This window comes from Gluconacetobacter sp. (assembly GCF_047721585.1).
Taxonomy (GTDB): domain Bacteria; phylum Pseudomonadota; class Alphaproteobacteria; order Acetobacterales; family Acetobacteraceae; genus Gluconacetobacter; species Gluconacetobacter dulcium.
The window spans coordinates 1-57,671 of record NZ_JBDNXE010000008.1; the positions used below are offsets into that span (position 1 = coordinate 1).

Here is a 57,671-nt window from a genome sequence, read left to right on the forward strand (position 1 = left end):
GGCAGCAGGTCGAGCAGCTTGTGCGCCGCGTCGGGCAGGGTGTCGGCGTCCATCTCCAGATGCGCCTGGGCCGCGCCCTGCTTGAGCGCCCAGAGGAAGCCGATCAGCCCGGTATCCCAGCGGCCCAGACGATCGGTGCGGAAGGTCAGCTTCTGGCCCGGTCGTGCCTGGCGCAGCCCGTCGGACGGGAAATCGGGGACGTGGCCCTGCTGGGCGATCCAGTCGCCGGACAGGACGATCACGTTGGCAGTGTCGCTGGCCTCCAGGGACCATTCCGGACCGCGATCGGTACTGTTCACAGCCTCTCCATATCGCAGCACGTCCCGAGACGGGGCTGGAAAAAGGTGGGCAGGCGACGGAGCGCCCGTGGACGGGTTCTGTCTCCTTATCAGATGGAAGCCGTCCGGCAAGGGGGGCGGCCATCAAGGATGGGGGGGCACCAGAACCCTGCTCTGCGTCGCGGGCACGTCTCGACCCATGGCGGCGGTCGCCAGATCGTCCATCACCATGTGGGCGACCGCCTGGCGGTAATGGATCGGGTCCCAGAAGCTGGCCCGGCTGTCGGCGATGGGGCCGGGGATTTCGAAATCGATCGCCATGGTGTGCGGGGTGGCGCGGGCGATGGCGGCCATGGCGGTGCGGCAGGCGGCGCGGGTCGCCGCGACCTGGCTGCCCGGTGCGCCCTGCTGTTCCCGCGATGACGGGGGGAACCACAGGATCTTGGTGGTTTTCGCCGGAATGGCGGCCAGCAGGTCGATCAGGAACGGGACGGAGGCGGGGGCGCGGGCGGGGCCGTCCGCCTTCGCCGTGTCGAAGGCCCAGGTGCGGAACAGTTCGTCGACCCGGCGCGGGTCGTAGCGGCTGTCGGGGGGGACGAAGCTGGTATAGCCGTCGGAGCCGAAGCGCTGCTGCTTGTGCCCGATCAGCCACATGAACTGGTTGGCGGCTTCCTGCACCGCATACATGGTCAACATCTCGGTATAGCCGCGCCAGGGTGAGCCCTCGTACATCCAGTCCGGCATCGGCCGGTTGGGTTCGGACAGGCCGTGCCGGTCGGCGAAGCACCATTCGGCGTCGATGTCGATCAGCACCACGCGGGGGGTGGGATGGTGGCGCAGGAACAGGCGCAGGATGCGGCCCTGTTCCCATGGCGTGGCGCTGTTCATGGCCAGGTTGACGAAATGCGCGTCGAACGGGGTGTCGAGGATGGCCGGTTGCAGCAGGCGGCCGGTCGAGGTGCCGACCATCGCCGAGTCGAAGCGCGGGCTGATGGCCAGCGCCGGCATGCTGTAGCGCGCGTTGCTGGAAATCGGAATCCGGTGCCAGGGCGGCGACAGGGGGAGCATGTCCCATGGATCGACCAGGGCGACGAACAGGGAGAGGGTTGCGCCGAGCGCGGCCGCCGTGACGGCGAACGCGCGGGCAAAGCCCCGCCATCGGGTCTGGGGGTCAGAACTGGAAATAGATGAAGGCATCGGGAATCCGCCCGCCGATCAGCAGAAGCAGAAAGACGAAGGCGATCGCGGCGGGGACCGCGACCAGGGGGCTGGGGCGCAACATCCGCAGCATCGCGTCCTGCGAGGAGGGGCCGACCAGCGCCACGGCCAGGGCGACCCAGAACACCGCCGCATCGAGGATTCGCGCATGCCCCAGCCCGCCCAGGCCGGCCATGCCGCGCAGGACGCGCCCGGCGGTGGGGAAGTCGGGCGCGCGGAACAGCACCCAGCCGATGATGACGAACAGCATCGTTGCCGCCCATCCCGCCAGCGCCGGCAGGCGCAGGCCCGCGCGCGTCCAGACATGGTTGACGGCCAGGCCCGCGCCATGCAGCGCACCCCATGCCACGAAGGTCCAGCCCGCGCCGTGCCACAGGCCGCCCAGCATCATGGTCGCCATGAGGTTGGTCATCTGGCGCATCAGCCCGCGCCGGTTGCCGCCGAGGGGGATGTAGACGTAATCGCGCAGGAAGCGCGACAGGGTCATGTGCCAGCGCTGCCAGAAGGCGCGGATGCTGGTGGCGCGGTAGGGTACGTCGAAATTGAACGGCAGGCGGAGGCCGAACATCAGCGCCATGCCGATCGCCATGTCGGAATAGCCCGAGAAATCGAAGAAGATTTCCAGCGTGTAGGTGAGGGCCGCGACCCATGCTTCCGCGAGGTTCGGCGTGGCGCCCGTGGCCGCGTGCGCGAAGAGCGGGTTGCAGGTGAGGGCCAGCGTGTCGGCCACGCCGGCCTTTTTCGCCAGACCCAGCAGCAGGAGCATCGCGCCGCGTGACAGGTTCTCCCACATCGCGGGGCCGCGCGGGCTGGTGCCGAATTGCGGCACGATTTCCGAATGGCGGACGATGGGGCCGGCGATCAACTGAGGGAAGAAGGTCACAAATTCCAGGAAATCGAGCATGCCCCGCACCGGGCGGGCGCCGCGCAGCAGGTCGGCGTGATAGGCGATTTTCTGGAAGGTGAAGAACGAGATGCCCAGCGGCAGGAGGATGGTCCAGGCGGGCGGAGGACGGCCCGTCGCCCAATCCAGGCTCTCGGCGAAGAAATGCGCGTATTTGAAGGTGAAGAGGATCGTGAGGTTCAGCACGATCCCCGTGATCGGCCAGAGGCGGCGCCCGGTGGCCGCCCAGGCGCGGCCCAGCGCCCAGTTGGCCACCGTGAGCGCCACCAGCGCCGGGACGAAACGCCAGTTCCACAGGCCGTAGAACAGCAGGGAGGCCGCCACCAGGACCGCCTGGCGCGCCGTGCGGTGGCCGGCGCACAGATAGAACAGGGCGAGAGTCGGCGGCAGGAAGCCGAGCAGGAAAGCCTGGGTGCTGAACAGCATGTGGGTGGGGGCAGCCCTACTGGTGCCGGAAGGTCACGACCAGGACATCGCGCCAGGCGGGGCGTGCGGGGTCGATCGGTCGGACGGCGGTGACGCCGTGATAGACGCGGTTATCGTCCACCAGGGCGGCGTCCAGCGGGTCGGTCAGGGTGAAATGCCCGACGGGGCGGCGATGCAGGTCGTGGATCGTCGTCTCGCCGCTGGCCACGTTCTCGCGTTGGATCATCAGGACCAGCACCCAGTCCACGCCGTCGCGATGCAGCCCTTCGGGCGTCGGCTCGCCCGGTTCCCCGGCGCGGGCTTCGATGCGGAACTGGTGGATTTCGACATGCCAGACATCGGGGCGCCGGTCGGGCGGCGTGAGGTCGGTGACCAGCCGACGCATCAGCCGCAGCACGGCGATGAGGGCGGGATGGGTGCCGATCGTGGTTTCCACGGGGCGGAACCAGCGTTCGATGCCGCCATTCAGTTCGTTGTAATCGCGGCTCTGATAGTGGGGCTGGTGCTTCTTGCGTTCGATCGCCTCGGCCGAAACCGTGTAGGTGGCGTGCCGCCGCCGCCGGTAGCGGCCGCCATCGGCCATGTAGCGGTCCAGCCCCAGCCGGTTCCAGCTTGCGGCGAAACCCGCCCAGTCCGCCAGGCCGTACGGTTCCAGCAGCGCGCGCGTCGTGGAGGCGTGCAGGCAGGCGAAGCCGTCCTGCTCCAGGGGGGATTCGACGCCGGCCAGATCGGCTGGCAGGGAGGTGTCATTCATGGGAGGGGTCCGATTGGGGGGCCGCCGGTGCGGTGTTGGTATTGGCGGGCGGCCCCGGCGGCGTCTGTCCGACCAGCAGGGGCGCGCCCCCGAAATTGCTCATCAGCGAGATGGCGGTGGGGACCGGGAATTTCACCCCTTCGGCGACCATGCGCAGGCCCAGGCGGCGGTAATATTCGCGCCATACCTTCCATTTGCTGCCGGCTGTGGTGCGGAACGACCCGAGGAATTTTGCACCGTTCCCGTCGGCGTTATCGACACCGAGGAAGGTGAAGTCGGACAGGATCATCGGGGCGAACTGGGCGTCGGCCCGCATTTCGGTGACCACTTTCGCCAGGATGCCGGCCACGCGGTCGGGGTTTTCGGAGAGGTCGAGCATGAAGCTGACGATCACCACGTTATAGTCGCGCGAGGTATTGGCGATCGAGGTGACGGACGAGAAGGGGATGATGTGGACGTCGCCCGTGACGGTACGCAGGCGCAGCGTGCGGATGGAGAGATGTTCGACCGTGCCGGAGACGCCGCCGGCGGTGACCCAGTCGCCGACCTGCATCGCGTTTTCCACCAGCATGAAGAAGCCGGTGATGAAATCCTTGACCAGGCTTTGCGAGCCGAAGGCGATGGCGGCGCCCATGATGCCCGCGCCGGTCAGCAGCGGCGCGACGTTGAGGCCGATCTGCGACAGGGTGGTGACGGCGACGATGATGACGATGACCGTCAGCAGCACGGTGCGGATGATCGGCAGGACCGTGCGCAGCCGGATGGCGCGCGAGACCTGCTCGCTGCTTTCGTACCGGTTGATCTGGTTCTGCAACGCGGCGTTCGCGGCCTCCCACACCACGATCGCGACCGTGAAGGCGATCATGACCGACAGGATGGCGGCGACGATCCGCGTGCCCAGGTCGCCATGCAGGAAGAAGGTGACGGCCGGAAGGCCCCACGCCTGCAACAGGACGACGACCGTGACGAACACCAGCAGCGCCGACAGGGTGCGCCTGGCATAGGGATAATAGTGATCGGCGCGCGCCCGCAGGCCGGGATAGCGCGTTTCGGTGTCGTCACTGATATGGAACAGGCGGTTCTGCGCGCCGAAGAGCAGCAGGGCCAGCATGCGCGAGACGATGATGACGACGATCGTCATGACCGCGGTGCGCCAGATCCAGGCATAGCCGCCACGGATCTGGGTGGCCCAGACCAGCCAGAGTGCCAGGTCGAACACCATGGCCGGCAGCCACCACAATTGCGCCAGGCGGCCCAGGAACTGCCAGAACGGGCTGTTCTGGAAGCGGGCCGGCGGATGCAGGGCCGCCGCCACCTGATGGCGGATGCGCCAGATGAACACCGCGACCATGAGATGCTCGGCCAGCACCAGCGCGCGGATCAGGGCCTCGGTGCCGCGCGGGGCGAGATGGAACAACCCGCCCAGCGTGGAGAGGCAGACCACGATCGAGGGCATCGCGACCAGCACGTTCCACCAGCGCGTGACGATCCGGGCGGTGCGGTCCGATGCCTTGCATAGCCGGATGGTGGGCGATTTCGGCACCATCACGGTTTCGACCAGCAGGTAGATTCCACGGGCCGCGGCATAGGCATTGGCCAGGGTGAGCGTGACCAGTTCGGCCTGCTCGCTGCCGCCGAGGAAGGCCGCGCCGGCATAACCGATGCCCAGGAACAGGGCCACGGGCAGGAGCTTGGTCAGCAGATGCAGCAGCGAGAAGGGAATCCGGCGGATGATGCGCAGGGTTTCGACCTGTTTGCGGTCATCCTGGCGCCGCGTGTCTTGGACGGTGCGTTCGGCCTGTGTTTCCCCGCTGGGCACGGGTGCGCTGTCCGCGACCCGGACCCGGGCCGCGCGCTGGTTCAGACGGTGCTCGGCATCGACCGCGCGGGCGGTGATGCTGTTGAGCGGCCGGCGCAACGCGATGGACAGGCCGCGCTCGGCGGCCATGGCGAGGAGGATGATCAGCCCGGCGCGGCCGAGTGCATCGAACAGGGCGTTGCGCGACTCAGGGTCGGACAGTTCGGTGCGGAACCAGTGGCCGACGAAGGCTAGGTTGGCGAAGAGGGCGGCGAACTGGCGGGTCTGGTGGACGATGCCGTTGCGCATGGTGGACAGTTCGCCCAGCACGTCGCTGCCCACGCTGTCGGGTTCCAGCGCCACATCCGACGTGTCGGCGGAGGTGGCGGCCGGAGGATTGGCCGCCGAAGGCGCGGCTGAGGCCGTCTGTGGCAGGCCTTTTGCGATCGCATTCAGGGTGTTTGTGAACTCGGCGCGCTTCTGCGGATCGTTCAGCACGCCCAGCACCTGCTGCGCCTGCTGGGCGGTCATGCCTGGTGGGGTGGATTGCGACGTGGACGGGGATGCGGCCGCGGTATCGGCGGCCCGGCCGGGAGCCGACGGCAGGCAGAATGTGCAGAATGTGCCGAGAAGCAGCACCAGGATCGGCATCATCCGGCATGGGCGCCGCCCGGCGCGGGGAAAGGAAGGACCACGAACGGGGAAGACCGACATGCCTGTGTATGACCTCCTGGAGGGATGAACCGGGTTGGGACCGGGTTGTTACGCAGGGCCTGATTGGAAATGCGCGCTGGTGGTCCGACGCGCATCTCCAGTCAGGCTCTCATGGAGTCAGGATAGCGATCCGCGCCTCTTGCGTCACCGTATTGCGGTCCAGTTGATACAGTGCGTCCAGCAGGCGGACTTGCAGGCTGCCGGGACCGGTGGCTTCGCGGGCCGCGCGCTCGCCCGCCAGGCCGATCAGGACCATGGCATGCGCGCAGGCGGCCATCGCATCGGGCTCCACGGCCAGGCAGGCGCCGGCCAGTGCGGTGGCGGTGCAGCCCAGGGCGGTGACGCGCGTCATCATCGGGTGGCCGTTCGCGACCGTGGCGATCCGTGTGCCGTCGGTGATGTGGTCGGTCGCGCCGCTGACGACGACGCAGGCGCCGGTTGACCGTGCCAGCCGGGCGGCTGCGTCCACGGCCTGTTCGGCGGTTTTTAGCGAATCCACACCGCGCCCTTGGGGTGGCGGTTCGGCATGGCCGTCGCGCAGGTGGGCGAGTGCGATGATTTCCGAGGCGTTGCCGCGAATCGCCCGTGGGGCGTGGGCCAGGCTGTCCAGCGCGATCCGGGCGCGGAAGGCGAGTGCCCCGACCGCCACCGGATCGAGAATCCATGGCGTGCCGGCACGTTGGGCCGCCTTTGTGGCGCGGGCGATGGCGGCGGCCTGGGGGGCGGTGATGGTGCCGATATTGACCACCAGGGCGGCCGCCTGGGCGGCGAAGGCTTCGACTTCTTCCTCGGCATCGACCATGGCGGGCGAGGCGCCGAGCGCCAGCAGGGCGTTAGCCGTGCTGTTCGCGGCCACGATGTTGGTGATGTTATGGACCAGTGGCGTGGCGGCCCGGACGCGCTCCAGCGTCGTGGCGACGGCATCGGGCGTGAAGAAGGCGTTCGACATGAGGTGTGGCCTCCCGCGAAAGCCGCCTTTTTATCGGGGTGGATTGAAGCTGACGAGCGCTTCCTCCTGCTGGCGGATGACGCAGGTGCCGGCCAGCAGGTCGTGCAGGGCCTGTTTGCGGCGGGTCCACATCACCATCAGGAACCCCAGGCCCAGTGTCAGGATCGACAGGAAATGGCCGAAATACCGCACCGTCGCGCGGCCGAGGCCGATTCTCTGGCCGTGCAGGTCGGTGACGCGCATGCGGCAGGCCCGCTTGCCGGGAGTGCCTTGCAGGCGCGAGGATTCGAACAGGATATAATAAAGCGCCGGCAGGAGAATCTGGAGCACCTCGTACAGTCCGTTGCCATGCCATGTCGGATGGAAACCGCTGTAGGAATAGGAATAATCCGCCGGGACGGTGCTGATGACGTCGCTGATGCGGACGATGTCCGAGATCTGGTATTTGTTCGCTGCCGATCCGCTGTTGGTCACCGTGAGGGTGAGGCTGGGCGAGACCGCCAGCCGCATGATGCCACCCAGCACGCTGAGGATGAACGCGTCGATGATCCAGGCCAGCGCTCTGAACCAGAAGCCGGCATAGACCCAGACATAGCGGGGATGGAGGCTGCCGAACGGGTCGGAAAGCGGTGGCACGTCAGGCATGGAGCGGTCTCCGCGCGGTCGGTCGGCTACGCGCAGTCAGCTGCGATAGGACCCGTTGATGTCGATATAGCCGTGGGTCAGGTCGCAGCTCCAGGCCGTGCCGATGCCGTTGCCGAGACCCAGGTCGATCGTGATTTCGATCTCCGGACCCTTCATGTGGGCGACGACCGGGGTTTCGTCATAGCCGGGCACCACGGTGCCTTCGCGGGCGATCCAGACGCCGCCGATGGCGACCGACAGCGTGTCGCGGTTCGCGGGTTCGCCGCTCTTGCCCACGGCCATGACGACGCGGCCCCAGTTGGCGTCCTCGCCGGCGATCGCGGTTTTGACCAGGGGGGAGTTGGCGACGGCCATCGCGACCTTGCGGGCGGATTCGTCGCTGACGGCACCCTTGACCTGGATTTCGATCAGCTTGGTGGCGCCCTCGCCGTCGCGCACCACCAGCAGGGCCAGTTCCAGCAGCAGAGCGTTCAGCGCGGTGGCGAACGCGCCCAGTGCCGGATCGTCGGGCGTGGCGACGGGGGGGGTGCCGGCCTGGCCGGTGGCGAACAGCAGCACCATGTCCGAGGTCGAGGTATCGGAATCGACCGTGGTGCGGTTGAAGCTGCGGTCGGTGCCCGCCGCCAGCAGCGGTTGCAGGATGCTGGGCGGCAGGGCGGCGTCGGTGGCCACGAAGCACAGCATGGTCGCCATGTCGGGCGCGACCATGCCGCTGCCCTTGGCGATGCCCTGGATGCGGACCGGCACGCCGCCGATTTCCGTCTCGCGCACCGCCGCCTTGGGGAAGGTGTCGGTGGTCATGATGCCGCGCGCGGCGTCCGCCCAGCCGGTTTCCGACAGGGTGGCGTAAAGGCCGGGCAGGGCGGTGGAAATCTTCTCGTAGGGCAGAACCTCGCCGATCACGCCGGTCGAGGCCAGGAAGACCTCGCTGGCCGCGCAACCGACCAGGCGGGCGGCATCGGCGGCATTGGCCTGGGTGGCTTCGTAGCCGGCGCGGCCGGTGAAGACGTTGGCATTGCCGGCATTGACCACCAGCGCGCGGGCCGAGCCGTCCGGCAGCGCGGCGCGGCACCAGTCAACGGGTGCGCCGGGGCATTTATTGCGGGTGAAGACGCCGGCGACCGTGGTGCCGGGGGCGAAATCCGCCATGACCAGATCGGTCCGCCCGACATAGCGGATGCCGGCCGCCGCCGCGCCGAAACGCACCCCGGCCACGGGCGGAAGGTCCGGCAGCGCGCGGGCGAGGGGAGATACGGGGAGGGGAGCCATCGGTCCGGTCTTCTTTGTCTGGGAGCGGTTTTATCTGGGAGTGGTGTGGTCCGACCCGCCGGGGGCGGGGAGGGCTTGGTGTGCATGGAGCCGGGGGGGGGGGGGGGGGGGGGGGGGGGTGGGGGGGGGGCGGCGGGGGGGGGGGGGGGGGGGGGTGGGGGGGGGGGCGGGGGGGGGGGGGGGGGGGGCCGCGGCCCCCGCCCGCGCCCCCGGGGGCCCCGCCGAAACCGGATGAAGCGGCCGGGTTGGTCGTTACTTCTTGGTCGGAGCAGCCGGGGCCGGTGCCGCCGGGGCGGGGGTGTCGGCGATCGGCTTGCCGTTGGGGTCGTAACGCACGACCTTGACGCCGGCCACCGCCTTTTCGACCGCCTCGCGGACGCCCTGCTGGATCAGCTTCTGGCGCACTTCGTCACGCACCGCGTCCAGCTTGGGGATGGCGGCGGTGCGGGTGTCCAGCACCTCGATCACATGCCAGCCGTACTGGGTATGCACCGGCGTCTGGCTGATGGTGTGGGGCTTCATGGCGAAGGCGGCGTCGGAGAAGGCCGGCAGCATGTCGCCCTTCTTGAACCAGCCGAGGTCGCCGCCATTCTGCTTGGCCGAAGCCTTGTCCGTCGACAGCTTGGTGGCCAGGGCCGTGAAATCGGCGCCAGCCTTGAGCTGCTTGATCACGTCCTTCGCCTCGGCTTCCGTCGCCACCAGGATATGGCGGGCGTGGACTTCCTGCTCCGGCTTCTTGTTCGCGTAGTTCTGGTCGTAATAGGCCTGGATCGCGGCGTCGGTCAGCGTCGGCGTGACCTTCTGCGACAGGTAGGCATTTTGCAGCGCGTTGGAGGCGGCGGTCTGCATCTGCTGCTTGACCTCGGGCTGGTTCTCCAGCCCCTCCTTGTGCGCCGCGACCTGGATCGCCTTCTGGTCGATGATCTGGTTCAGCAGCATCGGGAAAATCATGTTCGGCGGCAGCTGGCGCAGCTGCTGCGGCATGCCGGCTGCGGCCTGGCGCACATCGTCCAGGTGAATGTCTTCGCCATTCACGGTGGCGACCAGCGGGTTCGGATTGGCCGGGGCTGCCGGCTGAGCCGTGCTGGCGGCCGGTGCGGCAGCCGGGGCCGCGGCACGGGCATGAGGGATGGAAAGCGCAGGAACGAGCAGGGCTGCCGCCAGAATGGAGGCTGCCGGGCTGGAAGGCCGCATGTGTTGAGAACCCTAAAATATAAAGCGTCCGTTTCATCATGGCCGAGCCTGTCCGGTCCTGCAAGGCTGGGTGGGCGCGGGGCGGAAAGGAGGCTTTTGAAACAGCCTTCCAGGCGGGCTTCGGTTGACCGGTGGCGGTGTGGGTCCTATCTCAGATGCCGCGCGCGCGAATGCCCTTGCTCCAGTTCCAGCCCGTCCGGGAGTCCGGCCGGGGGTGGGGCCGCGCCATTCCGGAAGGTCTACATGTTCGCCAGTCTTGCCCGTGCCCTGTTTGGAACCGCCAACGATCGTTCTCTGAAGGCTTTCCAGCGCCGCGTGCCCGAGATCAACGCGCACGAACCCGCGCTGCGCGCCCTGGACGATGCCGCCCTCGCGGCCAAGACGGGGGAGTTCCGGGAGCGGATCGCGAAAGGTACGTCGCTGGATGCGCTGCTGCCCGAGGCGTTTGCGGTAGCGCGCGAAGCGGCGCGCCGCGTGCTGGGGATGCGGCATTTCGACGTGCAGCTGATCGGCGGCATGGTGCTGCATGCCGGGCGGATCGCGGAAATGCGGACCGGCGAAGGCAAGACGCTGGTGGCGACGCTGGCCGTGTATCTGAGCGCGCTGGCCGGCAAGGGCGTGCATGTGGTGACGGTCAACGATTATCTGGCCCGCCGCGATGCCGAGGAAATGGGCCAGGTCTACAGCTTCCTGGGACTGACCACGGGCGTGATCGTGCCCAATATGGCCGACGAGGAACGGCGCGCGGCTTACCGGGCCGATATCACTTACGGCACCAACAACGAATTCGGCTTCGATTATCTGCGCGATAATATGAAGTACCGGATCGAGGACATGGTGCAGCGCCCCTTCCACCACGCCATCGTGGACGAGGTGGATTCGATCCTGATCGACGAGGCGCGGACGCCGCTGATCATCTCCGGCCCGGCCGACGACAGTTCGGACCTCTATCGTTCGGTGGACGAGGTGGTGCGCGAACTGGTGAAGCTGCCCGAGACCTTCGAGAAGGACGAGAAGTTCCGCACCGTGATCCTGACCGATTCGGGGTCGGAACAGGTCGAGACCATGCTGCGCGAGGCGGGGGTGCTGGCCGAGGGCGGGCTGTACGACATCCACAACATCGCGGTGATTCACCATGTGCAGCAGTCGCTGCGCGCCCATACGCTGTTCTCGCGCGATGTGGACTACATCGTGCGTGGCGGCAAGGTGATCATCATCGACGAGTTCACCGGCCGCATGATGGATGGCCGCCGCTATTCCGACGGGCTGCACCAGGCGCTGGAAGCCAAGGAGCATGTCGAGGTCCAGCAGGAAAACCAGACGCTGGCCTCGATCACCTTCCAGAATTATTTCCGCCTCTATCCCAAGCTGTCGGGCATGACCGGCACGGCGATGACCGAGGCCGATGAATTTGCCGAGATCTACAAGCTGGACGTGGTCGAGATTCCGACCAACCTGCCGGTGTCGCGCAAGGATGGGGACGACGAAGTCTATCTGACCGCGCGCGAGAAATATGAGGCCGTCAGCAACCTGATCGAGGAGATATCCAAGACGCCGCAGCCGGTGCTGGTGGGAACGACCTCGATCGAGAAGAGCGAGTATCTGTCGGAGCTTCTGAAGAAGCGGGGCATTCGCCACAATGTGCTGAATGCCCGTTTCCACGAGATGGAGGCGACGATCGTGGCCCAGGCCGGCGCGCCGGGGGCGATTACGATCGCGACCAACATGGCCGGGCGCGGCACCGACATCAAGCTGGGCGGCAACGTGGAGATGCGCATTCGCCAGGAGTTGGCGGATGTGGAGGACCCCGAGGAAAAGGCGCGGCGCGAGGCTGAAATTCGTGCGCAGGTGGCGGAATATCACGGCATCGTCCGCGCGGCGGGCGGGCTGTATGTGATCGGCACCGAGCGGCATGAAAGCCGCCGGATCGACAACCAGTTGCGCGGCCGTGCCGGGCGGCAGGGCGATCCGGGCAATTCGCGCTTTTTCATCTCGCTCGAAGACGATCTGATGCGCATCTTCGGGACCGAGCGGATGGGCGGGATGCTCCAGCGCCTGGGCCTGAAGGACGGCGAGGCGATCGTTCATCCGTGGATCAACAAGGCCCTGGAGCGCGCGCAGAAGAAGGTCGAGGCCCGCAACTTCGACATGCGCAAGAACACGCTGAAATATGACGACGTCATGAACGACCAGCGCAAGGAGGTTTACGCCCAGCGTCGGGAATACATGGGGGCCGAGGACCTGTCGGCGACGGTGCAGGAGATGCGGGCCGAAATCATCCACGACATGGTGCGCCGGCGCATTCCCGAGAAGGCGTTTGCCGAGCAGTGGCAGAGTGCCGAACTGGCCGAGGATGTGCGCGAGACCCTGGGGCTGGATCTGCCGGTCGCGGACTGGGCCCGCGAGGACGGTGTGGACGGCGACGTGGTGACCGAACGGCTGGAGCAGGCGGCGATGCAGGCCCAGGCGGCCAAGGCGGCCAATTTCGGCCCCTCGGTGATGCGCTATATCGAGAAGCAGGTGGTGCTGACCACATTCGACTCGGCGTGGAAGGAGCATCTGCTGGCGCTGGACCAGCTTCGGCAGGGTATCGGCCTGCGTGCCTATGGGCAGAAGGACCCGCTGAACGAGTTCAAGCACGAGGCGTTTCAGCTCTTTACCGCCATGCTCGATGAGATGCGCCTGCGCGTGACCTCGACGATGGCGCGTGTCGAGGTGGCGCCGCCGGTTCTGGATAATCCGTTCTCGCACGCCGCCGAGATCCATGCCGACCCGCAGGTGCCGGGCCTGACCTCGGAGCCCGGACCCGGTGCGCTGTTCGCCGAGACGGCGGGGGACGTTGCGATTGCAACCCCGATCGGGGCCAGTGCGATCATGCCCGATGATCCGTCAAGCTGGGGCGAGACGCCGCGCAATGCGCTCTGTCCCTGCGGGTCGGGGAAGAAGTACAAACACTGCCACGGCCGCCTAGCCTGAATGTTGGCCCGGAAACGCGCGCTGGTGGCGATCCGGCGCGCGTTTCCTGTGCTCCGATGCTCACGGCCCATAAGGCCGCTCCGCTTCGGTGCTCGGAAACACGCGACGGGCGTGCCGCTTTGCGGCACTCTCGCTCACCAGCCCACGTTTCCGGACCAACATTGAGTGGAGCGGGTCGTTAGTTTTGATGAAGATATAGAGATTTAGAGAAGACGGACGATGGCGGGTCATTCGCAATTCAAGAACATCATGCATCGCAAGGGCGCGCAGGACGCGCGCCGGGCCCGGCAGTTTGCCAAGGTGATCCGCGAGATTACCGTGGCGGCGCGTTCGGGCCTGCCTGACCCTGCGAGCAATCCGCGCCTGCGCGCCGCGATTTCGGCGGCGCGCGAGGTCAATATGCCGAAAGACACGGTCGAGCGCGCGATCAAGAAGGCGACGGGGGCCGGCGGCGGCGACGATTATGTGGAAGTGCGCTACGAGGGCTACGGCCCGGCGGGCGTGGCCGTGATCGTCGAGGCGCTGACCGACAACCGCAACCGCACGGCATCGGACGTGCGGGCCGCGTTCTCGAAATATGGCGGGTCGCTGGGCGAGACCAATTCGGTGTCGTTCATGTTCACCCGGCTGGGCGTGATCACCTATCCCGCCAGTGTCGCCAGCGAGGACGAGATGCTGGAGGCGGCGATCGAAGCCGGCGCCGAGAATGTGGAGAGCACCGCCGACGGGCACGAGGTGACCTGCCCGGTGGAATCGTTCTTCGCGGTGCGTGATGCATTGGAGACGCGCTTTGGCGAGCCGGCGAGCGCGAAATTCGACTGGCGTCCCGGGACCGTCGTGACGCTGGACGAAGAAAAGGCGCGCACCGTGCTGAAGCTGATCGACGTGCTGGACGAGAGCGACGACGTGCAGGCCGTCTACGCCAATTTCGACCTGCCGGACGACGTGGCCGAGAAGCTGTCGGCCTGACCGGGATGGCGGTGGTCCGGCTGCTGGGCATCGATCCGGGCCTGCGTTTTACCGGCTGGGGCATGATCGACGTGGCGGGCAACCGCCTGAGCCACGTCGCCGACGGCGTGATCGCGACCGATGGGGACGCGGCGGTGCCCGACCGGCTGCGCTGCCTGCATGACGGGTTGATGGACCTGGTGCATCGGTTCGAACCGGCCGAGGCGGCGGTGGAGGAAACCTATGTCAACCGCAACGGGTCCTCGACGCTGAAGCTGGGCTATGCGCGCGGGGTTGCGTTGCTGGTGCCGGCGCTGGCCGGAATCGCGGTTTCCGAATACGGTGCCATGGCGGTGAAGCGGGCGGTGGTCGGCACCGGTGCCGCCAGCAAGGAGCAGGTGGAGATGATGGTGCGCCGTCTTCTGCCCACGGCGACGATCAAGCGGGCCGATGCCTCGGACGCGCTGGCGGTGGCGATCTGCCACGCGCATCATCGCGCCAGCGCCCTGCGCGTGGCGGCGGGGACGCGCACGGCATGATCGCGCAACTGACCGGGCTGGTCGGGCAGATCGAGGCCGATCGCTGCGTGGTCGATGTGCATGGCGTGGGCTATCTGGTTCATGCTTCGACCCGCACCCTTTCCGCGCTGGCGCGGCCGCCCGAAATCTCCCGCGTGTTGGTCGAGACCGTGGTGCGGGAGGATGCCTTCCTGCTCTACGGCTTTGCCGATGCGGCGGAGCGGGACTGGTTCCGGCTGCTGACGACGGTGCAGGGGGTCGGGGCCAAGCTGGCGCTGGCGATTCTCTCGGCGCTTTCGCCCGCCGATGTTGCGGCCACCATCGCGGCGGCGGACAAGGCGGGGCTGACGCGGGTTTCGGGCGTGGGCGCACGGCTGGCCGAGCGGATTCTGTCCGAACTGCGTGACAAGGCGGGCAAGCTGCCTGTTGGCGCGGGCATCGTGCTGCCGGTGGCACCGGCCTCGGCCGGGGTCGAGGGCGATGTGCTGCTGGCGCTGGCGGGGCTGGGTTTCCGCCGGGCCGAGGCGCAGCCGGTGGTGGCGCGGATTCTGGCACGGCTGAAGGAGGCCGGGGCCGGGCAGGAAGGTGATCTGGACGTGGTGATCCGTGAAAGTCTGCGGGATCTGGCGCGATGAGCGATCTGCCTCCGCGCGCGGTCGATCCGGGACGCATGGACGAGGACGCGGGCGAGGTCGGGCTGCGGCCGCAGACACTTGAGGATTTTACCGGGCAGAAGGCCAGCCGCGAAAATCTGGCGATCTTTATCGCCGCCGCCCGCGCGCGGGGCGAGGCGATGGACCATGTGCTGCTGCATGGGCCGCCGGGGCTGGGCAAGACGACGCTGGCGCAGATCGTGGCGCGCGAACTTGGGGTGGGGTTCCGCGCCACCTCGGGGCCGGTGATCCAGCGCGCGGGGGATCTGGCGGCGATCCTGACCAATCTGCAGCCGCGCGATGTGCTGTTCATCGACGAGATCCATCGCCTGCAACCGGCGATCGAGGAAGTCCTGTATCCGGCGATGGAGGATTTCCAGCTCGATCTGATTATCGGCGAGGGGCCGGCCGCGCGATCGGTGCGGATCGACCTCTCACCCTTTACCCTGGTGGCGGCGACCACGCGGGCCGGGCTGCTGGCGACGCCGTTGCGCGACCGCTTCGGGATTCCGCTGCGGCTGGTGTTCTACACGGCCGAGGAGTTGCGGCAGATCGTCTCGCGCGGGGCGCGGAAGCTGCAATTCGACCTGACGCCGGAGGGGGCGGAGGAGATCGCCCGCCGTTCGCGCGGGACGCCGCGGATTGCCGGGCGCCTGCTGCGGCGGGTGCGCGACTTTGCCTCGGTCGCGCGGCCGGGGCCGGTGGACCGGGTGCTGGCCGATGCGGCCCTCTCGCGGCTGGAAGTCGATTCGCTGGGGCTGGATGCGATGGACCGGCGCTATCTGCGCCGGATCGCCGAATTTCACCATGGCGGCCCGGTGGGGGTGGAGACGCTGGCGGCGGCGCTGGCCGAGGCCCGCGACACGCTGGAAGATGTGGTGGAGCCCTATCTGATCCAGGAAGGGCTGGTGCTGCGGACCAGTCGTGGGCGGATGCTGGGTGAGCGCGGATGGCGCCATCTGGGGCTGCAACCGCCCGCCCGGCAGGCCGATCAGGGCGATCTTTTGCAGGGAGAGGACAGATGAAGCACAGCATCCCGTTTCGCGTCTATTACGAGGATACCGACGCGGGGGGGGTTGTCTATCATGCCCGCTATTTCGCCTTTGCCGAGCGGGCGCGGACCGAGGCGATTCGCGGGTTGGGTCGTTCGGCGTTCTCGCTACTGGAAGAATACGGGCTGGCCTTCGTCATCCATCGCGCGACCATCGACTACAAGCGGCCGTTGCGACTTGACGATGTCGTGACCGTCACGACCCGGCTGGTCGAGCAGGGGTCGGCCAGTTGCCGGCTGGAGCAGGAATTCCTGCTGGACGGCAAATGTTGCGCGCATCTGGACGTGCGACTGGCCTGCGTGCGTGCCGCCGACGGCCGGGCTACCCGATTTCCGCCTTTATGGCGTGATCTTCTGATCGGATTGCTGGATTAGGGCGAGGCGTTTCCCGCGTTTCTGTCCGGAAGAAAATTTTTCCGCGCGGCGTATGTGTCCCGCCGTGGGGTGCTTCTGCTTTCTTCTGGAAGCCTATAAGGAACAGTATGGAAAGCAGTGTCGGACTGCCCCGACTCGGCGTCGGGAGGCGGTGCTGAAGCTGCGTGCGGAAGGTGCAGGAGGCGTTTTTGGACCAAGCGGTTAACGCGGCGAATCTGGGCGCGGCGGCGTCCGACCTGTCGCTGTGGAGTTTGTTTCTGCACGCGGCGATCGTCGTCAAGCTGGTGATGATCGGCCTGGCGGTCAGCAGCATCGTCGTGTGGGGTATCATCTTCGACAAGATCGTGACCCTGCGTCGCGTGAATCGCGAAGCGTCGGCGTTCGAGGACAAGTTCTGGTCCGGCGGCAGCCTGGACGACCTGTATGAATCAGACGGCGCCAAGCCGCTGCATCCGATGGCGGCCGTGTTCGGCGCCGCGATGGGCGAATGGCGCCGCTCGGCGCGCATCGCCGGCATCGATCTGGCGCGCGGCGGGGTGAAGGAGCGCGTGGATCGCGCCATGAACATCACCATCACGCGCGAGATGGAGCGGCTGGGTCGCTGGATGATCTTTCTGGCCACGATCGGGCCGGTGGCGCCGTTCATCGGTCTGTTCGGCACGGTGTGGGGCATCATGCATGCGTTCGGGTCGATCGCGGCGATGCACAACACCAACCTGGCCGTCGTGGCCCCCGGTATTTCCGAGGCGCTGTTCGCCACCGCCATCGGCCTTGTGACCGCCATTCCGGCGGTGATCGCCTATAACGTCATCAGCAACAGTCTGGGCCTGTTCGAGGACCGGATGGCGGCGTTCGGTACCGAATTCGCCGCGATCCTGTCCCGCCAGTCCGAAGAAAGGGGCTGAATCATGGGCGTTTCCCTCGGTGGAGGGGGCGGCCGCCGCGGGCGTCGCCGCCCCATGTCGGACATCAACGTCACCCCGCTGGTCGACGTCATGCTGGTGCTGCTGATCATCTTCATGGTGACGGCACCGATGATGACCAGCGGCGTGAATGTCGACCTGCCGAAGACCGACGCGGCGCCGGTCAATGCCGATACCAAGCCGATCACGGTATCCATCCGCAGTGACGGGTCGCTGTATCTGGGTGACAACCCGGTGTCGGCGGACCAGTTGCTGGACCAGTTGCGCGCGGCTGCCCAGAACGATCCGTCGCATCGCATCTTCGTGCGCGGCGATTCGCATATCGATTATGGGCGCGTGATGGAGGTCATGGGCCGTATCACGTCCGGCGGCTTCACCCATGTCGCCCTTCTGGCCCAGCAGCCGCCTTCGGGCGGCGGCGCGCCCTGACCGCCATCGGGTAGGAGAGCCGCCGTCGTGGTTCCGCCGCGTCGTTCCGAACGCAAGCTGATGCGGCGATCGATCGTCGTATCGGGCGTTGCGCATATGGTGCTGCTGACGGTCATGCTGCTGGGCCTGCATGTGCCCGTGCCGCCCGAGCCGCCGCCGCCGCCGACCATCGAGATGGAGTTTGCACCGTCGGATAGCGGCGGCACGCCGCACAAGGCCGACAAGCCGGCGCCCAAGCCCGCGCCGGCTCCGGCCCCGGTGCCGCAGGATGCTCCGCCGGCGCCCACGCCGCCGGTGAAGGCGCCGAACGAGGAGGCCCCGCCGCCGCCTCCGCCGCCGCCGCCGATTCCTCCGCCGCCGGAGACGCCTCCGCAGAAGCTGCCCGACACCCCGGTGCCGCCCAAGGTGCAGCAGCCGTCGCCCGATGCCGTCCCGGCACCGCCGACCCTGCCGTCGCCGCCCGTGCCCTCGCATGAGACGGCGCCGCCGTCGCCGCAGCCCGAGCCCGCGCCCCTGCCCAAGATGCAGCAATTCTCGCACATCACGCAGCCGAACGAGGCGAAGAAGGCGGTGCCGGATTCTCATTCGCTGCTGGCGACGCTGGATGCGTTCCGGGCCGACCAGAAGCAGACCCATCCGCCGAAGGCGCGGGCCAATCCGGTGCAGGGCGGTGCGCCCGACGGTGGTGGCGCGCCCGATGGCGACATTACCAGCGCGCTGAGTTCGGCCCAGCAGAAGGCGATCGGGAATGCCGTGCGCCGTTGCTATACCGAGGATACGGCGGCGAAGGACTATGCGCAATTCGTCGCACATCTTGTGGTGACGGTGGATGGTACGGGCATGGCCCGCATCGTACAGTTCGCGCCCGAGACCCAGGCGCGGATGGCGGGGGATTCGTCCTATCGCGCGTTGGCCGAGCGGGCGCGGGCGGCGGTGCTGAGCCCGACCTGCGCGCAATTGCCCATACCCAAGGCGATGCTGGGGCAGACCCAGCAGCTTAAATTCGTTTTCCGTCCGTGAGGCAGCCCAGGCGCTGCTCGGTCGGTGCCTTCGAGGAGAAGACCATGCGTTCGAGTGAACTTCCGCTGATTTCCGATGCCGAGGCCTCGGTGCTGGCGACCTATTTCGGCCGTCGGGCCTTGCTTGGGACCGGTTGTGTCGCTGCCGGGGTTCTGGCAATGCCGTTATCCGCCCTGGCCCAGACGGCGCCCGGCGCGTCGGGCGATGCGGAAATTACGGTGGATCAGGCGCGCACGGCGCCGATTCCGATCGTCATTCCGGTGCTGGGCGGCGATGCCGGGCAATTGGTGAGCAGCGTGATTTCGGGCGATCTGGGCAATTGCGGCCTGTTCTCGCCCATCAATGGCGCGCTGCCGGTGGGGGTGCCGGATTTCGGCACCTATAAATCGCTGGGTGCGCGGGCGCTGGTCAGCGGCACCGCGACCACGGGCGGCGGTGGGCTGCGCGTCGAGTTCCGGCTGTGGGACGTGCTGACCGGGCAGCAGATCCAGGGCACCGCCTACACCGCGGGGGCCGGGGATGCGCGCAAGATCGCCCATATCATCGCCGATGTGATCTATGAGCGGCTGCTGGGCGAGAAGGGGTATTTCAACTCGCGAATCGCCTATATCGCCCGGTCCGGCCCGCGTGCGCACCAGATCACCCGGCTGGCGATCATGGACCAGGACGGCGCCAACAGCCATTACCTCTCCGGTGGCCAATGGCTGACCCTGACCCCGCGTTTCAGCCCGGTCAGCGAACAGTTGGCCTTCATGTCCTACGCCAATAACCGGCCGCGCGTGTATGTGCTGAACCTTGCGACCGGGCGGCAGCAATTGCTGGGTGATTTCGACGGGATTTCGTTCGCACCGCGCTTTGCCCCCGATGGGCGGACGGTCGTGATGTCCGTTACGCGCGGGGGGGGATCGGACATCTATACGGTCGATCTGGCCTCACGCGCCAAGCGGCAGCTCACCAGTTCCGGCGCCATCGATACCAGCCCCTGTTACAGCCCGGACGGGTCGCAGATCGTCTTCAACTCGGATCGCGGGGGTACGCCGCAGCTTTATATCATGAGCGCGGGCGGTGGCGGTGCGAAGCGGATTTCCTATGGGAACGGGACGTACGGCTCGCCGGTCTGGTCGCCGCGTGGCGACCTGATCGCCTTTACCCGCATCGCGAACGGCAGCTTCTCGCTGGGCGTGATGGCACCTGATGGTACCGGCGAGCGAATACTGACCCAGGGCTTTACTGTGGATACTCCGACGTTCTGCCCCAATGGCCGGGTATTGGCCTTCTGCCGCCAGACGGCGGCGGGGTCCGGAGGGGCCGGGTTCTCGTCCTCGATCGGCACGATCGATATTACCGGCTTTCATGAGCGGTCGATCCCGGCCGTTGGCATGTCGTCAGATCCGGCCTGGTCGCCGCTGAACGGCTGAAAACGCGACCGAAATAGCGCATTACTGTGCTTTTCAGGCCGATCTGCAAAACAAGATGCCCGGCATGTGTTACGGGCATCTTGACGGTCTGTCATGTCTGGCGGTAACGGGCGGATGGGCTCCACGGTCTCGCATAGTTTCGTCGTTGGGTTGTTGACGGAACAAAACGAGTGTCGGAACCAGATAACGCTTACCGGCAACTTAATCATATGGTTCCGTGCGGGAACCGATCTCAGGATCTAAAACCAATGAGACTGAAGCTTCTTGGTGCGCTTGGCATGGCCGTGTTTCTCGCGGCGTGCTCGGATGATACGAACAAGGGCGCCACGACCGGTACCGGCGCCGCCGCTCAGACGACTGGCGTGACGCCGGGCAGCGAAGCCGATCTGGTCGCCAATGTCGGCGATCGCGTCTTCTTCGAACTGAACAAGAACAACCTGTCCAGCGAAGCTCAGGCGACTCTGGACCGTCAGGCCGCCTGGCTGGCGAAGTATCCGCAGGTGACCGTGCAGCTCGCCGGCAACTGTGACGATCGTGGCACCGAAGAGTACAACATCGCCCTGGGCGAGCGTCGTGCCAACGCGGCGCGCGATTACCTGGTGGCCAAGGGCGTTGCCGCCTCGCGCATCACGACGATTTCCTACGGCAAGGATCGTCCGACCGCGACGGGTGACGACGAGGAAGCCTGGGCGCAGAACCGTAACAGCATCACGTCGGTTCGCTGAGCGAACCGGCCGAAGCATTCGTTCGGCTGAAGGAAGCCGGCCAGGTATTGACCTGGCCGGCTTTTTTATTGCCGGCGTGACGCACGGTCTCTTCTTCATTGTCCGGGTGCGTGATCTCTTCACGGCTTTGGAGCAGGCGTGCATAAGAAGGTGGTTGTGACCTCCGGTGCTCGGCATTGGTCCGGGCCGGCGGTGGTGCGTTCATGGAGACATCCATATCATGCGGTCTGTTGCCTTCCGCTCTTTTTCGCCGTTTCGACATCGTGGGGGCTTGCCGCCGCGCGCGAAGGGGCTGGTGATCCTGACTTTGCTGGCCGGCCTGTCGCCGCTGGCGGTACAGGCGCAGGACACCGAGCAGATGACGAGTCGCGAAGGGATCGCGTTGCAGAACCAGATCATGGATCTGCGCCAGCAGCTTTCACAGATGCAGTCGGCGGTGCCTGGCGGGCAGGGTGGTGGCATCCTTCCGCCGCCCATGCCCGAAGGGGGGGGCAGGAGCGGCAATGGTGGGTCGTCGGCGGCCGGTGGCGACCTGACCGCGCAGTTGCTGGACCGGGTGATGACCCTGGAGCAGCAGGTGCGCGACATGCGCGGGCAACTCGATCAACTGACCAACCAGGTGCAGCAGCAGAATGCGACCCTGGCGAAGCAGATCGACGATATGAATTTCGCCATGCAGAATGGGGGCCATCCGTCGCCCAGGCCCGCGGCATCGGCGGCGCCCGATGCCACCGCTGAGACTGACGGCGGCGGAGGAGATGCCGCGCCTCCGGTCAAGCGCACGCCCGACATTGTGCTGAAGGATGGCAATGCCGCCCTGATGCGTGGCGATTATGCCGGTGCCCAAAGTGCTGCCAAGCAGGTGCTGGCCGGCCCGAAGGGACCGTTGCAGATCGACGCGCAATTCCTGCTGGCGCAGTCGCTGGCCGGGCAGAAGCAGTATCGCCAGTCGGCCGTAGCCTATTACGATACCTATAACCGTTCGCCGCGTTCGGGCCGGGCTCCGGATGCGCTGCTGGGGGTGACGGCGTCGCTGCTCGCGATGGGGGACAAGAATTCGGCGTGTCAGGCCCTGGCCAAGCTGAAGAGCGAGTTTCCGTCGCCAGCGCCGCGCGTCAAGACGGCGGAGACGGCCTATCGCACCCGCGCGGGATGCCACTGAGCGGCTTTGATGCGGGTCTGACTGGCGGTTGCTCCGTCGGGGTGCTGGATGACGGTCGTTTCGCCGCCATCATGGCGGGGCTGGGGCCGTGGCTGCCCGACGGGATGGGCATGCCCGAAATCGGCATCGCGGTGTCGGGCGGGGCGGACAGTCTGTGTCTTGCCTATCTCGCGGGACGGTGGCGGCGTGCGGTGCGCGCATTCATCGTGGATCACGGGTTGCGGCCGGCGGCTGCCGCCGAAGCGTGCCTGACGCGCGATCGTCTGGCCCGCCTGGGGATTCCCGCCCAGATTCTTGTGTTGGAGGGGCTGCGGTCCGGCCCCGGCGTGGCAGACCGGGCGCGGCGCGCCCGCTATGCGGCGTTGTCGGCCGCATGTCGCCGGGCCGGGATCGTCGATCTGCTGCTGGGCCATCATGCGGGCGATCAGGCGGAAACCGTGCTGATCCGGCGGCGTGCCGGCAGCGGGCCGGACGGTCTGGCGGGCATGGGCGCGGTGACGTTTACCGGGGATTTGCGTCTGGTGCGCCCGTTACGTGACATCGAACCGGCGATCTTGCGTGGCACGTTGCGGTGCGCGGGGCTTGAATGGGTGGAAGACCCTTCGAATGCGGACCTGCGCGCCGAGCGTGCCCGTCTGCGTGCCGGGCTTTCCGCCGATGCGTCGGCTGTGTCGCTGCTTTGTTCGGAGGCAGGGCAGGCCGGGGCCGCGCGTATGGCGCGTGATGCCGGGCAGGCGTTGCGGTTGGCCCGGGGGGTGACGGTTGCCGAAGGCGGCTGGGTCGCGCTGGCGGAGGACCCCGCCTGCCCACGCACTATGGCCTTTCTGCTGCGTGCGGTGTCGGGGCGGGATTATCTGCCGCCCTCGCGGGCAGTGGCGGCGTTGTGCGCGAATCCGCGCCCTGTCACGCTGGCGGGGGCTTGCCTGGTCGAGGCGAGCGCGGCCTTGCGCCGGACGGGGCTACGCTGGCTGCTGCTACGCGAGGAGGCGGCGATGCAGGTGCCGATGCCGGCGGAGGTGGGCCGTGTGTGGGACGGGCGTTTCGTGCTGTCGGCGCCGTCTGGGGTCGATCTGCGGGGCGTGACGCTGGGGGCCGCCGGACCGTCGGGACGATGGATGGTGCCTGCCGACTGGAGGACGCCGTGGCCTGCCCGTGCGCTGCGCACCCTGCCGGCCCTGTTTCGTGCCGGGAGGGTTGTAGGCGTTCCGACGATGGGGATCTGTCATGATCCCGCCCTTTCCGGAGTGCGGCTGACGCTGATGCCCGGTGCGGTGGCGGCCGAGGCGGCGCGATTTGTGGGGGGGGGCAGTTGACCGGTCGGCAGGCGGATTTTCGCGCCCCGGAGGCAATAAAGACCCTGGTGGGGGTGTGAATGTCCCACGAAGGGCCTATGTATGACTAAATTGAGGAAGAGAAGGCGTCTGGCTGCCGGTCAGAAGGAAGCCTTACCTGCGTGTTTCGGCACCAGGGGGAATCCGGGTGGCGTCAAGCGTATGGAACAATGGGCAAGATGAACAATTTTGGCCGGAACCTGGCCCTCTGGGTAATCATTATCGTACTGCTGCTGCTGCTGTTCAATGTCTTCCAGCCTGGAAGTACGCAGCATGCGGCGCAGCAACTCGCATATTCCGATTTCATCGGAGATGTGAATAACGGCCGCGTCCGCTCGGTCGTCGTGCAGGATCATAACATCTCCGGCACGCTGACGGACGGCACGTCGTTCGAGACCTATACCCCCCAGGATCCGACGCTGATCCCGCGCCTGACGGAAAAGGGCGTGGAGGTGATGGCGAAGCCGCAGGACAGCGATTCCAATCCGTTCCTGCGCTATCTGATCAACTACGCCCCGATCCTGCTGATGTTCGGCGCCTGGATCTTCATCATGCGCCAGATGCAGGCGGGTGGCGGCCGGGCCATGGGCTTCGGCAAGTCCCGCGCCAAGATGCTGACGGAAAAGCAGGGGCGCGTGACCTTTGAAGATGTCGCGGGCATCGACGAGGCCAAGGGTGAATTGCAGGAGATCGTGGATTTTCTGCGTGATCCGCAGAAATTCACCCGCCTGGGCGGCAAGATCCCCAAGGGCGTGCTGCTGGTCGGCCCGCCGGGCACCGGCAAGACGCTGCTGGCCCGTGCCATCGCCGGCGAGGCCAATGTGCCGTTCTTCACCATCTCGGGCTCTGATTTCGTCGAGATGTTCGTCGGTGTCGGTGCGTCGCGCGTGCGTGACATGTTCGAGCAGGGCAAGAAGGCCGCGCCGTGCATCATCTTCATCGACGAAATCGATGCTGTCGGCCGTCATCGCGGTGCCGGTCTGGGTGGCGGCAATGACGAGCGCGAGCAGACGCTGAACCAGATGCTGGTGGAGATGGACGGGTTCGAGAGCAATGAGGGCGTGATCCTGATTGCCGCGACCAACCGCCCCGATGTGCTGGACCCGGCCCTGCTGCGTCCCGGTCGCTTCGATCGCCAGGTGGTGGTGCCTAACCCGGATGTGGTCGGGCGCGAGAAGATCCTGCGCGTGCATATGCGCAAGGTTCCGCTGGCGTCGGATGTCGACCCCAAGGTGATCGCGCGTGGCACGCCGGGCTTCTCGGGCGCTGACCTTGCCAATCTGGTGAACGAGGCCGCGCTGATGGCTGCCCGCATGGGCAAGCGCACGGTCGCGATGCTGGAATTCGAGAACGCCAAGGACAAGGTGCTGATGGGCGCCGAGCGTCGCTCGCTGGTCATGAGCGAGGACGAGAAGAAGATGACTGCCTTCCATGAAGGTGGGCATGCGCTGGTCGCGATCATGACGCCGGGCGCCGACCCGGTGCATAAGGCCACCATCATTCCGCGCGGTCGTGCGCTGGGTCTGGTGATGAGCCTGCCCGAGGGGGACCGCTACTCCAAGAGCCGGGCGAAATGCCTGGGTGAATTGACGCTGGCCATGGGTGGCCGGGCGGCCGAAGAGATCATCTTCGGGGCGGACAATGTGTCGAACGGTGCTTCCGGAGACATCAAGATGGCGACCGATCTGGCGCGCCGGATGGTGTCCGAATGGGGCATGAGCGACAAGCTGGGCATGATCGCTTACGGCGATAACGGGCAGGAAGTGTTCCTGGGCCACAGCGTGACCCAGAACAAGAACGTGTCGGAAGAGACGGTTCGCGAGATCGACGACGAGATCAAGCGCCTGATCGACAGTGCGTATGCCCGGGCGCGGACCATGCTGATCGAGCATGTGGACGACCTGCATCGGCTGGCCAACGCATTGCTGGAATACGAGACGCTCTCCGGCGAGGAAATCCGCCAGGTGCTGCGCGGCGAGCCGATCGAGCGGGTGGTGGTGGATGATCCGATGCCGGAAAATCGCCGGTCTTCGGTTCCGCCGACGCCACCGGCCGCGCCGCTGCCCTCTCCGGGGGGCGGAGGTGGCCTCGATCCGGCTCCGGCGGCAGGCTGAAGCGGGCGTCTGGGCGCTGCGTTTGCAGGATGAAGTGGAAAACAGGCGGGGGTGTCTCCGTCTGTTTTCGTTTTATGGCCATGTCATGATGATGAGATGGAAACGTGATGGGCGCATTGCGGCTGCTTGAACCGGCGGGATTGGTGTTTGGGCAGGATGCCCACAGGGCGGTGGATGCGGGGTTGGCCCATTGGCTGGCTGGTGGGCCGGCGGCCTTTACCTTGGCGCGGCTGATCGAGGGCAATGAGGCCCGGATGGTTCGTGCGGGTGATCTGCCTGGCGATTGGCTGGATGTGCTGGCGCGGGTGTCCGCGCCGCTGCCCTCGGCGGACTTGCCGCCGGGCCCGCAGGTGATGGGAATCCTGAACGTCACCCCCGATAGTTTCAGCGATGGCGGCCGCCATTTCGGGGCAGAGGCGGCGATTCGGGCCGGTATCGCCATGATCACGGCGGGGGCGGGGTTGCTGGATATCGGTGGCGAGAGTACGCGCCCCGGTTCGGCTGTCGTGACTCCGGCGGAGGAATGGGCGCGCGTGGCGCCCGTTCTGGCGGAATTGCGGATTCAGTCCGATGTCGCGCTGTCGGTCGATACGCGCAATGCGCGTACCATGTCGGCCTCGCTTGGGGTGGGGGCGGCGTTGATCAACGATGTTTCGGCCCTGCTGCATGATCCGCATGCGCTGGCGGTGGTGGCCGATGCCGGCTGCCCCGTGGTGCTGATGCATATGCGCGGTACGCCCCAGACTATGCCGAATTTCGCCGTTTATGACGATGTGGCTGTCGATGTGACCTGCGAACTGGGCGAGCGGATCGACGAGGCGGTGGCGGCCGGTATTGCCCGCGACCGAATCATCGTCGATCCGGGGATCGGATTCGCCAAGAATGCCGCGCAGAATATCGACATGATCCGCCGCCTGCCGATCCTGGCCAATCTTGGATGCCGCGTGCTGCTGGGAACCTCGCGCAAACGCGTGCTGGGGGAAATGGCGGGCGTGCCGGTGGCGTCGGACCGCGATCCGGGCACGGTTGCAAGCAGCCTGCCGGGGCTGGAACTCGGTAATACCATCCTGCGGGTGCATAATGTTCCCGCCATGGTGCAGGCATTGCGGGTCTGGCAGGGATTGTGGACCTGCGATAAGCCGGAAAAGACGCAGGCGCGGTGAATCAGGGATAGCCGGAAGATGACCAAGACCAGAAAATTGTTCGGCACCGACGGGATTCGCGGTACGGCCAATCAGGACCCGATGACGGTGGAAATGGCCCAGAAGCTGGGACAGGCCGCCGGCCTGCGTTTTACGCGCGGGACACATCGGCATCGGGTGCTGGTTGGCAAGGATACGCGGCTCTCCGGCTATATGATCGAATGCGCGCTGGTATCCGGCTTTCTGTCGGCCGGGGTGGATGTGACGCTCGCCGGGCCGATGCCGACGCCCGCGATTGCGATGCTGACGCGGTCGCTGCGCGCCGATCTCGGCGTGATGATCTCGGCGTCGCACAATCCGTTCGGGGATAATGGCATCAAGCTGTTCGGGCCGGACGGATTCAAGCTTTCCGACGAGACCGAGGCCGAGATCGAGAGCCTGATGCGCGCGGACCTGGCGGGCCGGCTGGCGACGCCTGAGCGGATTGGCCGCGCTTCGCGCCTGAACGACGCGGCGGGGCGGTATATCGAGAATGCCAAGGCGTCGTTTCCACGCGGGCGGCGGCTGGATGGGCTGCGCATCGTCATCGACTGTGCCAATGGGGCGGCTTATCGGGTGGCGCCGACCGCGCTGTGGGAACTCGGGGCCGAGGTGATCCGGATCGGGTGCGAGCCGAACGGGGTGAATATCAACGAGAGTTGCGGTTCGACTCGGCCGGAGGCGCTGTGCGCGGCGGTGGTGGCGCATGAAGCCGATATCGGCATTGCGCTGGATGGCGATGCCGACCGGCTGCTGATCGCCGACGAGCAGGGGCGGTTGATCGACGGGGACCAAATCCTGGCCCTTATCGCCCGGTCCTGGAGCCGTCAGGGCAGGCTGAGTGCGAACAAGGTCGTGGCCACCGTGATGTCGAACATGGGGCTGGCGCGCTGCCTGGAAGGGCTGGGGCTGGAACTGGTGCGTACGGCGGTGGGTGACCGCTATGTGGTTGAGCGCATGCGCGAACTGGGCGTCAATCTGGGCGGCGAACAGTCGGGACACATGGTGCTGTCCGATTTCGCGACGACCGGTGACGGGTTGGTGGCGGCGTTGCAGGTTCTGGCGGTACTGGTCGAGGAGGGGCGGCCGGCCAGCGAGGTCTGTCGGGTGTTCACGCCCTTTCCGCAATTGCTGCGCAACGTGCGCTTCATCGGCAAGAGTCCGCTGCATGCGCCCGCGGTGGAGGAAGCGCGTCGGCTGGCGGAGGCCGAACTGGGGACGGCCGGGCGGCTGCTGTTGCGGGAAAGCGGGACCGAACCGCTGGTGCGCGTGATGGCGGAGGCTGAAGATCCGGCGCTGGTGGAGCGGGTGGTTGCCGGAATGTGCGCGGTGATCGGTTCCGCGCAGGAAGCGGCTTAGGGATTCCGTTCATGGCCATCATGAAGGGCCGTGTTCTGGTCATTGCCGGCAGTGATTCCGGTGGTGGGGCGGGCATTCAGGCGGATATCAAGGCTGTGACGGCGCTGGGTGGGTTTGCCATGACGGCGGTCTCGGCCCTGACGGTGCAGAATACGCTCGGCGTAAGCGGAATCCTGCCCGTACCACCCGATATTGTGGCGGCGCAGATGCGTTGCGTGCTGGACGATATCGGGGTGGATGCCTTCAAGAGTGGCATGCTGGATCGGGGCGAGGTGATCCGGGCCGTGGCGGCAGAGGTGCGTGCCTACCCGGATATTCCGTATGTGCTGGACCCCGTGATGGTGGCCAAGGGCGGATCGCGCCTGTTGCAGGATGACGCCGTGGACACGCTGATGCGACATCTGGTGCCGTTGGCCAGCCTGCTGACACCTAACCTGCCCGAGGCGGAAGTTCTGGTGGGCCATCCGATCCGCACCGTGGACGAGATGTGTCGGGCTGCGGAGACCCTGCGGCGCGCGGGGGCACGGGCGGTGCTGCTGAAGGGTGGACATCTGGAGGGCGATATCCTGACCGATGTGCTGTGCGAATCGTCGGGCATCGAACTGTTTTCGGATACCCGCCTGCATACCCGGCACACCCATGGGACTGGTTGCACGCTGGCGAGCGCGATTGCCGCCGGGTTGGCGCAGGGCCTGAGCTTGCGTGATGCTGTGGAACGGGCCCGGCGCTATCTGCGGGCCGCCATCGCGAGTGCGCCCGGCTATGGGGCCGGTGCGGGGCCGCTGAATCATGCCGTGACCGTCGAGCCGGCCTGGGGTGCTCGTGGCGGCTGAAGGACTGTTTGGAAAAGTGCCGATTTTAACGCCTGGAATTCCATTGACGTGGTGAAGGATCGAGCCCTCATCGAACCCGGCGGGGGCCTCGGCGGGAGTTGGCAAAATGGGTGTCGGCCGGAATGGTCGGTGGAAAGCCGACTGAGGGGGAGCCCTGAGACTGCCGCCAGCATTTAACGACAACAGACGCTTTCATACGCTTGGACCCTGAGGAGAGGCGCGGAGCCAACCGCGCGTCTGGCGGTGATCTTGGCGCATCGGAGCGGCCGTGTGGGCCTTGACCCTCGAGTATTTTTACCGAAAACCGGTTCGGTGTAATGCTATAATTTATTGTTTTAAAAGAATATTATCCTGTTTGAACGCGCGCATTCAAACAGGATCTGCTTTAGCCGAAATGCCCTCAGTTTGAAGTCAGGATCTGTTGATGGGGCCTGACGAGATTGTAGTCGGCGTAGCGGTTAGGGACTTCGGGGTCGAAAAGACCATCCGGCAGGCATCGGAAATGCTCTGGCGGCTTGACATAACATATTCGTGATCATGACGGTTTGATACCCTAACCCTTCCTAAAAGGATTGTTTGTGGAGGATTATACACCTATAGGTAGTAATTGTAGTCATAAACAATCAATGGTTGATGAACATGCGTGTCTTGCTCGTCGAGGGGAATGAGAGTGCGGCTCGTGGTACTTCCAGCACATTGCGCTCTGTTGGCTACATGATCGACCACGCCATGACCGGGCATGAAGCGGTCGAAATGCTCCGCCGTTACGATTATGATCTGGCATTACTTGAAATGGTTCTTCCAGATATTGACGGCTATGAAGTCCTGCGGGCAGCGAGGGCTGCGCGGCTCGATACACCCATCGTCGCGTTGTCCAGCCTGAATGGGGCGCAGGCGAAGGTCCGGGCCTTTTCAGCGGGCGCGGACGATTACATCACCCGGCCTTACGATACGCCGGAACTGGCTGCCCGCATCCAGGCCATCGTCCGCCGTTCGAAGGGATACAGCCAGCCGGTGCTACAGGCCGGAGTGGTCAGGCTTTCTCTGGACAGCCGCGAGGTTACGGTAAAGGGGCGGCTGGTCCATCTGACCGGCAAGGAATACATGATTCTGGAACTGCTCATGCTCCGAAGGGGCACGGTACTGAGCAAGTTCGCGTTTCTCGACCATCTCTATGGCGGGATGGACGAGCCGGAAATGAAGATCATTGATGTCTTTATCTGCAAGTTGCGGAAGAAATTGCAGATGGCCGGGGCAAAGGACGTGATCACGACCGTGTGGGGGCAGGGTTATATGCTGAGGGACGAAACCGATGGTGACACACCGTTGCCGCCCGCGATAATGAAGTTGCAAAGACCGTCCGAGGATCTGCCGTTGCTTGCTGCTATCTGATCACGCTCGGGGTATAAACGTATGAACCGGCATAGACGGGGGGGGCGTCAATGACGCTTCCGCGTGCCGCAAAAAAAAGCAGGGTCCGAAGACCCTGCAGTTTGCGTGATGATTCGATATGCGATGCCCCCATCGCCCTTTTCTTATGGCACAGGACGAGGGTATCGGCCTTGATTTGAGTCAAAGTCGGGTGAAAAGAAGGTAAGGTTTGAAAAGGGTTTTTCAGCAGGTAGTGGTGGAGACGCCGGACTGAGGCGCGGTGTTTCCCTGCATCAGGGCCAGCCCTTCGGCGACCGATACGAACTCTCCGCCGCGATCGATTCGCTCGTTGCCGAAACGGGTGGTGAACAGAGCGCGAACCGCCGGGACGAACGAGGTGCCGCCGGTGAGAAACACCCGGTCTATATCGGCTTCGCCCAGGCCCGCGCGCTCCAGCGCCGTAGTCACCGCGCCGTCGAACTGGGCCAGATCGGGGGCGATCCAGTGTTCGAACGCCGCCCGTGTGATCGTGCTGTCGATATGGATATCCTTGTGATGGAAGCGCAGGGTGGTACTGTCGGCGTGCGACAGTTCGGCCTTCGCGGTGCCGACGGCGCGATACAGGGCCTGGCCCTGCTGGTCGGCGACCAGGGTGGACAGCGCATGCAGGCGATCGGGCTCGGAGGCGGTGCGTGCCACGTCGCTGATTGCGCGCAGTGTGGCCGGCGTGCGCATCAGCGACAGGCGGTGCCAGCGCGCCAGGCTGGCGTACCATTCGATCGGCACCGGCAGAGGGGCACCCCCCATGATGCGGTAGGTGCTGTCTCGGCCCAGTTCAGGCGAGACGACGTTGTCGATGATCCGGTAGTCGAACTGGTCGCCTGCGATTCCTACGCCCGCATGGCCCAGTGGAACGGCGCGGCCGATTGCGGGGTCGAAGCGCAGGACCGAGAAATCGCTGGTGCCGCCGCCGAAATCGCCGACCAGGATCGTGGCCGGCGCGTCCAGCCGCCGGGCGAAGCGCCAGCCGGCGGCTTCGGGTTCCAGCGCCACCGCGATGCTGCGGAAGCCGGCTTCGGCGAAGCCGTCGCGCAGGCGCTGTTCGCCGAATGCATCATCGGGAGCGTCGCCGGCGAATTGTACAGGACGGCCGACCGTGGCATCGACCGTGGCGGGGTCGATGCCGACGGCGCGCATCAGTTCGGCGACGAAGAAGCCGACGAGGTTTTCCAGCGTCAGCCGCCGGCCCAGCAAACGCGTTTCGCGGAACGATGTCTGTGCAAGGTAGGATTTCATGGACATGATCAGGCGGCTTTCGGCCGGATCGTCCAGATAGGCATCGACGGCGGCGGCGCCAATGGCCTGATGAACTGCCAGGCGCCCGCGTTCTTCCTCCTGCCACAGGCATAGCAGAGTGCGGCAGGTCTCGGATTCGGGATGGCCGGGAAAGATAAAGCGTGTGGTGTGGGTTTCGCCGTCCGGGGTCGCGATGACGACGACGCTGTTGGTCGTGCCGAAATCGATGCCGACACGGGGGCGGAGCGCGGGGGCAGGAGAGATCATCGCGGGTGAATAAGGGCTGCGGATCGTGATGTCCATCCGCCTCCTGCCGTCCTATCCCGCGCGGCGGAAGGTCAGGTTCAGTCGGGTTCGGCCGGTCAGGGCATGGGTCTCTTCGGCCAGGGGATGGATGCCGTGATGGACCAGGCGGGCCGGTCCGCCCCATATTACGATGTCGCCGTGCTCCAGCGGGACGCGCCGTACCGGGTCGGTTCGGGCGGGACCTCCCCAGAGGAAGCGTGCCGGCAGGCCGAGGGAAACCGAGACGATCGGCTGGCTGAAATCGCGTTCATTGCGGTCCTGGTGCAGGGTGAGCCGTGTCCCGGGTTCGTAGCGGTTGATCAGGCAGGCATCGGGCAGGAAATCGGGGAAGCCGGCCACCATGGCGGCCTCGACCGCCATGGTGGCGAATGCGGCCGGCATCGCGGGCCAGGGCCGGGCTGTGAGGGGATCGTGGGACGTATAGCGATAGCCCCTGGCGTCGGAGACCCAGCCCAGCGCGCCGCAATTGGTCATGGCGACGGACATCGTCCGGCCGCCGGGTGTCGACATGCGGCGGAAGGGGGCGGTTCTGGCGATGCGTTCGATCAGGGCGAGCAGTTCGGGCGCCATGGCGCGGGCGCGCCCGGCCAGCAGCATCGCGCCCGGACCCAGCACGCGATCCCGCGCGCCGGACTGCAGGTCCAGGCCAGGGAGTGTGCCGACGGTGGCGGGCGGGGGGCGCGACATGTCGGGTCTTTCGGCTTCAGGGTCTGTCGGGCGGTACGCTGTCGCCGCTGCCCAGTGCGCGTTGCAGGAGCACGACATCCAGCCAGCGCCCGTGTTTGTAGCCGACCGATTGCAATGTGCCGATCGTGCGAAAGCCATGGCGTTCGTGCAGGCGGATGGACGGCGCGTTCGCACTGTCGCCGATAAGGGCCATCATCTGCCGGAAGCCTCGTGTTTCGCACTCCGCGATCAATGCGCCCAGCAGCGTCGTGCCGACTCCGCGCCCGGCAGCATCCTGGACCAGGTAGATGGAGTCTTCCACCGTATTGCGGTAGGCGACCCGCGGGTGGTACGGGCCGGCATAGGCGTAGCCGATCACCGAATCATCCTGCAGGGCCACCAGATAGGGGTAGTTCCTGGTGAGCAAGGCGTCCATGCGTCGTGCCATTTCCTCGGCGGAAGGCGGGTCGGTTTCGAACGACGCGCAGCCGTGCAGGACATGATGGGCATAGATCGCCGTGATTGCAGGAAGGTCCGTCGTGCGCGCGGCGCGGATCGTGACGATCGGAGGGGCGAGAGACATGCTGGCGGGTCCGGTTGGCTTGGCGGTGTGAACGTCTATGCGTCAATATAGATGGTATGGAAGAGCGTGATGAAATGTGTGACGGTTCGGTCTCGATGTCGATGGCGGCCCTGTCTGTACGTCCGGTCGTTCGGCAGGATGCGGAGATATTGATCCGCGCCAACCTGGATAGTCGTTCCTATCATGCCCCCTGGGCGCGACCGTTTATCGATCTGAATGGTTTTGAAAGCTGGTTTGCACGGTCCGTCACCGGGCCGGATGTCGGGCTGGCGGCATGGTATGGGAGCGATGATGATCCAGTGGGGGTGTTCACCTTCAGCCAGATCGTCATGGGCGCGTTTTGCAGTGCTTATCTTGGCTATTACGGGATGAAGGCGCACGCGCGGACTGGCCGGATGACGGATGCGCTGAGATTGGTATTGGATTACGGTTTTGATCGATTGAGCCTGCATCGGGTCGAAGCCAATATCCAGCCCGGCAATGTGGCGTCGATCGTGCTGGTCAGGCGTGCTGGGTTTCGGCAGGAGGGTTATTCTCCGCGTTATCTGAAGATAGACGGGGAATGGCGCGACCATGAACGATGGGCCGCCCTGGCCGAGGATCGGCCAGGGCGGCGACGGGGATCGCGGATAACGTTGCCGTCAGTTTAGCGTGGCAGGTGTCGGGGCCTTCAGGGTCGCGGCCAGGAAGGCTTCGCGCGCATCGTCGACATGAGCGCGCAGGATCGGGTCGGTCAGCATGTGGGTGCCGGGAAGCAGCAGCAAATTGTAGGGGCGGCCAGCGGTGATGAAGGCTTGCGTCATCTTCATCGTGTTTTCGAAATAGACGTTGTCGTCGGTCAGGCCGTGCATGATCAGCAGCGGACGGGACAGGGCGTGCGCGTAGGTCAGGACGTTGCTGACGCGGTAGCCGTCCGGATCGTCTTGCGGTGTACCCAGATAGCGTTCGGTATAGGCGGTGTCGTAATCGGCGAAATCGGCCGGTGGGGCGCCCGCGACGCCGGCCTTGAAGACGTCCGGTCGGCGGATGGTGGCCATGGCGGTGAAGTACCCGCCGAAGGACCAGCCATGGACGCCGACATGGTTCAGGTCCAGTTCGGGGTAGCGTCTGCCGAGCGCGGTCAGGCCGTCGATCTGGTCCTGGAGCGGCAGGTCGATCAGGTTGTTCTTGGTGGCCCGTTCCCAGTCATGGTCGCGGCCCGGTGTGCCGCGCCCGTCCACGCTGATGACGATGAAGCCGTGGTCGGCCATGCACTGGCTTTCAAGATACTGGCGCGGTGCATCCAGGACCTGCTTGTAGCCGGGGCCAGCATAGACCGACAGCACCACCGGATAATGCTGTCCCGGTTTGAAACCGGCCGGGCGGATGATCATGGCGTCCATGTCGCGGGTGCCGGCGCGGGTGTATTCGATATGAGGCGTCAGTGTGGGCGTTTCCGCAACGGCTGGAACGCTGGCCAAGACATGGCCGTCGGTGTCGCGCAGGGTCGTGACGGCGCTGCCGTCGGCTCCCGACAGGCTGTCGATGAAGCGCGTGTGGTTGCCATCGGCGAAGGTTGCGCCGTGTAACCCGGCTTCGGGCGTCAGCAGGACCGGCGCGCCACCTTGCAGGGGCAGACGGTAGATTGCAGTGCGAATCCGGTCGGGGTTGGCGGTGATGGTGACCGTGCCGGCTTTGGGGTCGACATCGTCCAGCGAAACGAAGGGCAGGCTGGCGGGCGTGATCGCGTGATTGAGTGTGCCGTCGGCGTGGCGCAGTTCCAGTTGCCAATGGCCGTTGCGCTCGGCGGCCCAGAGGAAGCCGCTGCCGTCCGGCAGCCAGCGGGGGAGGGAGCGGCCGCGTCCGTCGCCGGAGGGGCTGATATTGATCCAGGCGGGATCGCGTTCGATCAGCAAGGTGGTGGTCTGGCCGGTGGCGGGGTCGACGCGCAGGACCCGCTCCTCGGTCTGGACGCGGTTCAGCACCACCAGAGTCAGAGGGCCGTGTCCTTTGGGCCAGACGGCGCGTGCCAGATAGGGAAAGGCGGTGTTGTCCCACTGAACCCAGTGGGTGGGGCCGCCGTCGCGCGCGATCAGCCCCAGTCGGATGCGTGCGTTTGCCGTGCCGGCACGCGGGTAGCGGAATTCGACCGGTTGTGTGGCCGGGTGCTGGGGGTCGGTGATGTAATGTTTTTCGACGCCTGAGGAGTCGGCCTCCTCGTAGAGAATGGTCTGTCCGTCGGGTGACCACCACAGGCCGTCCGGCCGGGCCAGTTCCTCGGCGGCGGCAAATTCGGCCAGGCCGTGGGTCAGGGTTTCGGTGCCCCCGTGAGTCAGGCGCGTGATGTGTCCGCTGGCCAATGTCACGACATGGACATCGTTATCGCGCACCACCGCGGCATGAGTGCCGTCCGGTGATAGACGCGGGGCGATCCAGCCGCGTCCGGCGACGTCGGAGACCTTGCCGGTTGCAATGTCGATTTGCTTCAGGCGGTCGGCCTGGCTGACGAGCGCGGTTTGGCCGTTATCCGAAAGGGCGAAATCGGTAATGCCGGTGAGCGACATGCGAGCCCGTTCGCGCCGGGCTTTTTCCTCGACTGACAGGGATTCGGTGGCTGTCGGGCGGGCCAGTTCGGTCTCGGTGCCGCTTGCGGGGTCGAAATGCCAGAGATGCAGCGTGGTGTCACGCGGACCGCTGCGCAGGAACAGCACTGCGTGGCCATCTGGCGTGGGCTGCGCGTGGCGTGGCAGGCCCAGAGTGAAATTCCGTGTGGCAGCGAGGTCGGCGTAGCATTGGCCGAGGGGGGCAGCGTGTGCCGCAGCAGCCAGCAGTAGACCGGGCAGGGAGAGGGTTGCGCGCCGTATAAGGCGACGAGGCCGGAGGCCAAGGGAAAAAGGAAGCATGAGGAAGTCCGTCTGCATGTCGAAAGTACCCGACGATGAATTGACGGGGCGTCGGGCGCAAGCCGAGGTGCTTGCCCCTCGCCTGGTCGGGATCGTTTCGGTATGACACGAGGTGCCCGCCATGTGTTCGGGCAGGGAAGTCTCAAGCATGTCTACCGTCGCGCGGTTCCTGCCGCTGATTGTCATCGTTGCCATTCTGTCCTGGGCCAGTGCTTATCCTGTCGTGCGGATCGCGCTGCATGATCTGCCGCCGGTGCCGCTGGCCGCCGCACGCTATGCCATTGCGGCGATGCTGGCTGGGGGATGGCTGGCGTGGGTGCGGCCACCCTTGCCGGCGCGGGACGACTGGCTGCGTATCCTGGCGTGTGGGGCGATTGGGATCGCGCTTTATAATATCCTCTTCAATACCGGGGAAATGACCGTTTCGGCCGGTGCGGCCAGTTTACTGATTAGCGCGATGCCGCTGATTGCCGCCCTGATTGCGGTGGCGGTGATGGGCGAACGGCTGTCGGCCTGGGGATGGGCTGGGTCATTGTGCAGCTTTGCTGGGGTCGTGTTGATTGCCGGGGGGCAGGTGGGAGGGGTCTCACTCGGATCGGGAGCGACGCTCGTCTTCGGGGCGGCGATTTGCGGTGCGCTTTATACCACGTTGCAGAAGAGGCTAGTGCTACGTTACGGGGCGATGCCGACCATTTGCTATATTCTGATCGCCGGTGCGGTCTGTCTGAGTCCGTGGTTGCCGCAGGCGCTGAAGGTGTTGCCGGATGCGCCTGTGCGCTGTTGGTTGGCCGTGCTGGAGTTGGGAATCTTTCCTGCTGCCATCGGCTATGCAGCATGGGCGTTCGTCATCGGTCATATGGGGGCTGCGCGGGGAGCTGGCTTGCTGTATCTGCTGCCGCCGGCCACGCTGGTTCTGGCTTTTATCCTGACGGGTGAGATTCCGAGCCAGCGAACTCTGCTGGGTGGTGCGATTGTCATGGCAGGAGTGGTGGTGACAAATACTTACGGTCATCCACGCAGGCAGGTTATGTGATGGAATATAAGGTCTATGATAGCCTGAGAGCCTGACCGAAAATGCGGTCTGGTGAGCGAGAGTGGCCCGTCATGGGCGCGTCGGATCGCCACCAGGGCGCATATTCGGTCAGGCTCTGACATGAGCAGAGAAGAGTGAGTATCTGTTGATGCGTATCGCGGCGCTTGAGGGTGGTGATGAGCATCGTTAACGCTGCTCATCACCCAATTCATATATCCAGCGATCGGGAATATGATCGCTAGATCACTGTTCTGATGAGGAATATTTTGTTCAATTTTCTCTCACCGTGATGTGGCTATTTTATTTTTATAGCATACAACTGGTATAGCGGCATATTGGCTATAATTTGTAACCTGTTGCGATATATATTTGTAAATGCGTCTATTGCCGGCTTTGGAGTGTCGTTGAAGTCGTTGGAACAATATTTAGGATCGAACCAGAGATAGTCATCAAATACAAGAAAGCCGCCGACTTTCAGGAGGTCGAGAGCGAGGATCGCATCATACAAGACATCTTGAGATGTATGTGATCCATCCACGTAGATAAAGTCGAACTTGCCAGCATGGCCTTCTGATAAAAGTTTTATGAGATATTCTTTTGATTTCGATTTTATTTTATTTATATTTATACTATTTTTTGAATTTGAGATGAAAAAATCAATATTATTGTCAAATCGCTGTTCTACTTCATAGTCTTCCCAAATATCTATGCATGTTATATCTATGTCATTTTTCGCCTTTGCGATCATATAACAGGCTGATCTGCCTTCATGTGATCCGATTTCGAGAAAAAATTTGGGGGATTTCATAGAGGAAAATATAATATCCCATGAAGGAATACTCCTGCTGAACCAGTCTTCTGTGAAGGATGTCGTTTTCATACTGTCATATTCCTCGTGGAGAAAATAATTTTATGAAATAATGTATATATACGCATGATGATGCAAGAGACATTATTTTCTTGGGAATTGTAAGCTGGACTTTGGCGGTTTACGCGGCATAGCAGGCATTGTTCAGCAATGAGTTGAACAGTGCGCGTGGTATTTTTTGTTGCTCGCCCTTTGACGCTGACGTGTGGAAATAAGGTGCGGCCCATAATTCGCGGCGGACGGTGGCTATGGCGTCGCTGAAGGTTGGCCCTTCCTTGCGATACCATGCTGTTGCTGCTGGCCGGACACGTCCCTGTTTTTGCAGGTCGTTTGCGACAAGAGTGATGACGGAGAAAAGCCCCATCAGGACCGGTGTGGTACGAGCGATGGCCAGATCCGACCACTGGCGTTGGGTCTCGATGCCGAGATGGCGCCTTGTTTCGGCGAAGGTGACCTCCATCGACCAGCGCCGGACGAACCAGGTCAGGATGTCGACGGGGGACGCGGCAAGGTCGGTGCAGAGGAACGCCTGCGGCCGAAAGCGCCCGGCAGGATCACGTACCAGCACATAGCGGATGGGAACGGTCCGACCTGGATGATGCCACAGCGCGGTGCCGGAGATGAATTCGACGCGGTATTCCTGGCCGCCATACCATGCGCCGATCGCAGCTTCGCTCCATTGTATGGCGGGGTTTTCCAGGCGGTTCGCCAGCGACGGTTGCCGCTCGCCTGTCCGCCGGGGCCGGCCCAGCGTCCTGGCGGTGCGCGGAGACGGCGGGTCGAACAGCCTGGCATCGAGACGCAGGCGACTGACCATGCAGACGCGGTCCCTGACGGCATCGAGCAGGTCGATCGAAGCATAGGAACTGTCGGTGACAGCGATGATCCTGCGTCCGGGAAGCCAGCGGGCGACCAGAAGCAGTCCCTGCCGTGCCCGGTCCGTCAGCTTCCGGTGAGGGCGACCACGCTCGCGCGCGTAGCGTTCCGAGGGACACAGCACCGTCAGGAACGGTAATCCCCACACCCGTCCGGTCCATGACAGCGGCGCCAGAAGCATGAACGCCTGCCAGCGCAGGCCGCTGGCTTTGACGAAATGTCCGTGCGACGAGCGCACCGGATCACGATAAATGCCACGCGCGGCGATCCTCCGCCCTGTCCGCCGTTCCAGCGTATCGTCGATCCCGATGATGACCGGACCATCAGGAACCAGTACCGCGACCAGCCAGACAAACAGTGTCCTGGCCAGGACCAGAGCGCTCCAGCGATTACAGTTCAGGACGCGATGAAAGGAGGAGAAATCCGCCGCGTCGTCCAGGCCCATTGCACGAAGTGCGGAACAAACTGTCCGTCGTCCCGGCGACACGATCGCACCGGACGTCAGAATAAGAACCCGGCGCCATGTCGGTGCCGTGAAAGCCGCCCGGAACGGCGCCAGCCACCCGGCTATCCCGCTGAACCCAACATCGTCGCCGACCTCTTCCTCCATTACTCATCTCCTGCTTCCTTTGCAGGAGAGTGTCGCCCCACCACACGCGCACAGGAATCCGACGTTTCTTCACATTCGATTCAACGCTCAAAACCGCCAAAGTCCAGGTAAGAACCCGTTTGAAAATGTGTGTGGATGGTGATCCGCCGTGCCTTCCTGCCTTCCTGCCTTCCTGCCTTCCTGCCTTCCTGCCTTCCTGCGCGCAGTGCCAGAAAGACTCTGACAAAGCGCGCCTTGCGAGGCAGTGATATCCTACGGGTATCCTGAAGCCATTGAATTATCTTATGATAACTGTCAGTTTTTTTCGTCCAAACTTAATTTGACGCCAACGATGAGGCCTGTTTCGGGCAACAAAAGAGTCTGTAGTGTTTTTCTTGCGACCGCGTCGGGCGACAAAAGCGTGGAAGGGGTCTCTACACCAAAATTCTGTATTCGCATGGGGGTGTCGGTGCGCTCCGGGCAAATGCAATGAACTCTTATGCCGTCTTCCTGCCACTCTTCTGAGAGGGCCTGAGAAATGTTTACAACCGCTGCCTTCGTGGACGAGTATACGGCATAAAGTGAGCGCCCTCGCGTATAAGAACTGGATGAAAAATTGATCAGGCAACCTTGGGAATGTAAGAGGTGTTGTCGCGACATGAGGGCAACGTTGATTGTTCCCATATAATTCGTATCCACCATTTCCTGAATTTTCTGATAGGAAGAAAGTGAGAATTCTTCTCGGAACATGATTCCGGACGTGTTGATGACAGCATCTATTGTCCCTACCTTCTCGCGGATCTTTTCAAGAAAAGAAGATATGGATTTGATGTCCGAAACGTCGACCGCATTCTCGGAGCGACTGGCCGAGAATGTGTTTGCTCCATAACTCATCGCTATATCACGGATGGATTTTCCTATTCCGCTTCTTCCACCAAAAATAACGATGTTTTTTCCTTCAAGATTTTTTAAATCTTCTTTAAAATCTATATTTTCTTTATCCATATAGATTAAAGTTTCTGCCATAAAGATATCTATGGGGTTTGTTATTTTTATATTTCTTTCATCTCCGTGAACGACGGCCATATTTACGTCGGGAAACATGGATTTGACGACGCCGCAGTCACATGTGAACGTATTGAAATCAGTGCCTTCTCTTATCTTATCGTATGCCTTCTGCAGGAGGTTGAGGTGGAACCCTTGTGGGGTTTGTCCCCGTCGTAGTGTGCTCCGGTCGGGAAAAGCAGACGCCATGCTTTCATGGTCGACAACGACGATCGTGTCGGAAGATGGAATTGCCGTATCAACGGCGGGAAATTTTTGCAAAGCTTCGACGCAGGCTGACAATATTTTTTCGCTTACAAAAGGACGAACGGCGTCGTGTATGAGAATATTTGCATCTGAATATTGATATTTTGAGATCTCGTTCAAAGCAGACAGGGTCGATTCGACTCTGCTATTGCCTCCCGAAACGATGGATTTTATTTTTTTCCATTTATTATTATTTATCATATTTGAAATATGAAAGAAATAATCGCTTATTGAAACAATAATTATTTCGTCTATATTGTTTGATTTTTCAAAGATATCAATTGTGCGCTCGAGAATCGTGCGACCGGATAGTTTTGTAAACTGCTTTGGAACATCGCTGCCAAACCGAGTGCCGCTTCCGCCCGCCAGAATGATAGCAACAGTTTTTACATTGCGTTCCATTATATATTCCGACACTTTCAAAATATTCATCAACGATGACCGGAAAAGTTGGGTAGTCGAAGGTTTTGCGATACCGTGGCAAGATCATAGCAGCCTGGACGATCATTGTCCTCCCCCGTCTCCCTGGATTTTGGACTTGTGCCGACTGATCGTCTGACCGGGGCCGATCGGATGCTTTGAGAAGTTGCTTCAAAGCTTGGACGGTGAGGCCCTGACGGCGGCTTTCTGCCAGCGCCATTGCCCACAGGGCTTCTACTTCGAACGCTCGCAAACCCCCGCCAGACTGGTGACGGGCACCAGGCTTCCACTCAGCATCGGGGCTGTATGAAATAGTCTCCGATCCTAAAAAGAAGTGGGCTTCGGATCGATGAAGGGGGGTTTTGAATGCGTCTGGATTGGATTAATATTTGTCAGAATTTACGAAAAATTTGGATGGTTCATCATGTCTGGAAACGAAAATCAACTTGCTTTGGTTCTTAATTCCATGTCTCGTGCTATTTTAACTTTGTCTGAAAAGCAAGAAAATATACAAAATACTATTGTTGCATTCTCTAATATTTTGATAGATATGAATAATCAAGTCGTTCAGTCAAGGAAATTTATTCAGGCGTTATCGGCTTCGCAAAAAAAATCATCTCCACAAAAAATAAGATGCGTTTTTATTATTCAGCTTATCGAGCAATGGGACGCATTGTTTCCCTTGTATAAGGAAATGCTGCGCAATGATTATTTTGACCCAATTGTCGTAACGCTCGATCGCCACCTTGGAGGAGACGGATATTTTTGTGGTGAGCAGCGCGTCAGCGACGAGCTTATGCGGCTTAACATTCCCCATCTTCGCTTTGACATGGAAGATTCTTTCGCGGCGTTAGAGATTCTTCGCGATCTGGCTCCAGATATCGTTTTTCGCCAGTCGCAGTGGGACAATCTTTATCCTCCTGCCTTTTCGTCCGAATATCTGAGTTTCTCCCGGATTTGCGTTGTTCCGTATGGCGTTATCATCCTTGAAAAATATTCTACGAGTGGTGATGAGGAAGAAAAGCCGAATGCACTTTCGTGCGATACGCCGTATCATAGAAGAGCCTGGAGAATATTTTGCGAAACGGAATATGCGTTGGAAAAATTTCAGTCTTTTCAACATTCTGTACCAGGGAAATTGGTTCTATCGGGATACCCAAAGTTTCAGAGCCTTCTTGACGAAGCGCCTGCATGGCCGTTTCCCGATCGTCAGCAGTCGGGACATCGGCCGTTCCGGGTCATCTGGTCTCCTCATCATTCCGTCAAGGACGCATGGTTGAATTTTGGAACATTTAACGAAATATACGAAAACTTTCTTGAGTGGGCTGCTTCGTCGCCCGACATGGAATTTGTTTTCAAACCGCATCCGGAACTGCTCAAAAGCGTTGTCAATCGGCGTATTATGACACAGGAGCAGGTCGACCATTTTATGAAAAAATGGCTGTCTCTTGAAAATTGTACTTGTGCAGACGGACGGTATGGCGGCCTGTTTTCGGCTTCAGATATTATGATCACAGACGGAATTTCGTTCCTTGTTGAGTATCCGATATTCGGCAAGCCTCTGGTATTTTTTGACTCCGGCCGACATGCGCCGCTTAATGACATTGGAAGACTGGCCAAATCGTGTGCGCATGTCGTTCATGATTTTTCAAGCATGAAGACTATTGTATCAAGTTATAAAAATGGAACTCTGCAAGACCCTTACGCTGAAAACCGCAAAAAATTAATGAAGGTTCTCTTTCCGTTTGAAAAGAGGGCAGAAGAAATAATCATAGAGAACATCGTGTCGAGTTTTAAACCATAAGCTGGATCCTGGTGGTCGGTGCGGCGCGGCGGCCATTGTTCAGTAATGTGAGGAAGGAGGACTCTCTCCGGTCGCTTTCGCTCATCAATGCATATTTCGTGTCGGATCTATGGAGGTAAGGGTGGTACACTATCCCTGTGCGTATAGCCTGGGTGGCGATGGAGCGTCGTCTTCACGAATAAGCTCTGCCTGGGCATGAGTTGATGAGTGAGAGTCTGTCAGGGATATGCTCGTCGTGTGTTGTAGAGCATCGGAATGGCCTTGATGGCCGACGGCCGTGAAGCATAGGAAATACGCGCCTGATCGCCTCTATTATGTGTTTTCAGGCGAGGGTTTCAGTAGACCCTATCCGGTCGGTCAGGAACACGCATTTTCCGGATTTCGATGCTCGGTGTCCCATCTCCATCGTATAATGGAGATGGGCGTGACGTCTGGTTCTTTTTCAGGGGCCATGTCGCTATTGGCTGCCATAAAAGCCATCTGGTATTTTTTTTCTTTAGAAACATACCAAGCATTGATTCGGAATAAATCAAATTTTTATATGAATTTTTCTATGATTTCTTTAACGATGTTAGCCTCATGTTCGTTTTCATATAAAAGCTTGGCCGCCTTATACGTGCTGCTTGCATACCGGTCATAGTCATTGACGATTTTTTTCAGGGCCTCAAATATGTCAGAGACCGTCCATTCCGCGAAATCTTCAAAAAGAACGTGTTTTTTAGAGAGAAAATCTGCGCTTACGGAGTCTCTTGGGACAATAACCGGCGATCCACAGGACAAAGCCTCACGGACCAAGCCTGACCAGGATCCTTTGTAGGCGATTGGTTCATAGGGACAAAGGACGATATCCAAGGAATCAATGAATGCATTCCACTCATCTACTGTGAGAGGTCCTTCTACCAGTTCTATACGCTGATCGAGTTGCGTCAACTCGCGCAATGCCTGCTGGACATCATGCATTTCATCAGGAGATGAATGATGGAGGCGGAATCTTACATTGTCCCACCCTGTTTCCTGAAGAAAATTGCAAAGAATACCGACCATATGGTGGTAGCCTTTTTGGTAGCGCTGATGCCCTCCGAGCCCGACGGTTATAATCTTTTTCCCGGTTCGATTTTGGGGGGGAGACAATATACTGAGTGGATTCGTGAGAGTGAAAACAGGTTGTCGTAAAATGCGGCTATAAATATCACTGACCTTGGGGTCGAAAGATATCAGGTTAAAATTCAATTTCTCAGGTTTTGGTAAAATATCTCCGATATAAAGCCATAAATTGTCCACGATATTATCGCTATGTTCGGTGTAAGTCTGCTCATTGAATGTAACGCTTGTTTTGAAAAAGACTTCGGCAATGATCGTGGGGGCATCCGGCCCCATAGACTGTGCCCATTGATTGAGTGCGAGTAACTGAGCCGGCAAAACGGAGTTGACGTAGATGATGTCATCGGAGCGAATGCCTGAAATGCCCATCAGTTCTTCAAGCGTCGCTTGCCTGACTGTTTCCATGGCCGTAAGAGCTGATCGCATGGACCCCAACTTCGACGGAGCCCAGTAGGCATGGTAACGGAAATAGGGAACCGCATTCAATTCTTCGATGAGATCAGTTTCAAGAGAGCTGTTTGCCAGGATTTTGACGGGGATATTAGCCTCTTCGGCCATGCCAATTATGCGTTTGCAGAAATTATAATGATGTCCGGCCGTTTTGATCAGGCTGCAGTCGAGATAAATAAAGCGCATTGTATTTTTATCCTATATGGAAACGGACGGCTTTTCTTCCATCATTTCCTTGAAATAAGCTTCTGTACTGTTGGCGTTTCCGGTAATGGCGATTGGTGGAAAGGCAGAAAATGCCTGGATATGGGGGTAGAGTATGGACATTAGTCCATCAAGGCTGAATGCCTGGTCTGTGTGGGAGAAGGGACGCAATGGTAGGCAGGCTTCCAATAGCCGCTTGGCTCCTCGTGGAGATATTGCGTAGCAATAGATGCCTTGAGCATGTAAGAGTGGATAAGCGTTTGTTTCCACAGAGCGGTTACGCCATGTAAAAGCCGCGTCGCGCATTTTCTGATGGTTAAAACTCAAACCGCAGGGCGAGACGCCCGGTAGCGCATTGATGAGGCAGGGTGATTCAAAGTTATAGCCAAAAAGAACGATGTCCCAGTCATCATTCAATGTTTCGAGTATTTTTTGGCACTGCTCGGGGAAATTCTGGCATAGAAGCGCATTGTCTTCCATGATGAGCAGCGAAGCCTGCTGTGAAATTGCGGATGACCATAGAAGTGTGTGTGATAAAATCTGGCTTAAATTCAAAGGAGTGCAATGAAAATTTTCATGTATAAGGCCATTATTGATAAGACCTTGCCTGTCTTCTTCTTTATATATTATGGCTTCGAAGCGTTCGATGTTGGGGAGGTGCTCATTTGACTGTCTGAAGATGGTGTATTGACCTCTTGCATCCTGTCGATTTATAACAATGAATTTCATTCTGGGGTCCTTATTGAACAATAAACAATCTATGCAAAAATGTCGAAAACGACTCATTTCTTATTATATATCATTATTTTATTTGTGTCCAGAAAGTGCCTATAGGGTGTCGCCTCGTCTCTTTGCAATATCGCTTTATACAGGGGTTGTGGCTTCTATTTAAGCCCTGTCTGCAAGGTTATTTTGCGGATGATCCGACGCGGAATTTCCTATGTTTTCTTGATATTCGTCAATACATACTGATTATTCCGTTATACGACACGTTAGCTCGTCTGTTCTTAAGCCTGAACGGTGTCGATTACGTCCTCTCGGCTGACGATAGGATCGTCGCCGACGGAGTGATGGATGGCCGGTTACTGGCCGTGAGCACCGAAGCGCAGGAAACGCGCGGAGGACACGCCACTAGAGCATCATCCGACCAGATGGACCCATCTGGTCGGATAAAGATGCTCGAAAAATCAATAATCTAGAGTCATATCCGTGAACCAGTGTGAACGGATATGACTCTAGGGCGCATTTTCGGTCAGGCTCTGAAAGAGGTTGGAATCCTCACGTTGCGCCATCTTTTCAATGTCCTATGCTTGTCATCCGGGGCGCCATCCCCCCGGTATCTGTTCAAGGCACAAGGAAAAGAAGGGGTGGCCTTACTCTAACTCGGCCCGTCATGGCGTGGAAGATCCCGACCCGTCCCCTTCCTGTTGAGCCGGGGGTGGACACCCTCGGCTCAACGGCCCTTTATCGCACACGGCGACAGCACAGTCATAAGACAAGCAGATCCTGTTGAATGCGTGCATTCAAATAGGTGAAGATTCTCATGAAAACAATGAACTAGAGCATTTCAACCAAACCGGCTTTCGGTGGAAATGCTCTGGCATCGCGGTGTTCCATCAACGTACGAACCATTTTGGTATTCAACGGTGCATGAGCGAAGCCCAGTGGACGACGCTCATGCCGCGGATGATGTGTGGTTTCAAATCGAATAACGAGGTACCAGTCGTGGATAGATCAGAAATTTCTTTTTTCAATCTTGGCGGCTATTTCTGAGATGGCCTTGGACATCGCGATAATACTCATTCCTAATACGTGCATGTGGTTAAGTATCTGATTGGTGTAGTGAGAATTTATGGATTTCCCGTGAATAAATGTGGCCTGGAAATCGGTCAGGTTGTCGCCGTTATTTATGGCGTTTCTGATAACGTTATTTCGGTAGGCCAGATGATAGTCGAATTTCTTTTCATGTCGGCTGGTGTCGGAAGCGGTACCCGTCGGCTCCCTGTGATGATAGGAGCATAGAAAGTCTTGTATGATTCCGATCTCACCGCGCATTATAAGTCTTATGAAGAGATCATAATCTTCATAATGCTGCATGTTTGTATTGACGTTTCCAGAAAGATCAATCAGCTTCCGTCTGAATAGGAAGGTGATTGGAAGTATGACGCCTATATGGGAAAGGTAGATGCTGACATCCACCAAGGTTCCTGTTTTTTGACCTCCCGTATCGGTCTTTTCTTTTGTGATGATTCGATCGCCGTCGACGTATTCGTAGACGTCATAATTACTTGTTGTTACGCCGCAAAAGACATCATCTTTGTCAGCATCAAGATACGAAACGGTTTTCTCCAGGAAAAGAGGTTCCAGAGTGTCATCATCATCATGTATGAGGATATAGTCTTCTGTTGCCACGCCGATCCCAAGTGACATGGCGCCCCCACGACCATATGAAATGGGGAGGTTTATGGACGTTATTTTTTCAGAGAATTTCTTTTCATATGGTTGAAGAATGGGCTTCAGTTCTTCGGCGTTTCCACCGTCGTTGATAATATAGATGTGCCAATTGCTGAATGTTTGACTTGAGACAGATTCGAGAGCCCTTTTGAGAAAAATCGGCCTGTTTTTTGTTCTTATAATGATACCAACCTTACTTTTCCTGGCTTCCATAAGATGATTTCTCCTGCGCGCCATTTTTAATGAATGGTATATTTTGTCAGAATTTCGTCGCGTTGTCGATTGTGAGTAGACGAAATTTTTTCTCTATTTATTTGAATAGAGTGTCCGAGCGCATTTAAAAATAGAGGAACATTTTTGGATAATGAAAGCAGAGTATGCCAAGACCGCCTTGGTCGGGACATCATTGGCGGGACTCTTTCCCGTGATGCTGCGCATTTGCATGCGGGATCTGTGGAGGAATGTAGGCCGGCGAGCGAGAACGGTTCGCAAGGACCGGCGTGAGGCTTATCAGTCTCAGGATCGTCCGAAGACCCATGTGCCGGTTAATCGGGTTGTATGCTCTGTTGACGGCTCGCTCTGGCGGTGCCTTCGGCTGTGGACCGACCGAAAGCACCGCACGGCGGAGATCAGATCTCTTCTTCTTCTTCCTCGCCGTCGTCGCCATAGACAGGCTCGACGGTGATGGTGTCGTTGTTGCCGGCGCGGAGGGTTTCGGCGTCGCGTTCGGCTTCCTCTGCGGTCTCGTAGAGTTTGCCGTCGTCCGGGTCGTCGTTCCAGCCTGCTTCAGGGTCCCAGAACTGCACCTCGTCGTCGCCGATTTCCCGTATCACGAGATAGCCGACGATCACGTCGTTTTCGTCTTCCATGATGTCCCCCCTTCTTCCTGCTGGACGGCCGACGTATGGACGATGCGGCAAAAAAAGGAAGGGAAAAAATGGCCCGCAGGCGAGATGGGGGCCGGTTCCTGCATTTATGACGGTTCGGATATGCTAGGCAGGTCCGCGGAAAGGCCCTAAGAGCGAACTTATGGGCATGATGCGCGACAGCAAGGCGAGGTGGCGGGCCGCATGGCCGCTGGTTCTGCTTGCGCTGGTCGCGCGGCTGACGCTCGGCGGGTTGGCGAGTCCGCAGGCCGTGTTCGACGATCCGCTGGCGCAACTGGCCAGTCTGTCGGTGTTCTGTGACAGTGGTCATCCTGCGGCACCGGGGCCTGATGGGTCGCATCACGGAGGTAATGGGCAGGCGGACGGCTTCGTGCTGTTGGCCGAGGCGCTCGACACGCCGGCCTTGACCGTGGGCAGTGTCGCTTTCGTGGCGTGCACTGTCATTGCCATAGGGATGGGGTGGGTGTTCCCTCCTGTTCGCGGGCCGCCCTTTCGGCATCGTTTCAGCCTTTATCCTCAAGGACCACCCGCCCTGGCCTGAGAGCCTGTTCGGTCATGCACGCTGGCGGCGATCCGACGCGCATTTTCTGGTTTTGGTGCTTGTGGTCATATGGCCGCCGGCTTTGAGGCGCGGGAAGGCACGGTGGAGGTGACCTCGGTGGGGCGCTTTTGTTTGCCAGCCCGTATCTCGAATCAGGTTCTGAATACGTTCTCGTGACCATCGTGCGCTGTGCGGTGGGCTTTCGTATCGGTCTTTCAGGTCTGAATTCATGTCCATCAGAATTGTCCACGCAGGTGGACCGGGGTTGGTGGCCGGCGCGTTGGCGCTGGTCTGCGTGCATGCTGCTTTTGCTCAATCGGTCGAGCAGGGGCGCCCGGCTGTCGTGCCGCATGATCGGGGGCATCTCGCGCGTGCTGTGCCGGTTGCGCCCGTTGCTTTTGTTGCTCCGGCGGGAGAGCGGATGACCGTGCGCGGTTCGGGGCGGGGGGCAGCGACGGTTCGGCCGGCGGGGCAGACGACCTACAGTGCCGAGCGGGGCAGCTTTGCCAATCAGGTGGGGCAGAGTGTCGCGGATATGGTCGTGACCATTCCCGGCGTCAGCTTTGTTGCGGGGAACGGGCCGCGTGATGTTGTGGTGTCGGTGCGGGGGTCGGGAGATCGGCAGTCTTACGGGCTGAAGAACCTTCAGGTACTGGAAGATGGCTTTCCGGTTACCCAGCCCGATGGCACGGCGCGGTCGGATCTGATCGATCCGCATGCCTATGAGGGGGTGGATGTCTTTCAGGGACCGGCTTCCACCGTGTACGGGAATTATGCGATCAATGGGGCGATCAATTTCCGCACCCGCACCGGTGCCGATATCCATGGGCTGGAACTGGGGTCGGATTTCGGCAGTTTCGGCATGTTCAATCAATATGTCACGCTGGGTGTCGGCGGGCGGTCGTATGATCTGGCGGTCTTTGGCAGCGACGTGCGGGGGAATGGCTTCATTGCCAACAGTCGCTATGCGACCTCGACCGAGAATGTGCGCTTGCGCGTCAACCTGACGGAACGGGATCGGTTGATCCTGAAATTCGTCAATAACGTCACGGATGCGTTTCTGCCTCTGCGGCTGTCTCTGGCGCAGTATCGGCTTAACCCTTATCAGCAGGGCTGTGCCGTTGCCGCGGATGCGGCGGCGGGGTGTGCCACGGTGAATCTGCTGGTCAATGGCCATTATGGCGCGACCGTCGCCCGGACCCCGCAGCAGGCGGGGCTGGGCCGGTTCGACCGTCGGACCATCGTCGGTCTGCGTTGGGAGCATGATTTCGACAGTCGGACGACCTGGCGCAACCAGTTTACTTATGATCAGCGCCATATCGACCAGCCGACTTCTGTTGCCAGCTATGTGGGACCTTATAATTCCTACAATGCCAGCAGCGATGTGACGAACCATGCGCGGCTGGGGGCAACCAGCCTGACGACGTTCGGCGGTATCAGTTTCGATTATCTGGATTTCGGATCGCAGGTTTATAACGTCACGCCGGCAGGCGGGGCGACGCGCGGGGGGTTGAACGGGACATCGTACGGGCATCAGTGGAATCTTGGCGCCCGGTTCCAGGAGGACTGGCAGTTCGCGCCGCAATGGCATGCGGTGGTCGGGTTGGGAGGGACCTACTCCGATCTCGGGGCGATCCAGAACCTGTATAGCTACAGTGCCGCCGGGCAGCGTGTGACCGGGATTACGGCTAATCGCTTCTTCTTCAATCTCGCGCCGGAAGCGGCGCTGATCTATGCGCCGGATCGCGACTGGACGCTGCATGCGCGCGTCGGCACCGCCTATGCCACGCCGACGACATCGAACCTGTTCGTGACCCCGCAGGGAAATTATGGCAACAATACCCATCTGAGGAGCGAGACCAGCGTGGGGGTTGACCTGGGGGCGGACTGGCATCCGTTTGCCGGGCTCGATCTTCAGGCGACGGGGTTCTACGAATTCTATCGCAATGAGTTGGTCAGCCAGTCGGCCGGGGTCGATACGGTCAGTTCCTTCACGTTCAATGCTCCGGCGTCGCAGCATCGGGGTGTCGAACTGGGAGCGGAATGGACGCCGCTGCGCCATGCTCTTCCCGGCGGGCGGATCAGGCTGAGTTACACCTACGACAACCAGATCTACACCGATTACACCGAGGTGATGTCCGGCAGCGGGGTGTCGCGCGCGTTCGATCGAAGCGGCAGGCGGATTCCGGGCGTGGTTCCGAATTTTCTGAACGCCCGCTTTCTCTATGACCAGCCGGACGGTCCGCTGGAGGGGCTTGGCGGGTATGTCGAGGTGACCTGGCGGAGCGATTACTGGCTGGATAATGCCAATCGATTGCGGGCGCCTGGTTATGCCCTGGTCAATCTGGAACTGCATTACGATCCGCCGAAACGCCTTGGCTGGGTGCATCGGCTGCATGCGTATGTCGAAGTGCAGAATCTCGCCAACCAGACTTACGTGGCTGGTGCGACGAACATTGCAGATGTGTTGCGGGCCGATGGAACGCAGGCTGGGGCGGCGGTGCTGGCGACGCGGACCGGGTCGATCTATGCCGGGTCGCCGCGTGCCGTGTTTGGCGGCGTGCGGGTGCATTTTTGACGGAGGGCAGGGTGATGCGTGAGGGACGAGTCGTCTTCTGGCCCCAATATCGGACGGTCTGGCGCTGGCATATGCTGGCGGGGCTGTTCTGCCTGCCCTTCGTTGCCTTTCTGGCGCTGACAGGCACGATCTATCTGTTCAAGCCTCAGATCGATGATCTGATCGACTGGCGCTATGACCATCGTGTGGCGCCGGGGATGGTGGCTCCCGCGTCGGCGGAGGTGCGTGCGGCGCTGGGAGCGGTGCCGGGAAGCCGGTTCATGGCTTATGAACTGCCTCGTCCGGCGCATGGCGCGGCGCGGGTGATCGTCCTGCGGGGTGACGAGGCGATCCGGGTTTATGTCGATCCGTCGTCGTTGGCGGTTCTTGGGCAGGTGCCTGAAGAATCGCGGTTCGAGCGGCTGGTGTTCAAGCTGCATGGACAATTGCTGCTGGGCAATACCGGGTCGGTCATCATGGAGATGGTGGCGTCCTGGACGATCGTGTTGATCATGACCGGTCTTTATCTGTGGTGGCCTCGTGGGCGCAGGGGACTGGCGGGGATTGTCTATCCGCGGCTTGGGCTCGCCGGACGCGCGCGGTGGCGGGATCTGCATGCGGTGAGCGGATTGTGGCTGTCGCTGGTGCTGGCGCTGTTTCTGGTTTCGGGCCTGCCCTGGTCGTTCGTCTGGGGGCATGCGCTGCAATCGGTCGAGCATCGGGTCGGGCGCCTGATGACGGTGTCGGATTGGGAAATCGGCGCTGTTCCCGTTCGCGATACGATCGCGGGGCATCCGGTTGCGGCTCCTGCCGGCATGGGGGCTATGGCCGACATGCCGGGTATGGAGATGGGGGGCGGGCAGACGGTGGAACCGGACGGTCTTGCCGGGCTCGATGCCGTGGTCGCGACGGGTGTGCGGCTGGGGTTGCCGGCACCGGCTCTTGTGACGCCGCCCGCATCGGCGGGAGCGCCATGGGAGGTCCGGTCGGATACGCAGGATCGGCCGTTACGGGCCAGTGTGCAGATCGGAGCGGATGGACGTGTGCTGGCGCGCCGGGATTTTGCCGGCAAGGGGCTGGTTGATCGTGTGGTCGGTTATGGTGTGGCGGCGCATGAAGGGCAGTTGTTCGGCTGGCCTAACCAGTTGCTCAACCTGCTGGTGGCCAGCGGGCTGGTGACCATGACTATTGCCGCGACCATTTTATGGCTGCGTCGCCGGCCACCCGGCGGTTGGGGCGTGCCAGCTGCCTTGCCGGACCGGCGGGTGGGGACAGGGGCCGGTCTGGTGATGCTTCTGCTGGGGGTGTTGCTGCCGGAGTTGGGCGCGTCGCTGCTGCTGCTGGCGATAGCGGCGTGGATGACGGGACGTCGTATTCCGCCTGACGGATCGGGGCGTATTTGAAAGGGCGAATGGTCCGGCAGGATGTCAGGCGTTGGGCAGGAGAGTGCGCAAGCGATCGGCGATGCTCTGGGGGCTGGAATCGACGGGGAATATCGCCGCGAGATGGTTGTTGCCGTCCATCAGATAGAGGACGGAGCTGTGATCCATCAGATAGGCGCTGTCCGCATGGCTGGAGGTGGGTGTGTGGCGGCGGGCCAGGACGTGGAAGGAAGCGAGCACCGGCTCGATCTGGGCGGAACTGCCTGTCAGCCCGACGATACGGGGTGAGAAACGGGCAACATAGTCGTGGATGACCGAGGGGGTATCGCGCGCGGGATCGACGGTGACGAAGACCGGTACGACGGAGGCGGCGCGGGGGCCGAGCTGATCCAGCGCGGCGGTGACGGTTGCCAGCGTCAGCGGGCAGATATCGACGCAATGCGTGTAGCCGAAATAGATCAGTGTGTAGCGGCCGTGGAAAGCGGCCTGGGTTATGGGCTGGCCCTGCTGGTCGGTCAGCGCATATGGGCCGCCGATGGTGGGGTGAGGGCGGTCCAGCACCAGCGTGCGCAATCCGGCGGCGGCCAGAAGAAGGCCGAGCGCGGCCACCGTGAACAGCGCCGCGCGTGTCCAGGGGCGGCCCCGTGTGGACGGGGAGGAACGGAAGCGGGGCGGGGTCTTTTTCGGCATGCCTCTTGTCGTGCGGGGCGATGAAGCGTTGCATATTACTTGTTTTTGCAGTGGATTGCGACTCCTGCGGCGAATCCCGGCGCGAGGGTGACCCTTTGTGACAATTCAGTGCCTTAACGAAAAAACATGCTTCGCCAGGTTTCGGCATGTTTCCATTGGCAGTGCAGAGAGGCCCGTCCAGGCGCGCATCCATTCTGAAAATGGTCTTCGTGATGGCGGTTGCGCTGCCGATATTGTCTGTCTGCGCCGATTGGGGCCGCCCGCTGGACGACGGTGGCGCGTCCTGCGCGGAAGAAGATGAAGGAGGCAGGGCGGGACGACGCAGTCCAGGTGGATGGGCGGTGGCCAGGGATTATGGGCGGAAGCCCTGCTTACCGCGACGCGGGTCAGCGTGGGCTTTCTGCACCATCGAATGTCAGCTGGTGATGCCTTCCTGAATTTTCAGGTCCTTTCGAGACAGTTTTCCGATCAGGGTCTTGGGCAGGGAGTCGCGGAAGACGATCTCGCGCGGGCGCTCGATCTTGGAGACATACTGTTCCAGGTGGGTCGCCAGTTCGGCCGCCGTGACTGTGGAATCGGGGCGGAGGGTGACGAAAGCCTTGGGCGACTGGCCGCGATAGGAATCGGGCACGCCGATGACCAGGGCTTCCAGCACGGCGGGATGCCGGTGAAGGGCTTCCTCGATGACGTGCGGATAGACGTTGTAGCCGCCGCAGATGATGATGTCCTTGAGGCGGTCGACCAGGAAGAGATAGCCGTCCTCGTCGAGATAGCCGACATCGCCGGTGCGGAAATAGCCGTCCGGCGTGAAGGCGGACGCATCTCCCTCGCCCTTCCAGTAACCGGACATCACCTGCGGACCCTTGACGCAGACTTCCCCCTTTTCCATGACCGGCAGGCGGCGGCTGATGTCGTCGAGGCTGCGGATCTGCAGGTCGGTGTGCAGGACGACCTTGCCGCAGGAGCCGTCACGGACGGCGTGAAGGGGATTGAGCGTGAGGACCGGCGAGGTCTCGCTCAACCCGTAGCCTTCGATGACCGGGCACTTGGCCGTTTCCTCGAAACGCTTGCGCAGGGCGACCGGCAGGGGGGCGCCGCCGGAAATGATGGCGCGCATATGGCTGAACAGGTCAGGCGACAGGCCGGGGTCGCGGAGCAGGGCGGTCTGGATGGTCGGGACGGCGGGCATGAGCGAGATCCGGACCCGCCGCATGGTCGCGAGGGTGGATTGCGCGTCGAAGCGGGGCAGCAGGACGATTTCGCCACCGCGTTCGATGGTGAGCAGCATGACGGCCATCAGCGCGAAGACATGGAACAGGGGGAGAATGCCCAGCGTGGTCGGGGGCTCTCTCAGGGCGTCTCGCGCCATGTCCTTGATCTGTTCGATATTGGCCAGAAGATTGCCGTGAGTGAGTTTGGCCGCCTTGGGAATACCCGTGGTGCCACCGGTGAATTGCAGGACGGCGACATCGTGCATCGGGTCGATCGTGACATGCTTGACAACGGTCTTGCTGTGGGCGAGCGCGTCGTAGGTGACGATGCGTTTGTCGGCTGGGAAATGGTAGATGTCTTTTGATTTGAGGACTTTGAACAGGGCCCCTTTGACTGGCGGCAGGGCGTGCGAGAACGGGCAGACGACGATGCGCCGAACCGACGTGTTCTCCGCCGCCCGATAGGCGGGTTCGGCGATGGCTGCGAGGTCCGAGATCACCAGAACCGACACGTCTGCGGTCTTGAGGATCTGGTGGACCTCGTGCTGGACGTAGAGCGGGTTGAGATTGACGACGATGCCGCCGATGCGTTGCACCGCAAAGAAAAGGATCACGGCGTAAGGCGTGTTGGGCAGCGAGACGGCGATGCGATCGCCCTTGGAGACACCGATATCCTTCAGGCCGCCGGCAACATGCTCCACCGCCTGGAAGACTTCGCGATAGGCGAGCTTGCGCCCCATGAAGTCGATGGCGAGGGCATTGGGATGGCGGAATGTCGAAACGCGCAGAAGTTCGAACAGATCCTGAATCGAATCACCTGACGCGGTATGACGCAGTATGGTGCTTTCATTCATGGCATTCATGGGAAAACCCTTCAATCGGGCGGGATGGGAGACCTTGGTGGAGGGTCGATCCCGTGAGATCCCGCTGTCGTTCAGAAACGTGTCCTCACACCGAAGGCGACGACGTTGCCGTAATCGTTATAGGAGCCGATCAATCGGCCTGATGTTTCCGAGGCGGCATCGTTTATTTTCGGATTGGTGCCAAAAATATGGGCGTAGGACAGGGTAAGAGTCAGCCGTTTGATCGGCGTGTAGTCCACGCCGCCGGCCAGGTCGAACCGGTTGGTGTCGGGCGTGATCGTGTTGCGGTTCCTGACGGTCGTCGGGCTCTGGTCGTAGCTGAAGCCGCCGCGCAGCAGGACGGCCTTGGACACCTGGTATGTCGCGCCGATGCCGCCGAACCAGCTATTGCGCCAGTTGACCGGGATCGAGGAACTGAGGCCACCGGGGTGGTCCGAGGTGTTGTTCAGCGAATGCAGGAGGGACCAGTGGGTCCATTCGCCCTGTAGCATGATGGTCCAGCGTGGCGACAGAACACGGGTGATGCCGAAAGAGACGCTGTCGGGCAAGGTCACCTGCATGGCGCCGTGGCCGCTCTGGGCGATCAGCGAACCGTTGATCAGCGGATTGGCGGCCAGGAGCGGGGGCGGTGAGAATTTGGTACGGGTGGAAAGGTCGTAGGAGATGCGCGACTGGTAGTTGATGCCGATTTGGGTTGCGTCGTCGGGCTTGTAGAGGATGCCGGCATCGTAGCCGAAGCCGAAGGCGTTTCCGGCCATGTCGACCGTCGTCGGACCCAGGGCGTTCAGCGGACCCAGATTGACGCCGCGCGTAAAGCGGCCAGCGAGAAAGCCCATGCGGGGGCCGACACCGATGGAAAGACGCTTGTTGAAGCGGTAGGAGGCCATGATCCCGAGTTCGTAGTCCGTGACCGCACTGACAAGGCTCTGGTAGCGCCCGACCCAGTTGGAGGGGTAATTGGCGCGCTGGCCGTAGGGTGTGTAGAACCCGTAGCCGATCGCCCAGTGCGGATCGATCTTCAGGACACCGTATCCGGCGGCGGTGGCGGCGTCGGTGATGCCGCGATTGCCCTGCACGCCTGGCGTGGTGACGCCGGGACCCATATAGTTCTGGCCCGAGAAGCGGGCGACGGGGCCGGCGTAGAAGACGTTGCTCTGCAATTCGCTGTGGTCGAGAAAGGACATGCCGGCCGGGTTCATCAGCACGGTGGACGCATCCCCCGCGCGGCTGACGGAGCCGACATAGGCGTTGCCCAGCGAAACAGCATCGGTCTCGCGCAGGGCGAAACCCGAAGCTGCGGCCCGGTGGACGGGGATGAACAATGTCTGGGTGAGGAGGGCGCTGCATGCCATCAGCGTGATTTTATTTTTCATTATTGGACTGACCATCTCAGCATTTAAACCAAACATTTGGTAGGTTAAGCCGGCAAGCGCTTTCTCCATGTCTCTGATCCGGGAAAACTATGGGCTCCGTTTGGCAGGCTTGCAAGAAAATCAGGGCTGGAATCGGAAGAAGCGCGCTTCACACTCTCTCGACTGGCAAAGCCGCGAACGGGCGGCCCAAACGTCAAAAAAAGGCTGAAGTTCCAATGAGTGTTTGGACGGGAGCTTTTTTGCGAGGAAAAGGAGCCCAGGCGGCATGTGCCGGGGCTGAGCCGCCGGCTAAGCGGTCGATGCTCGGTTCCGCTGCGGGATGCGGGTGCTCGGTTTGCGGTGTGGACGCGGGGAGAGGCGCTCTTCTTGCAGAACGATCGTTAGGTGAGGGGCGGCCACGCCGCGCGTGGTCGCCCCGCCATGGCAGGGATTATCCGAGGGCTTCGGTCAGGGCGGGTACGATCTGGAACAGATCGCCGACCAGGCCGTAATCCGCCACCTGGAAGATGGGGGCGTCTTCGTCCTTGTTGATGGCGACGATCACCTTGCTGTCTTTCATGCCGGCCAGATGCTGGATGGCGCCGGAAATGCCGCAGGCGATATAGAGGTCTGGGGCGACGATCTTGCCGGTCTGGCCGACCTGATAGTCGTTGGGGACGAAGCCGGAATCGACGGCCACGCGAGAGGCGCCGATGGCGGCGCCCAGCTTGTCGGCCAGTGGTTCCAGAATCTTGAATCCTTCCGCGCTTTGCAGGCCACGGCCGCCGGAGACGATGATCCGGGCGGCT

General features: G+C 62.1%; 48 protein-coding genes and 1 pseudogene (1 of these 49 running past the window's edge). 24 read left to right on the top strand and 25 right to left on the bottom strand.

Going from position 1 to position 57,671, the window contains the following annotated elements:
• The 9 genes and pseudogenes from ABF821_RS03155 to ABF821_RS03195 all read right to left on the bottom strand — a co-directional run.
• A pseudogene (locus ABF821_RS03155) lies at positions 1-299 on the bottom strand (ABC transporter permease); the annotation flags it as partial.
• A gap of 123 nt (positions 300-422) precedes the next feature.
• Complete coding sequence (locus ABF821_RS03160; RefSeq protein ID WP_415528997.1) at positions 423-1,475, bottom strand: hypothetical protein; 1,053 nt, start codon at positions 1,473-1,475, stop codon at positions 423-425.
• Positions 1,450-2,826 (bottom strand): MBOAT family O-acyltransferase, encoded by a 1,377-nt coding sequence (locus ABF821_RS03165; protein ID WP_415528998.1) that lies wholly within the window; start codon positions 2,824-2,826, stop codon positions 1,450-1,452. The genes ABF821_RS03160 and ABF821_RS03165 overlap by 26 nt, the downstream gene beginning before the upstream one ends.
• A gap of 16 nt (positions 2,827-2,842) precedes the next feature.
• Complete coding sequence (locus ABF821_RS03170) at positions 2,843-3,580, bottom strand: 2OG-Fe dioxygenase family protein (protein WP_415528999.1); 738 nt, start codon at positions 3,578-3,580, stop codon at positions 2,843-2,845.
• Positions 3,573-6,032 (bottom strand): mechanosensitive ion channel family protein, encoded by a 2,460-nt coding sequence (locus ABF821_RS03175; RefSeq protein WP_415529000.1) that lies wholly within the window; start codon positions 6,030-6,032, stop codon positions 3,573-3,575. The genes ABF821_RS03170 and ABF821_RS03175 overlap by 8 nt, the downstream gene beginning before the upstream one ends.
• Positions 6,033-6,201: 169 nt before the next feature.
• Positions 6,202-7,041, bottom strand: a complete 840-nt coding sequence (gene thiM / locus ABF821_RS03180; RefSeq protein ID WP_415529001.1) for a hydroxyethylthiazole kinase — start codon at positions 7,039-7,041, stop codon at positions 6,202-6,204.
• A gap of 30 nt (positions 7,042-7,071) precedes the next feature.
• The gene (locus ABF821_RS03185; RefSeq protein ID WP_415529002.1) at positions 7,072-7,686 is read right to left on the bottom strand and encodes an RDD family protein; all 615 of its coding nucleotides are present in this window, start codon (positions 7,684-7,686) and stop codon (positions 7,072-7,074) included.
• Positions 7,687-7,722: 36 nt separating this feature from the next.
• On the bottom strand, positions 7,723-8,955 hold the full coding sequence (gene argJ, locus ABF821_RS03190; RefSeq protein WP_415529003.1) for a bifunctional glutamate N-acetyltransferase/amino-acid acetyltransferase ArgJ: 1,233 nt from the start codon (positions 8,953-8,955) through the stop codon (positions 7,723-7,725).
• 252 nt (positions 8,956-9,207) lie between these two features.
• A complete protein-coding gene (locus ABF821_RS03195; RefSeq protein ID WP_415529004.1) occupies positions 9,208-10,149 on the bottom strand; it encodes a peptidylprolyl isomerase in 942 nt (313 codons plus the stop codon).
• 243 nt (positions 10,150-10,392) lie between these two features.
• Between ABF821_RS03195 and secA the strand changes: the two genes are divergently transcribed.
• From secA to pal, 11 genes are all read left to right on the top strand, one after another.
• Positions 10,393-13,125, top strand: coding sequence for a preprotein translocase subunit SecA (gene secA, locus ABF821_RS03200; RefSeq protein WP_415529005.1), 2,733 nt, complete (start codon positions 10,393-10,395; stop codon positions 13,123-13,125).
• 219 nt (positions 13,126-13,344) lie between these two features.
• A complete protein-coding gene (locus ABF821_RS03205) occupies positions 13,345-14,094 on the top strand; it encodes a YebC/PmpR family DNA-binding transcriptional regulator (RefSeq protein ID WP_415529006.1) in 750 nt (249 codons plus the stop codon).
• An 11-nt stretch (positions 14,095-14,105) separates the two neighbouring features.
• Positions 14,106-14,612, top strand: coding sequence for a crossover junction endodeoxyribonuclease RuvC (gene ruvC / locus ABF821_RS03210; protein WP_182972393.1), 507 nt, complete (start codon positions 14,106-14,108; stop codon positions 14,610-14,612).
• Positions 14,609-15,226 carry a Holliday junction branch migration protein RuvA gene (ruvA, locus tag ABF821_RS03215; RefSeq protein WP_182972130.1) on the top strand — a complete coding sequence of 206 codons (618 nt, stop codon included), beginning with the start codon at positions 14,609-14,611 and terminating at the stop codon, positions 15,224-15,226. Before ruvC ends, ruvA begins: the two co-directional genes overlap by 4 nt.
• On the top strand, positions 15,223-16,269 hold the full coding sequence (ruvB, locus tag ABF821_RS03220) for a Holliday junction branch migration DNA helicase RuvB (protein ID WP_415529007.1): 1,047 nt from the start codon (positions 15,223-15,225) through the stop codon (positions 16,267-16,269). The genes ruvA and ruvB overlap by 4 nt, the downstream gene beginning before the upstream one ends.
• Complete coding sequence (locus tag ABF821_RS03225; RefSeq protein WP_415529008.1) at positions 16,266-16,670, top strand: YbgC/FadM family acyl-CoA thioesterase; 405 nt, start codon at positions 16,266-16,268, stop codon at positions 16,668-16,670. The genes ruvB and ABF821_RS03225 overlap by 4 nt, the downstream gene beginning before the upstream one ends.
• A 188-nt stretch (positions 16,671-16,858) precedes the next feature.
• Positions 16,859-17,575, top strand: a complete 717-nt coding sequence (tolQ, locus tag ABF821_RS03230) for a protein TolQ (protein ID WP_182972128.1) — start codon at positions 16,859-16,861, stop codon at positions 17,573-17,575.
• A 3-nt stretch (positions 17,576-17,578) separates the two neighbouring features.
• Positions 17,579-18,022 carry a protein TolR gene (gene tolR / locus ABF821_RS03235; RefSeq protein ID WP_114726577.1) on the top strand — a complete coding sequence of 148 codons (444 nt, stop codon included), beginning with the start codon at positions 17,579-17,581 and terminating at the stop codon, positions 18,020-18,022.
• Between the two features lie 27 nt (positions 18,023-18,049).
• Positions 18,050-19,042, top strand: a complete 993-nt coding sequence (locus ABF821_RS03240; RefSeq protein WP_114726578.1) for an energy transducer TonB — start codon at positions 18,050-18,052, stop codon at positions 19,040-19,042.
• A gap of 44 nt (positions 19,043-19,086) precedes the next feature.
• Positions 19,087-20,460, top strand: coding sequence for a Tol-Pal system beta propeller repeat protein TolB (gene tolB, locus ABF821_RS03245; RefSeq protein ID WP_415529009.1), 1,374 nt, complete (start codon positions 19,087-19,089; stop codon positions 20,458-20,460).
• Positions 20,461-20,708: 248 nt separating this feature from the next.
• The gene (gene pal, locus ABF821_RS03250) at positions 20,709-21,185 is read left to right on the top strand and encodes a peptidoglycan-associated lipoprotein Pal (RefSeq protein ID WP_114726580.1); all 477 of its coding nucleotides are present in this window, start codon (positions 20,709-20,711) and stop codon (positions 21,183-21,185) included.
• On the opposite strand, the gene ABF821_RS03255 is transcribed toward pal, so the two are convergent.
• On the bottom strand, positions 21,169-21,390 hold the full coding sequence (locus ABF821_RS03255) for a hypothetical protein (protein ID WP_182972125.1): 222 nt from the start codon (positions 21,388-21,390) through the stop codon (positions 21,169-21,171). The two genes, pal and ABF821_RS03255, sit on opposite strands and share 17 nt — an antisense overlap.
• A 15-nt stretch (positions 21,391-21,405) precedes the next feature.
• On the opposite strand from ABF821_RS03255, the gene ABF821_RS03260 reads away from it, so the two are divergent.
• The 7 genes from ABF821_RS03260 to ABF821_RS03290 all read left to right on the top strand — a co-directional run bounded on the left by ABF821_RS03260 (position 21,406) and on the right by ABF821_RS03290 (position 30,557).
• A complete protein-coding gene (locus ABF821_RS03260; protein WP_246400697.1) occupies positions 21,406-22,347 on the top strand; it encodes a tetratricopeptide repeat protein in 942 nt (313 codons plus the stop codon).
• A gap of 41 nt (positions 22,348-22,388) precedes the next feature.
• Positions 22,389-23,660, top strand: a complete 1,272-nt coding sequence (gene tilS / locus ABF821_RS03265) for a tRNA lysidine(34) synthetase TilS (RefSeq protein ID WP_415529010.1) — start codon at positions 22,389-22,391, stop codon at positions 23,658-23,660.
• 197 nt (positions 23,661-23,857) lie between these two features.
• On the top strand, positions 23,858-25,792 hold the full coding sequence (gene ftsH, locus ABF821_RS03270) for an ATP-dependent zinc metalloprotease FtsH (RefSeq protein ID WP_114726699.1): 1,935 nt from the start codon (positions 23,858-23,860) through the stop codon (positions 25,790-25,792).
• Positions 25,793-25,899: 107 nt separating this feature from the next.
• Entirely contained in the window at positions 25,900-26,955 is a 1,056-nt protein-coding gene (folP, locus tag ABF821_RS03275; RefSeq protein ID WP_415529011.1) for a dihydropteroate synthase, read from the top strand.
• 18 nt (positions 26,956-26,973) lie between these two features.
• The gene (gene glmM / locus ABF821_RS03280; RefSeq protein WP_182974999.1) at positions 26,974-28,332 is read left to right on the top strand and encodes a phosphoglucosamine mutase; all 1,359 of its coding nucleotides are present in this window, start codon (positions 26,974-26,976) and stop codon (positions 28,330-28,332) included.
• Between the two features lie 20 nt (positions 28,333-28,352).
• Complete coding sequence (thiD, locus tag ABF821_RS03285) at positions 28,353-29,165, top strand: bifunctional hydroxymethylpyrimidine kinase/phosphomethylpyrimidine kinase (protein WP_183009043.1); 813 nt, start codon at positions 28,353-28,355, stop codon at positions 29,163-29,165.
• 639 nt (positions 29,166-29,804) lie between these two features.
• Positions 29,805-30,557: a response regulator transcription factor gene (locus tag ABF821_RS03290; RefSeq protein WP_182975009.1), complete on the top strand. Its 753-nt coding sequence runs from the start codon at positions 29,805-29,807 to the stop codon at positions 30,555-30,557.
• Positions 30,558-30,779: 222 nt separating this feature from the next.
• Here ABF821_RS03290 and ABF821_RS03295 read toward each other — a convergent pair whose 3' ends face one another.
• The 3 genes from ABF821_RS03295 to ABF821_RS03305 are packed head-to-tail and all read right to left on the bottom strand — an operon-like array spanning position 30,780 to position 33,387.
• On the bottom strand, positions 30,780-32,099 hold the full coding sequence (locus ABF821_RS03295; RefSeq protein WP_415529030.1) for an Hsp70 family protein: 1,320 nt from the start codon (positions 32,097-32,099) through the stop codon (positions 30,780-30,782).
• A 51-nt stretch (positions 32,100-32,150) separates the two neighbouring features.
• Positions 32,151-32,825 (bottom strand): DNA oxidative demethylase AlkB, encoded by a 675-nt coding sequence (alkB, locus tag ABF821_RS03300; RefSeq protein WP_183008973.1) that lies wholly within the window; start codon positions 32,823-32,825, stop codon positions 32,151-32,153.
• 16 nt (positions 32,826-32,841) lie between these two features.
• Entirely contained in the window at positions 32,842-33,387 is a 546-nt protein-coding gene (locus ABF821_RS03305; RefSeq protein WP_183008974.1) for a GNAT family N-acetyltransferase, read from the bottom strand.
• A gap of 74 nt (positions 33,388-33,461) precedes the next feature.
• Between ABF821_RS03305 and ABF821_RS03310 the strand changes: the two genes are divergently transcribed.
• Positions 33,462-34,037 (top strand): GNAT family N-acetyltransferase, encoded by a 576-nt coding sequence (locus ABF821_RS03310; protein ID WP_415529012.1) that lies wholly within the window; start codon positions 33,462-33,464, stop codon positions 34,035-34,037.
• Here ABF821_RS03310 and ABF821_RS03315 read toward each other — a convergent pair.
• Positions 34,029-36,077: a DPP IV N-terminal domain-containing protein gene (locus ABF821_RS03315; protein ID WP_415529013.1), complete on the bottom strand. Its 2,049-nt coding sequence runs from the start codon at positions 36,075-36,077 to the stop codon at positions 34,029-34,031. The genes ABF821_RS03310 and ABF821_RS03315 overlap by 9 nt on opposite strands.
• Before the next feature lie 340 nt (positions 36,078-36,417).
• Here ABF821_RS03315 and ABF821_RS03320 point away from each other — a divergent pair, with 340 nt between their 5' ends.
• Complete coding sequence (locus tag ABF821_RS03320) at positions 36,418-37,302, top strand: DMT family transporter (RefSeq protein ID WP_415529014.1); 885 nt, start codon at positions 36,418-36,420, stop codon at positions 37,300-37,302.
• Between the two features lie 295 nt (positions 37,303-37,597).
• Here the strand turns inward: ABF821_RS03320 and ABF821_RS03325 are convergent, their stop codons facing one another.
• The 3 genes from ABF821_RS03325 to ABF821_RS03335 form a co-directional block, all read right to left on the bottom strand.
• Entirely contained in the window at positions 37,598-38,182 is a 585-nt protein-coding gene (locus ABF821_RS03325) for a class I SAM-dependent methyltransferase (RefSeq protein ID WP_415529015.1), read from the bottom strand.
• Between the two features lie 109 nt (positions 38,183-38,291).
• Positions 38,292-39,656 carry a transposase gene (locus ABF821_RS03330; RefSeq protein WP_415529016.1) on the bottom strand — a complete coding sequence of 455 codons (1,365 nt, stop codon included), beginning with the start codon at positions 39,654-39,656 and terminating at the stop codon, positions 38,292-38,294.
• 294 nt (positions 39,657-39,950) lie between these two features.
• Entirely contained in the window at positions 39,951-41,348 is a 1,398-nt protein-coding gene (locus ABF821_RS03335) for a D-ribitol-5-phosphate cytidylyltransferase (RefSeq protein ID WP_415529017.1), read from the bottom strand.
• Between the two features lie 442 nt (positions 41,349-41,790).
• Here ABF821_RS03335 and ABF821_RS03340 point away from each other — a divergent pair, with 442 nt between their 5' ends.
• Positions 41,791-43,170 (top strand): hypothetical protein, encoded by a 1,380-nt coding sequence (locus ABF821_RS03340; RefSeq protein ID WP_415529018.1) that lies wholly within the window; start codon positions 41,791-41,793, stop codon positions 43,168-43,170.
• Positions 43,171-43,707: 537 nt separating this feature from the next.
• Here the strand turns inward: ABF821_RS03340 and ABF821_RS03345 are convergent.
• The 4 genes from ABF821_RS03345 to ABF821_RS03360 form a co-directional block, all read right to left on the bottom strand.
• Positions 43,708-44,907, bottom strand: a complete 1,200-nt coding sequence (locus tag ABF821_RS03345; protein WP_415529019.1) for a hypothetical protein — start codon at positions 44,905-44,907, stop codon at positions 43,708-43,710.
• Between the two features lie 12 nt (positions 44,908-44,919).
• A complete protein-coding gene (locus ABF821_RS03350; RefSeq protein ID WP_182974990.1) occupies positions 44,920-45,654 on the bottom strand; it encodes a glycosyltransferase family 25 protein in 735 nt (244 codons plus the stop codon).
• Positions 45,655-46,659: 1,005 nt separating this feature from the next.
• Positions 46,660-47,592: a glycosyltransferase family 2 protein gene (locus ABF821_RS03355; protein ID WP_182974989.1), complete on the bottom strand. Its 933-nt coding sequence runs from the start codon at positions 47,590-47,592 to the stop codon at positions 46,660-46,662.
• Positions 47,593-48,008: 416 nt separating this feature from the next.
• Positions 48,009-48,248, bottom strand: a complete 240-nt coding sequence (locus ABF821_RS03360; protein ID WP_182974988.1) for a hypothetical protein — start codon at positions 48,246-48,248, stop codon at positions 48,009-48,011.
• A gap of 166 nt (positions 48,249-48,414) precedes the next feature.
• On the opposite strand from ABF821_RS03360, the gene ABF821_RS03365 reads away from it, so the two are divergent.
• From ABF821_RS03365 to ABF821_RS03375, 3 genes are all read left to right on the top strand, one after another.
• Entirely contained in the window at positions 48,415-48,807 is a 393-nt protein-coding gene (locus ABF821_RS03365) for a hypothetical protein (RefSeq protein ID WP_415529020.1), read from the top strand.
• 229 nt (positions 48,808-49,036) lie between these two features.
• Positions 49,037-51,385: a TonB-dependent receptor family protein gene (locus tag ABF821_RS03370; RefSeq protein WP_415529021.1), complete on the top strand. Its 2,349-nt coding sequence runs from the start codon at positions 49,037-49,039 to the stop codon at positions 51,383-51,385.
• 14 nt (positions 51,386-51,399) lie between these two features.
• Positions 51,400-52,767 (top strand): PepSY-associated TM helix domain-containing protein, encoded by a 1,368-nt coding sequence (locus ABF821_RS03375; RefSeq protein WP_415529022.1) that lies wholly within the window; start codon positions 51,400-51,402, stop codon positions 52,765-52,767.
• Between the two features lie 24 nt (positions 52,768-52,791).
• Here the strand turns inward: ABF821_RS03375 and ABF821_RS03380 are convergent, their stop codons facing one another.
• The 4 genes from ABF821_RS03380 to ABF821_RS03395 form a co-directional block, all read right to left on the bottom strand.
• The gene (locus ABF821_RS03380) at positions 52,792-53,436 is read right to left on the bottom strand and encodes an SCO family protein (RefSeq protein WP_183008986.1); all 645 of its coding nucleotides are present in this window, start codon (positions 53,434-53,436) and stop codon (positions 52,792-52,794) included.
• Positions 53,437-53,851: 415 nt separating this feature from the next.
• A complete protein-coding gene (locus tag ABF821_RS03385) occupies positions 53,852-55,510 on the bottom strand; it encodes a long-chain-fatty-acid--CoA ligase (RefSeq protein ID WP_415529023.1) in 1,659 nt (552 codons plus the stop codon).
• Positions 55,511-55,581: 71 nt separating this feature from the next.
• The gene (locus ABF821_RS03390) at positions 55,582-56,883 is read right to left on the bottom strand and encodes an OmpP1/FadL family transporter (protein ID WP_182974982.1); all 1,302 of its coding nucleotides are present in this window, start codon (positions 56,881-56,883) and stop codon (positions 55,582-55,584) included.
• 430 nt (positions 56,884-57,313) lie between these two features.
• Positions 57,314-57,671, bottom strand: partial view of an electron transfer flavoprotein subunit alpha/FixB family protein gene (locus tag ABF821_RS03395; protein ID WP_415529024.1) — the end only. It continues 578 nt past the right edge of the window; only the last 358 of its 936 coding nucleotides appear in the window; its start codon lies beyond the right edge, outside the window — the gene reads right to left on this strand; its stop codon occupies positions 57,314-57,316.

Bases quoted from the DNA above. Each gene is read 5' to 3' on its own strand.
- ABF821_RS03160 (WP_415528997.1), bottom strand. From the start codon at position 1,475: ATGCCTTCATCTATTTCCAGTTCTGACCCCCAGACCCGATGGCGGGGC.
- ABF821_RS03165 (WP_415528998.1), bottom strand. From the start codon at position 2,826: ATGCTGTTCAGCACCCAGGCTTTCCTGCTCGGCTTCCTGCCGCCGACT.
- ABF821_RS03170 (WP_415528999.1), bottom strand. From the start codon at position 3,580: ATGAATGACACCTCCCTGCCAGCCGATCTGGCCGGCGTCGAATCCCCC.
- ABF821_RS03175 (WP_415529000.1), bottom strand. From the start codon at position 6,032: ATGATGCCGATCCTGGTGCTGCTTCTCGGCACATTCTGCACATTCTGC.
- thiM (WP_415529001.1), bottom strand. From the start codon at position 7,041: ATGTCGAACGCCTTCTTCACGCCCGATGCCGTCGCCACGACGCTGGAG.
- ABF821_RS03185 (WP_415529002.1), bottom strand. From the start codon at position 7,686: ATGCCTGACGTGCCACCGCTTTCCGACCCGTTCGGCAGCCTCCATCCC.
- argJ (WP_415529003.1), bottom strand. From the start codon at position 8,955: ATGGCTCCCCTCCCCGTATCTCCCCTCGCCCGCGCGCTGCCGGACCTT.
- ABF821_RS03195 (WP_415529004.1), bottom strand. From the start codon at position 10,149: ATGCGGCCTTCCAGCCCGGCAGCCTCCATTCTGGCGGCAGCCCTGCTC.
- secA (WP_415529005.1), top strand. From the start codon at position 10,393: ATGTTCGCCAGTCTTGCCCGTGCCCTGTTTGGAACCGCCAACGATCGT.
- ABF821_RS03205 (WP_415529006.1), top strand. From the start codon at position 13,345: ATGGCGGGTCATTCGCAATTCAAGAACATCATGCATCGCAAGGGCGCG.
- ruvA (WP_182972130.1), top strand. From the start codon at position 14,609: ATGATCGCGCAACTGACCGGGCTGGTCGGGCAGATCGAGGCCGATCGC.
- ruvB (WP_415529007.1), top strand. From the start codon at position 15,223: ATGAGCGATCTGCCTCCGCGCGCGGTCGATCCGGGACGCATGGACGAG.
- ABF821_RS03225 (WP_415529008.1), top strand. From the start codon at position 16,266: ATGAAGCACAGCATCCCGTTTCGCGTCTATTACGAGGATACCGACGCG.
- tolR (WP_114726577.1), top strand. From the start codon at position 17,579: ATGGGCGTTTCCCTCGGTGGAGGGGGCGGCCGCCGCGGGCGTCGCCGC.
- tolB (WP_415529009.1), top strand. From the start codon at position 19,087: ATGCGTTCGAGTGAACTTCCGCTGATTTCCGATGCCGAGGCCTCGGTG.
- pal (WP_114726580.1), top strand. From the start codon at position 20,709: ATGAGACTGAAGCTTCTTGGTGCGCTTGGCATGGCCGTGTTTCTCGCG.
- ABF821_RS03255 (WP_182972125.1), bottom strand. From the start codon at position 21,390: ATGAACGCACCACCGCCGGCCCGGACCAATGCCGAGCACCGGAGGTCA.
- ABF821_RS03260 (WP_246400697.1), top strand. From the start codon at position 21,406: ATGCGGTCTGTTGCCTTCCGCTCTTTTTCGCCGTTTCGACATCGTGGG.
- ftsH (WP_114726699.1), top strand. From the start codon at position 23,858: ATGAACAATTTTGGCCGGAACCTGGCCCTCTGGGTAATCATTATCGTA.
- folP (WP_415529011.1), top strand. From the start codon at position 25,900: ATGGGCGCATTGCGGCTGCTTGAACCGGCGGGATTGGTGTTTGGGCAG.
- glmM (WP_182974999.1), top strand. From the start codon at position 26,974: ATGACCAAGACCAGAAAATTGTTCGGCACCGACGGGATTCGCGGTACG.
- thiD (WP_183009043.1), top strand. From the start codon at position 28,353: ATGAAGGGCCGTGTTCTGGTCATTGCCGGCAGTGATTCCGGTGGTGGG.
- ABF821_RS03290 (WP_182975009.1), top strand. From the start codon at position 29,805: ATGCGTGTCTTGCTCGTCGAGGGGAATGAGAGTGCGGCTCGTGGTACT.
- ABF821_RS03295 (WP_415529030.1), bottom strand. From the start codon at position 32,099: ATGATCTCTCCTGCCCCCGCGCTCCGCCCCCGTGTCGGCATCGATTTC.
- alkB (WP_183008973.1), bottom strand. From the start codon at position 32,825: ATGTCGCGCCCCCCGCCCGCCACCGTCGGCACACTCCCTGGCCTGGAC.
- ABF821_RS03305 (WP_183008974.1), bottom strand. From the start codon at position 33,387: ATGTCTCTCGCCCCTCCGATCGTCACGATCCGCGCCGCGCGCACGACG.
- ABF821_RS03310 (WP_415529012.1), top strand. From the start codon at position 33,462: ATGTGTGACGGTTCGGTCTCGATGTCGATGGCGGCCCTGTCTGTACGT.
- ABF821_RS03320 (WP_415529014.1), top strand. From the start codon at position 36,418: ATGTCTACCGTCGCGCGGTTCCTGCCGCTGATTGTCATCGTTGCCATT.
- ABF821_RS03325 (WP_415529015.1), bottom strand. From the start codon at position 38,182: ATGAAAACGACATCCTTCACAGAAGACTGGTTCAGCAGGAGTATTCCT.
- ABF821_RS03330 (WP_415529016.1), bottom strand. From the start codon at position 39,656: ATGGAGGAAGAGGTCGGCGACGATGTTGGGTTCAGCGGGATAGCCGGG.
- ABF821_RS03335 (WP_415529017.1), bottom strand. From the start codon at position 41,348: ATGGAACGCAATGTAAAAACTGTTGCTATCATTCTGGCGGGCGGAAGC.
- ABF821_RS03340 (WP_415529018.1), top strand. From the start codon at position 41,791: ATGTCTGGAAACGAAAATCAACTTGCTTTGGTTCTTAATTCCATGTCT.
- ABF821_RS03345 (WP_415529019.1), bottom strand. From the start codon at position 44,907: ATGCGCTTTATTTATCTCGACTGCAGCCTGATCAAAACGGCCGGACAT.
- ABF821_RS03350 (WP_182974990.1), bottom strand. From the start codon at position 45,654: ATGAAATTCATTGTTATAAATCGACAGGATGCAAGAGGTCAATACACC.
- ABF821_RS03355 (WP_182974989.1), bottom strand. From the start codon at position 47,592: ATGGAAGCCAGGAAAAGTAAGGTTGGTATCATTATAAGAACAAAAAAC.
- ABF821_RS03360 (WP_182974988.1), bottom strand. From the start codon at position 48,248: ATGGAAGACGAAAACGACGTGATCGTCGGCTATCTCGTGATACGGGAA.
- ABF821_RS03365 (WP_415529020.1), top strand. From the start codon at position 48,415: ATGATGCGCGACAGCAAGGCGAGGTGGCGGGCCGCATGGCCGCTGGTT.
- ABF821_RS03370 (WP_415529021.1), top strand. From the start codon at position 49,037: ATGTCCATCAGAATTGTCCACGCAGGTGGACCGGGGTTGGTGGCCGGC.
- ABF821_RS03375 (WP_415529022.1), top strand. From the start codon at position 51,400: ATGCGTGAGGGACGAGTCGTCTTCTGGCCCCAATATCGGACGGTCTGG.
- ABF821_RS03380 (WP_183008986.1), bottom strand. From the start codon at position 53,436: ATGCCGAAAAAGACCCCGCCCCGCTTCCGTTCCTCCCCGTCCACACGG.
- ABF821_RS03385 (WP_415529023.1), bottom strand. From the start codon at position 55,510: ATGAATGCCATGAATGAAAGCACCATACTGCGTCATACCGCGTCAGGT.
- ABF821_RS03390 (WP_182974982.1), bottom strand. From the start codon at position 56,883: ATGAAAAATAAAATCACGCTGATGGCATGCAGCGCCCTCCTCACCCAG.